Origin of the sequence: Chitinophaga sp. Hz27 (assembly GCF_042263525.1) — a bacterium.
Taxonomy (GTDB): domain Bacteria; phylum Bacteroidota; class Bacteroidia; order Chitinophagales; family Chitinophagaceae; genus Chitinophaga.
The window spans coordinates 1-57,671 of the sequence record NZ_JBHKFJ010000001.1 but is presented as its reverse complement, the minus strand read 5'-3'; the positions used below and the strand labels follow the sequence as shown (position 1 = coordinate 57,671).

General features: G+C 42.6%; 56 protein-coding genes (1 of these 56 running past the window's edge). 22 read left to right on the top strand and 34 right to left on the bottom strand.

What is annotated here, in order from left to right:
* The 12 genes from ACE38W_RS00280 to ACE38W_RS00225 all read right to left on the bottom strand — a co-directional run.
* Window positions 1-151, bottom strand: the 5' portion of a protein-coding gene (locus tag ACE38W_RS00280; protein WP_326994038.1) for a type B 50S ribosomal protein L31. It extends 101 nt beyond the left edge of the window; 151 of the gene's 252 nt are visible here — the first part of the coding sequence; its start codon is at window positions 149-151; its stop codon lies beyond the left edge, outside the window.
* Window positions 152-223: 72 nt separating this feature from the next.
* A complete protein-coding gene (locus ACE38W_RS00275; protein WP_375828176.1) occupies window positions 224-715 on the bottom strand; it encodes a YajQ family cyclic di-GMP-binding protein in 492 nt (163 codons plus the stop codon).
* Between the two features lie 68 nt (window positions 716-783).
* Window positions 784-1,515 (bottom strand): head GIN domain-containing protein, encoded by a 732-nt coding sequence (locus ACE38W_RS00270; RefSeq protein WP_375828175.1) that lies wholly within the window; start codon window positions 1,513-1,515, stop codon window positions 784-786.
* Window positions 1,516-1,563: 48 nt separating this feature from the next.
* Window positions 1,564-2,634, bottom strand: coding sequence for a hypothetical protein (locus ACE38W_RS00265; protein ID WP_375828173.1), 1,071 nt, complete (start codon window positions 2,632-2,634; stop codon window positions 1,564-1,566).
* Window positions 2,618-3,175: a hypothetical protein gene (locus ACE38W_RS00260; protein ID WP_375828172.1), complete on the bottom strand. Its 558-nt coding sequence runs from the start codon at window positions 3,173-3,175 to the stop codon at window positions 2,618-2,620. The genes ACE38W_RS00265 and ACE38W_RS00260 overlap by 17 nt, the downstream gene beginning before the upstream one ends.
* Window positions 3,175-3,741 carry an RNA polymerase sigma factor gene (locus ACE38W_RS00255; RefSeq protein ID WP_375828171.1) on the bottom strand — a complete coding sequence of 189 codons (567 nt, stop codon included), beginning with the start codon at window positions 3,739-3,741 and terminating at the stop codon, window positions 3,175-3,177. Before ACE38W_RS00255 ends, ACE38W_RS00260 begins: the two co-directional genes overlap by 1 nt.
* A 323-nt stretch (window positions 3,742-4,064) precedes the next feature.
* Window positions 4,065-6,545 (bottom strand): TonB-dependent receptor domain-containing protein, encoded by a 2,481-nt coding sequence (locus tag ACE38W_RS00250; RefSeq protein ID WP_375828170.1) that lies wholly within the window; start codon window positions 6,543-6,545, stop codon window positions 4,065-4,067.
* A 372-nt stretch (window positions 6,546-6,917) separates the two neighbouring features.
* On the bottom strand, window positions 6,918-7,856 hold the full coding sequence (locus ACE38W_RS00245) for a DUF2167 domain-containing protein (RefSeq protein WP_375828169.1): 939 nt from the start codon (window positions 7,854-7,856) through the stop codon (window positions 6,918-6,920).
* Window positions 7,857-8,147: 291 nt separating this feature from the next.
* Complete coding sequence (locus ACE38W_RS00240) at window positions 8,148-9,644, bottom strand: arylsulfatase (RefSeq protein ID WP_375828168.1); 1,497 nt, start codon at window positions 9,642-9,644, stop codon at window positions 8,148-8,150.
* A 57-nt stretch (window positions 9,645-9,701) separates the two neighbouring features.
* Window positions 9,702-10,127 (bottom strand): hemerythrin domain-containing protein, encoded by a 426-nt coding sequence (locus tag ACE38W_RS00235; protein WP_375828167.1) that lies wholly within the window; start codon window positions 10,125-10,127, stop codon window positions 9,702-9,704.
* A gap of 11 nt (window positions 10,128-10,138) precedes the next feature.
* Window positions 10,139-11,440: a prolipoprotein diacylglyceryl transferase gene (locus tag ACE38W_RS00230; protein ID WP_375828166.1), complete on the bottom strand. Its 1,302-nt coding sequence runs from the start codon at window positions 11,438-11,440 to the stop codon at window positions 10,139-10,141.
* Window positions 11,441-11,565: 125 nt separating this feature from the next.
* The gene (locus ACE38W_RS00225; protein WP_375828164.1) at window positions 11,566-11,979 is read right to left on the bottom strand and encodes a BrxA/BrxB family bacilliredoxin; all 414 of its coding nucleotides are present in this window, start codon (window positions 11,977-11,979) and stop codon (window positions 11,566-11,568) included.
* Between the two features lie 235 nt (window positions 11,980-12,214).
* Here ACE38W_RS00225 and ACE38W_RS00220 point away from each other — a divergent pair, with 235 nt between their 5' ends.
* The gene (locus tag ACE38W_RS00220; protein WP_375828163.1) at window positions 12,215-12,655 is read left to right on the top strand and encodes an Hsp20/alpha crystallin family protein; all 441 of its coding nucleotides are present in this window, start codon (window positions 12,215-12,217) and stop codon (window positions 12,653-12,655) included.
* A gap of 181 nt (window positions 12,656-12,836) precedes the next feature.
* Complete coding sequence (locus tag ACE38W_RS00215; RefSeq protein ID WP_375828162.1) at window positions 12,837-13,670, top strand: hypothetical protein; 834 nt, start codon at window positions 12,837-12,839, stop codon at window positions 13,668-13,670.
* 366 nt (window positions 13,671-14,036) lie between these two features.
* Here ACE38W_RS00215 and ACE38W_RS00210 read toward each other — a convergent pair whose 3' ends face one another.
* Complete coding sequence (locus tag ACE38W_RS00210; RefSeq protein ID WP_375828160.1) at window positions 14,037-15,437, bottom strand: arginine decarboxylase; 1,401 nt, start codon at window positions 15,435-15,437, stop codon at window positions 14,037-14,039.
* 256 nt (window positions 15,438-15,693) lie between these two features.
* Complete coding sequence (locus ACE38W_RS00205) at window positions 15,694-16,317, bottom strand: WbqC family protein (RefSeq protein ID WP_375828158.1); 624 nt, start codon at window positions 16,315-16,317, stop codon at window positions 15,694-15,696.
* Window positions 16,318-16,519: 202 nt separating this feature from the next.
* On the opposite strand from ACE38W_RS00205, the gene ACE38W_RS00200 reads away from it, so the two are divergent.
* Window positions 16,520-17,002 (top strand): LEA type 2 family protein, encoded by a 483-nt coding sequence (locus tag ACE38W_RS00200; protein ID WP_375828156.1) that lies wholly within the window; start codon window positions 16,520-16,522, stop codon window positions 17,000-17,002.
* 86 nt (window positions 17,003-17,088) lie between these two features.
* On the opposite strand, the gene ACE38W_RS00195 is transcribed toward ACE38W_RS00200, so the two are convergent.
* Together ACE38W_RS00195 and pyrE are read right to left on the bottom strand one after the other, a co-directional pair.
* Window positions 17,089-17,463: a heavy-metal-associated domain-containing protein gene (locus ACE38W_RS00195; RefSeq protein ID WP_375828155.1), complete on the bottom strand. Its 375-nt coding sequence runs from the start codon at window positions 17,461-17,463 to the stop codon at window positions 17,089-17,091.
* 61 nt (window positions 17,464-17,524) lie between these two features.
* Entirely contained in the window at window positions 17,525-18,160 is a 636-nt protein-coding gene (gene pyrE / locus ACE38W_RS00190) for an orotate phosphoribosyltransferase (protein ID WP_375828153.1), read from the bottom strand.
* Window positions 18,161-18,234: 74 nt separating this feature from the next.
* On the opposite strand from pyrE, the gene ACE38W_RS00185 reads away from it, so the two are divergent.
* Window positions 18,235-18,876, top strand: coding sequence for an NUDIX hydrolase (locus ACE38W_RS00185; RefSeq protein ID WP_375828152.1), 642 nt, complete (start codon window positions 18,235-18,237; stop codon window positions 18,874-18,876).
* Between the two features lie 27 nt (window positions 18,877-18,903).
* Here ACE38W_RS00185 and ACE38W_RS00180 read toward each other — a convergent pair whose 3' ends face one another.
* From ACE38W_RS00180 to ACE38W_RS00160, 5 genes are all read right to left on the bottom strand, one after another.
* The gene (locus ACE38W_RS00180; RefSeq protein WP_375828151.1) at window positions 18,904-20,208 is read right to left on the bottom strand and encodes a hypothetical protein; all 1,305 of its coding nucleotides are present in this window, start codon (window positions 20,206-20,208) and stop codon (window positions 18,904-18,906) included.
* 110 nt (window positions 20,209-20,318) lie between these two features.
* Entirely contained in the window at window positions 20,319-20,750 is a 432-nt protein-coding gene (locus ACE38W_RS00175) for a hotdog fold thioesterase (RefSeq protein ID WP_375828150.1), read from the bottom strand.
* Window positions 20,751-20,761: 11 nt separating this feature from the next.
* Complete coding sequence (gene coaD / locus ACE38W_RS00170) at window positions 20,762-21,241, bottom strand: pantetheine-phosphate adenylyltransferase (RefSeq protein WP_375828148.1); 480 nt, start codon at window positions 21,239-21,241, stop codon at window positions 20,762-20,764.
* Window positions 21,242-21,268: 27 nt separating this feature from the next.
* Complete coding sequence (locus tag ACE38W_RS00165) at window positions 21,269-21,823, bottom strand: RsmD family RNA methyltransferase (protein WP_375828147.1); 555 nt, start codon at window positions 21,821-21,823, stop codon at window positions 21,269-21,271.
* The gene (locus ACE38W_RS00160) at window positions 21,814-22,689 is read right to left on the bottom strand and encodes a DUF3822 family protein (RefSeq protein WP_375828146.1); all 876 of its coding nucleotides are present in this window, start codon (window positions 22,687-22,689) and stop codon (window positions 21,814-21,816) included. Before ACE38W_RS00160 ends, ACE38W_RS00165 begins: the two co-directional genes overlap by 10 nt.
* 96 nt (window positions 22,690-22,785) lie before the next feature.
* On the opposite strand from ACE38W_RS00160, the gene ACE38W_RS00155 reads away from it, so the two are divergent.
* On the top strand, window positions 22,786-24,117 hold the full coding sequence (locus tag ACE38W_RS00155) for an MATE family efflux transporter (protein ID WP_375828145.1): 1,332 nt from the start codon (window positions 22,786-22,788) through the stop codon (window positions 24,115-24,117).
* Between the two features lie 103 nt (window positions 24,118-24,220).
* Here ACE38W_RS00155 and ACE38W_RS00150 read toward each other — a convergent pair whose 3' ends face one another.
* From ACE38W_RS00150 to ACE38W_RS00135, 4 genes are all read right to left on the bottom strand, one after another.
* Window positions 24,221-24,976 (bottom strand): hypothetical protein, encoded by a 756-nt coding sequence (locus ACE38W_RS00150; protein WP_375828143.1) that lies wholly within the window; start codon window positions 24,974-24,976, stop codon window positions 24,221-24,223.
* A gap of 99 nt (window positions 24,977-25,075) precedes the next feature.
* Window positions 25,076-25,426 carry a dihydroneopterin aldolase gene (locus tag ACE38W_RS00145; protein ID WP_375828141.1) on the bottom strand — a complete coding sequence of 117 codons (351 nt, stop codon included), beginning with the start codon at window positions 25,424-25,426 and terminating at the stop codon, window positions 25,076-25,078.
* 88 nt (window positions 25,427-25,514) lie between these two features.
* Entirely contained in the window at window positions 25,515-26,462 is a 948-nt protein-coding gene (trxB, locus tag ACE38W_RS00140; RefSeq protein ID WP_375828140.1) for a thioredoxin-disulfide reductase, read from the bottom strand.
* 203 nt (window positions 26,463-26,665) lie between these two features.
* Entirely contained in the window at window positions 26,666-27,523 is an 858-nt protein-coding gene (locus ACE38W_RS00135) for an RNA polymerase sigma factor RpoD/SigA (RefSeq protein WP_012793808.1), read from the bottom strand.
* Between the two features lie 330 nt (window positions 27,524-27,853).
* On the opposite strand from ACE38W_RS00135, the gene ACE38W_RS00130 reads away from it, so the two are divergent.
* The 4 genes from ACE38W_RS00130 to ACE38W_RS00115 all read left to right on the top strand — a co-directional run bounded on the left by ACE38W_RS00130 (window position 27,854) and on the right by ACE38W_RS00115 (window position 32,800).
* Window positions 27,854-28,870 (top strand): threonine aldolase family protein, encoded by a 1,017-nt coding sequence (locus ACE38W_RS00130; protein WP_375828139.1) that lies wholly within the window; start codon window positions 27,854-27,856, stop codon window positions 28,868-28,870.
* 223 nt (window positions 28,871-29,093) lie between these two features.
* Window positions 29,094-31,742, top strand: a complete 2,649-nt coding sequence (locus tag ACE38W_RS00125; RefSeq protein WP_375828138.1) for a valine--tRNA ligase — start codon at window positions 29,094-29,096, stop codon at window positions 31,740-31,742.
* Window positions 31,743-31,812: 70 nt separating this feature from the next.
* The gene (locus ACE38W_RS00120; protein WP_375828136.1) at window positions 31,813-32,316 is read left to right on the top strand and encodes a hypothetical protein; all 504 of its coding nucleotides are present in this window, start codon (window positions 31,813-31,815) and stop codon (window positions 32,314-32,316) included.
* Between the two features lie 28 nt (window positions 32,317-32,344).
* The gene (locus tag ACE38W_RS00115; protein WP_375828135.1) at window positions 32,345-32,800 is read left to right on the top strand and encodes a hypothetical protein; all 456 of its coding nucleotides are present in this window, start codon (window positions 32,345-32,347) and stop codon (window positions 32,798-32,800) included.
* Here ACE38W_RS00115 and ACE38W_RS00110 read toward each other — a convergent pair.
* From ACE38W_RS00110 to groES, 7 genes are all read right to left on the bottom strand, one after another.
* Window positions 32,797-35,595 carry a hypothetical protein gene (locus tag ACE38W_RS00110; protein WP_375828134.1) on the bottom strand — a complete coding sequence of 933 codons (2,799 nt, stop codon included), beginning with the start codon at window positions 35,593-35,595 and terminating at the stop codon, window positions 32,797-32,799. The two genes, ACE38W_RS00115 and ACE38W_RS00110, sit on opposite strands and share 4 nt — an antisense overlap.
* A gap of 137 nt (window positions 35,596-35,732) precedes the next feature.
* The gene (locus ACE38W_RS00105; protein WP_375828132.1) at window positions 35,733-37,160 is read right to left on the bottom strand and encodes an L-serine ammonia-lyase; all 1,428 of its coding nucleotides are present in this window, start codon (window positions 37,158-37,160) and stop codon (window positions 35,733-35,735) included.
* 211 nt (window positions 37,161-37,371) lie between these two features.
* Window positions 37,372-38,634, bottom strand: coding sequence for a hypothetical protein (locus ACE38W_RS00100; RefSeq protein WP_375828131.1), 1,263 nt, complete (start codon window positions 38,632-38,634; stop codon window positions 37,372-37,374).
* Window positions 38,635-38,807: 173 nt separating this feature from the next.
* On the bottom strand, window positions 38,808-39,323 hold the full coding sequence (locus ACE38W_RS00095) for an FKBP-type peptidyl-prolyl cis-trans isomerase (RefSeq protein WP_375828129.1): 516 nt from the start codon (window positions 39,321-39,323) through the stop codon (window positions 38,808-38,810).
* 47 nt (window positions 39,324-39,370) lie between these two features.
* The gene (locus ACE38W_RS00090) at window positions 39,371-39,859 is read right to left on the bottom strand and encodes an FKBP-type peptidyl-prolyl cis-trans isomerase (RefSeq protein ID WP_375828128.1); all 489 of its coding nucleotides are present in this window, start codon (window positions 39,857-39,859) and stop codon (window positions 39,371-39,373) included.
* Between the two features lie 135 nt (window positions 39,860-39,994).
* Window positions 39,995-41,629 (bottom strand): chaperonin GroEL, encoded by a 1,635-nt coding sequence (gene groL / locus ACE38W_RS00085; protein WP_375828127.1) that lies wholly within the window; start codon window positions 41,627-41,629, stop codon window positions 39,995-39,997.
* A 56-nt stretch (window positions 41,630-41,685) separates the two neighbouring features.
* Window positions 41,686-41,967, bottom strand: coding sequence for a co-chaperone GroES (gene groES, locus ACE38W_RS00080; RefSeq protein WP_111590811.1), 282 nt, complete (start codon window positions 41,965-41,967; stop codon window positions 41,686-41,688).
* 296 nt (window positions 41,968-42,263) lie between these two features.
* Here groES and nusB point away from each other — a divergent pair, with 296 nt between their 5' ends.
* The 6 genes from nusB to ACE38W_RS00050 all read left to right on the top strand — a co-directional run bounded on the left by nusB (window position 42,264) and on the right by ACE38W_RS00050 (window position 46,191).
* Window positions 42,264-43,160: a transcription antitermination factor NusB gene (nusB, locus tag ACE38W_RS00075; RefSeq protein ID WP_375828125.1), complete on the top strand. Its 897-nt coding sequence runs from the start codon at window positions 42,264-42,266 to the stop codon at window positions 43,158-43,160.
* 36 nt (window positions 43,161-43,196) lie between these two features.
* A complete protein-coding gene (locus tag ACE38W_RS00070) occupies window positions 43,197-43,634 on the top strand; it encodes a DUF1573 domain-containing protein (RefSeq protein WP_375828124.1) in 438 nt (145 codons plus the stop codon).
* A 45-nt stretch (window positions 43,635-43,679) separates the two neighbouring features.
* Window positions 43,680-44,018 (top strand): preprotein translocase subunit YajC, encoded by a 339-nt coding sequence (gene yajC / locus ACE38W_RS00065; protein ID WP_375828123.1) that lies wholly within the window; start codon window positions 43,680-43,682, stop codon window positions 44,016-44,018.
* Between the two features lie 88 nt (window positions 44,019-44,106).
* On the top strand, window positions 44,107-44,706 hold the full coding sequence (coaE, locus tag ACE38W_RS00060; protein WP_375828121.1) for a dephospho-CoA kinase: 600 nt from the start codon (window positions 44,107-44,109) through the stop codon (window positions 44,704-44,706).
* Window positions 44,707-44,751: 45 nt separating this feature from the next.
* Window positions 44,752-45,855, top strand: coding sequence for a tetratricopeptide repeat protein (locus tag ACE38W_RS00055; RefSeq protein WP_375828120.1), 1,104 nt, complete (start codon window positions 44,752-44,754; stop codon window positions 45,853-45,855).
* Window positions 45,856-45,891: 36 nt separating this feature from the next.
* Window positions 45,892-46,191, top strand: a complete 300-nt coding sequence (locus ACE38W_RS00050; RefSeq protein ID WP_375828118.1) for a HesB/IscA family protein — start codon at window positions 45,892-45,894, stop codon at window positions 46,189-46,191.
* A 172-nt stretch (window positions 46,192-46,363) separates the two neighbouring features.
* On the opposite strand, the gene secDF is transcribed toward ACE38W_RS00050, so the two are convergent.
* Complete coding sequence (gene secDF, locus ACE38W_RS00045) at window positions 46,364-49,540, bottom strand: protein translocase subunit SecDF (RefSeq protein ID WP_375828116.1); 3,177 nt, start codon at window positions 49,538-49,540, stop codon at window positions 46,364-46,366.
* A 216-nt stretch (window positions 49,541-49,756) separates the two neighbouring features.
* Here secDF and ACE38W_RS00040 point away from each other — a divergent pair, with 216 nt between their 5' ends.
* The 4 genes from ACE38W_RS00040 (at window position 49,757) to ACE38W_RS00025 (ending at window position 53,719) form a co-directional block, all read left to right on the top strand.
* Window positions 49,757-50,956 carry a serine hydrolase gene (locus ACE38W_RS00040; RefSeq protein ID WP_375828115.1) on the top strand — a complete coding sequence of 400 codons (1,200 nt, stop codon included), beginning with the start codon at window positions 49,757-49,759 and terminating at the stop codon, window positions 50,954-50,956.
* Between the two features lie 49 nt (window positions 50,957-51,005).
* The gene (locus ACE38W_RS00035) at window positions 51,006-51,719 is read left to right on the top strand and encodes a DUF4397 domain-containing protein (protein WP_375828114.1); all 714 of its coding nucleotides are present in this window, start codon (window positions 51,006-51,008) and stop codon (window positions 51,717-51,719) included.
* A 137-nt stretch (window positions 51,720-51,856) separates the two neighbouring features.
* Window positions 51,857-53,050, top strand: coding sequence for a pyridoxal phosphate-dependent aminotransferase (locus ACE38W_RS00030; protein WP_375828112.1), 1,194 nt, complete (start codon window positions 51,857-51,859; stop codon window positions 53,048-53,050).
* A 141-nt stretch (window positions 53,051-53,191) separates the two neighbouring features.
* Entirely contained in the window at window positions 53,192-53,719 is a 528-nt protein-coding gene (locus ACE38W_RS00025; RefSeq protein WP_375828110.1) for a hypothetical protein, read from the top strand.
* Between the two features lie 3 nt (window positions 53,720-53,722).
* On the opposite strand, the gene ACE38W_RS00020 is transcribed toward ACE38W_RS00025, so the two are convergent.
* A complete protein-coding gene (locus ACE38W_RS00020) occupies window positions 53,723-54,634 on the bottom strand; it encodes a M23 family metallopeptidase (protein WP_375828109.1) in 912 nt (303 codons plus the stop codon).
* Between the two features lie 100 nt (window positions 54,635-54,734).
* Here ACE38W_RS00020 and ACE38W_RS00015 point away from each other — a divergent pair, with 100 nt between their 5' ends.
* The 3 genes from ACE38W_RS00015 to ACE38W_RS00005 form a co-directional block, all read left to right on the top strand.
* Window positions 54,735-56,288: a methylmalonyl-CoA mutase gene (locus ACE38W_RS00015; protein ID WP_375828108.1), complete on the top strand. Its 1,554-nt coding sequence runs from the start codon at window positions 54,735-54,737 to the stop codon at window positions 56,286-56,288.
* Between the two features lie 41 nt (window positions 56,289-56,329).
* Window positions 56,330-57,220 (top strand): class I SAM-dependent methyltransferase, encoded by an 891-nt coding sequence (locus ACE38W_RS00010; protein WP_375828107.1) that lies wholly within the window; start codon window positions 56,330-56,332, stop codon window positions 57,218-57,220.
* An 88-nt stretch (window positions 57,221-57,308) separates the two neighbouring features.
* The coding region (locus ACE38W_RS00005; protein WP_375828106.1) for a transposase at window positions 57,309-57,671 on the top strand (363 nt) is incomplete at its 3' end.

Sequence of the window (57,671 nt, the reverse complement as noted above, 5' to 3'; positions counted from 1 at the left end):
TTTCCAACTTAATCAACGGATACTCATTGCCATCTTCCCACTTTGCAGTTTCTTTGGAAGGAGCAGTAGAACGGCTTAAAAAGCTGTGTCCGTTTGACATATCTTTAAATATCACAAATCTGTAACTTTCTGGATGGATTCCCTGTTTCATATCAAAATTTTGTAAATACAGAGTGCAAAGGTAAGACTTTTTCTTAAACACTCAAAGAATATTCTAAAAAAATCAGGATTTCATATTTATGTACTGTAATGGAATATTCAGGTTCGCATTCCTGCATAGAGCGATAACATCCTGTAAATCATCGATCTTTTTACCTGTAACCCGAACAATATCATCCATAATAGCGGCCTGAACTTTCAATCCTGAATCTTTGATCAATTTCACGATCTTCTTGGCATCTTCCTGTTTTATTCCATTTCTAACAGGTATTACCTTTTTATAGACTTTACCACTCTGAAATGCTTCCTTGCTCTGATCATAAATATTGGCGTCAAGTCCCTGGCGCATGGTACGACTAACAAGTACATCTATTACCTGGCCGAGTTTCATATCACTTTCCACTTCAACCGTCAGCGACAGTTCCTTTTTATTCAACTCAATATCTACATGAGAGTCTTTGAAATCAAATCTATTCGTAATTTCCTTCTTTACAGTATTGATGGCGTTATCCAACGTCTGTAAATCAACTTTGCTGGCAATATCAAACGACGGCATAATTGACAAATTTTAGTATATAAGCTTCATTCTTCCAGCAGCAAATATAAAGAGATTTGTCATTATCATTATAAACGGCTTACGCTAGCGCCTCCTGAAGTAGAAACATTTGCTTTTCCAGCGCCGGAATATCTGATAGAACTACCACCGGATGCACCTGCATTTAAAGCTTTATCTGCATTTACCACTACATTGGATCCACCTGATGCTTCCACATTCACATTGTCAGAACTAAGTTTGTCAGCACGAATAATAGCCGCTCCAGAAGCACCTACATTCACCGCCGCTGCCGTACCTGCCAGATCCACTCTCGCTGCACCTGATGCCTTGATTTCCACTTTGCTCATCGCTACATCCAGTTTACACAATGTTGCACCGCTCAATTCAACACCCAGGTTGCTACCATTAATGGTTCCAGTACTGGTAACCTTGCTGGCACCACTTGCTGATACTGCCTTCAGGTCTTTAATAGTTACATAAACGGTAATTTTACTCTTAGGCTCAATACTAACACCGTTCTTTGACTTAATCTGTAATGTCTTACCAGATACCACTGTTTCAATATATGGCAACAGGTTGTCGTCCGCTTCTAATTTTACACTTTCCGCATTACCCTGGGTCAAAACTACATCGTATATGCCTGATGTGCTGATGCCTGAAAAACCACTAACATTTCGATCTTCTGATTTGGAAACACCACTCCCCTTCACTCTTTCATGAAATGTCTCACAAGAGGAATTTACAAAGGCCATGGCCATTACGGGTAAAGCTATCAAGCAAAATAATAATACTTTTTTCATGGGTCGTTGTTTTATTTTAAAGGATTTAGAATGGGCTCAAAAAATGGGTTAGTATGTAGAGAGATTAATGTCACAGTTCTTACCTGTAGCTTGCAGCAATGGCGACTGGCTATTTCCTCCGTTGGCAAAACCAACATAACTCATGGAGGTATTCTTACGGATAGATTCTACGTTCTTCAGCTCCATATCTCCAGTATTGAAATCTCCGTAAGTCATGGACGCTTCCAGTCTCAGCTGCTGCTTACGTGGGAAAATTAATTTCGCATCTCCATAACTTAAACTCAGCTTGCCTGATTTAAAACCTAGTGCTACCTTCTTAATGCTTATGTCACCATAAGACAGCAGTGCTTCGATCTGGTCCTTCAGCAACTGTACTGAAAAATCGGAGAAAGATCCATGCACTGTCAATGCACCTGTAGTACCAATTTTATAATTATCATATTTAGAGACAATCATCGTTTTTTCTGATGACCCTATTTCTAAATTGCTATAGTTGGAAGTAACCGTTATCCCACGAAGATTGTCGGCCTTCAGGTTGGAATAATTGCTGGAAAGCGTTACCATACCTGCGTTACCGATCTTTCCCTTGTTGCAATAGCTGGCAGACATTGAAAGATCTTCTGCATCTCTGATATCATAATTTCCATAACTTATAGAAATCTTGGTATCACAAGGAAACTTGTCGGCAATAATATCGCCGAAGCTGTTATCGGCCATTACTGCGCTTAATGATTGTGGTATATAAATATCATAGTCGATATTTACATAGTCTTTGGAAGAATTACCTCCCCATTGAAACCATCGTCCGGCCCTTGGAGAATACACACTTTTAAGACTTACAGCGGAGGGACTGTTATCCGCGTTAATCGTTACACTACTTACTACGTTTTCTGCTTCCGCAGTGGTTTTACCGAATCCGGTAATAGTAACGGTTGCCTTTACTTCGTTCTTGTTCCAAACGTGAAATACTATCTGGCCGTATTTATTGCTAATCTTAAATTGCGCACCATTGGACACTGTGAATGCTTTTACTTCTGTTCTTTTAAAAGATTCGCCGCGATTTGCAAATGCCAGGAGGGGAAAGAAAAGAAACAGAAGACAGTTAAATTTTCTCTTCATATCGTTTTTTTAAGTCACCTGGAGCTGCATGTCTTTCTTGCAGGTCTTCCAGGATTTTATCCAGGAGATCTAATTTCAGCTGATAATATCTGATAATGGCCGCGCGGATTCTTTCATTACCGGGGTTATTTTTCAGCTCTTTCTCAAGCATTTTATAGGTATCGTTTTTTAGCTCAAGCTCTTTTCTTGATGTGCTGTCAAGGCCCAGTTCATCTGCCGGATAAGATCTGATAGAATCAAGTCTGGCTTCAATTCTGGAAGAATAATATACCTGTGCTTCCTGCATCTCAGGAAACATAACTGCTACGTTATTAGATGCCTGCTGGCGGTGTTTGACAAACAGGAACAACACGCCTGCATTAATTAAGAGGACTGCTATCACGGCTGCTTTAAACCAGTTTTTAGACAACATCCTAACGACCCGGCCTTTTTCCTGTTGCCCCAACTCTTTCTCCATCGCCTCCCAAACTCTGGAAGATGGACCAGGCTGATCAAATGCTGCCCTGTTTTGTTGAATAAACCTTTCAAAATTATCAGACATTAATTCATGATGTTTTGCTGATTCACAATCTGTCTAACCTTTTCTTTTGCTCTCATATACTGCGTTTTGGCAGTAGATTCAGATATCCCCAGCATTTCTGCTATTTCTTTATGGGAATATTCTTCAAAAAGATAAAGGTTAAGCACCGTACGATAACCTGTAGGAAGTGTAGTGATGGCGGATTTAATCGCGCCTACCGTCCATGAAAACTGGGATTCATCAATTCCAGCTTCCTCTTTTACCTCTACATTATCTACATCTTCGAAGTAGACTTTCTTTTTGCGAAGGTAATTCAGACAATGATTTACTACAATCCTTTTAATCCAGGCGCTAATGCTGGCACCTCGTTCCAGCTTGCCGATACTGCGGTAAACCTGTATAAAAGCCTCCTGTAGTATGTCTTCCGCATCACTAACGTGATTGGTCATACGTACACAAATATTATACATGGCTGCAGAATACGCATCGTAGAGTTCGCGAAATGCGCGAACATCCCCTTTCTTACAGCGGTCTACTACATTCTCGGCTAATAACGTCTGATTCAAGTTGTTTTCTGATGCTTTCATTATAAAGACAATGATTGTATGAAAGGTTGCACGCGCTACGAAAAATATAGCAAAAAGAGGGTCTTGATCAGGGCTTCCTGAAGCGCGCAATTCACGTTGATATAATTGATTATCAGTTGTATAGATAGATATTCTGAATAAAATATCCCCCTAAGATTTTTTTTTCAAAAATACCATCTGTCTGTCTTCTCCTGTCAGAAATTCCACCAAATACCAGTTTTATGTGACGAAATGAAAAAAACGCGGCCCAATTTATGAACCGCGCTTTTCCATCCTTATATATACCTAAAAAACCATCTTTGGTCGCGGTAAGTACTTATTTATCAATTGCCTCCATTCTTTACTCTATCCTGTTCATCTGTCAAACCTGTCTGGCGGTTACGTGCAGCTTTAACATTTGAATTACCAAAACGATAAGTGAATGAAAGTCTCGCCTGTTGTGCATCCCAGTAACTTCTCAGGTTAGTATTCATACCAGCATTTTCAAATTCGCCTCTGGCATACATTGTTTTGAAGATATCGGTAACATTCAATTTCAAAGTTCCTTTTCCATTCATGATCTTCTGCTGTAATCCTAAATCCAGTGTCATCATAGATCTCATGTGGAATAACTCATTGTCAGTAATCTGTGGAGAGATATACATGAACACCACTTCAGCGGTTGTATTCTTGCTAATGGTAAATGTTTGCTGCGTACGACCGAAGTAGGTGGTCGCATCCAGTTTCACTTTGTTGTCATTTACATTTGCCTGAACAGCATTGTAGTTCAGAGACATGGTAGTGAAGCTGCTCCACCATTTTGTGATAGTAAATGGCATGGATACATTCAGATTCAGTTTATCTGATTTTGCTACGTTCATATATTTATAACGAACGATTGTAGTATCACCTGTTGCCGGATCTTTTTCTGCTTCCAGGATACGCATCAGATTATCCTTTGTATGGGAGTAACCTACAGACGTAATCAACCATTGCTTAAAGGTATGAGACACCTCAAAGTTGTTGGAATATTGTGGTCTCAGATAAGGGTTACCAGCAACCATGGTGTAGCGGTCCAGGTAGAATTCGAACGGATTTAAATCCTCATAGCTAGGGCGTTGAATTCTACGGCTGTAGGTTACACCGAATGTATTGTTCTTATCTGCTTTATAACTGATGGCAGCACTTGGGAACAGATTAAAATACGAGGTATCATTTTTCACCACTCCTTCCTGAGATTTTTTCATGGAAGATGATTCACCTGAAATGTTTGTCTGTTCTGCACGTAAGCCTAATTGTATCTGGAATGCTTTAATCTGTTTGTTGAAGTTTACATACGCAGCATTTACATTTTCTTTATAGATAAAATGATTAGAGCGCATAGTATCTGGCTGCCAGGTAGCATAGCGGAGCGAATCGAAACGCGCATCATTGTCGCTGGTAACGAAACTTACTTTTGCACCAAGCTCCAGTTTTCCTTGGTTTTTCAGCGGCTGCGAATAATCAATTTTACCAGTTTTAATAGTAATTGAAGACGGCTGCCAGTTACGGGATGTGTCGGAATTGAACACCTTTTGACCAGCTGCATCTGTTGTCAATGCAGTGATGTAAGAATTCTGTCTGTCAGTATTTTTAGCATAGTCCAGATCAATATTTAATTCCTTACCAGTTGAATCCAGAATACCACGGTAGTTGATATTGTACGCACCTCTTTTCCATTTATCGACATTGCCGGCATTCGTATTTAGGATGGAATCAACAAGTCCCTGGTAGCCAATTTTGGTTTTACCAATATTAGGTCTTTCCGCATCACGCATAGACAAGTCCACCATCACGCCAATTGTATTTTTCTTGTTGATGGAATAATCTGCACCAACTTTAGCACCATGATAATCACTACGCTGATGCATGAAACCTGTCTGGTCAAAAATCTGAGTTCCTTTATTATCCTTGATAGTACGATAAATATAGAGGTCAGACTGCTGTTCGCGGTGGCCATAGTTGTAAGAACCAAAAAGATTGAGCTTTTCAGAACGGTGGTTCAGGTTCAAACCTGCATTGTAACGGGGTCTTACACCCTGTGCAACGCCTAAAGTCACATTACCATTTGTTCCGAAGTTGGTGTTTTTCTTCAATTTCAGGTTGATGATACCAGCATTACCAGCAGCATCATATTTAGAAGATGGATTAGACATCAGTTCTATCTGGTCCAGGTTTGTTGCTGGCATACTTCTCAGTAATTCAGCAATATCAGCAGACGACATGCTCGTCTGTTTTCCATCAATCAGGATCAGGACGCCGCTTTTTCCTTTCATAGAAATGTTACCATCTTTATCTACAGTCAGGTTAGGCGATTTTTCCAGCGCTTCCAACGCTGTACCACCAGAGGTAGCAATGCTGCTTTCTACGTTAACTACCAATTTGTCAACTTTCTGCTCAATGAACGGCCTGCGTGCAGTTACATCAACTGCTTTCAGACTTTTGGTATTAGCAGTCAGGGTAATGGATGGCATTACTACAGGTGCATTCTTTACTTCAAAGCTGTTGCTATATACTCTGTTCATTCCTACAAAGGTGGCAGCGATGATATATTTTCCCTGCTTAACACTTTCGAATTCATATTTTCCTGAAATATCGGCAACGGCGCCTTTTACCAGGGATGAGTCTGTTGCTTTTAAGATTGTTACAGTCGCAAATTCTACAGGTTTGTTTTCGGCCTGAGTTACCTGGCCTGATACTTTTTGGGGGGTTGATTGAGCCTGAGAGCCTAAAGTAGCGCTTATCACACCTATCGTCATCATAAACGCTTTAATACTTGCTTTCATATAAGGGCGGTTTTTTTGGTTTTTTAGATTTTAGTACTTGGCTTCCTTTCAGAACCTTGGTTTATCCACTACAATAGTTTGTCTACTACAGTAGCTTAACAACTACAATGTAAAAGTAGGTATTATGCAATACATAGTTCTCAATTATACACAAACGGCAATTAGGTGGTGATGATCGGTAAAGTGATATCAAATCCACCTAAAGACGATTGAAAATCAGTGATGTTTCAATAATTGAAAGAAAAATGTGAGATTGTCGGAAATAGGAACATAAGGGCTAAAAAGATCAAAAAGGGTCATTCCAGTCATGGTATATATAATATAATAATAGGCAGAGGACTGCCCAACAGAAAAAAGCAGGTTTAGATTAGACTAGTTTAAACTTTCATCAATACGTATAACATTACGCGAGATGTGTTTTATTGGCTTACGTTCGCGATGAAGATATTGCATGGCATAAACAAATAGAATCAGCAAACCGAACACTACAATAAATAACCAACAGTTTAATAATACATCCATCAGGTTCATTACATCTAATTTGGAAGGGGTAGGCACAAAAGTCGCAAATTGGTTTGTATGTAGATTAAATACATTACGGGCAATATGCGGTGTAGTTTTTACGCTATTCACCAGCATAGGCACTTGCGATGTAATTTGTTGCACCTGCCGGCCATCACCAAAAATATTAAAGCAAAGCTGCCCCTTATGGGTCACGAACCTAACTTCATAATTCAGGATATCCTTGTCGATAGCATCTGACTTATACAACCATGGCCAATATAATATATGTCGCCTTGAGTCATAGTATGGACGTCCCGCCCACTCTACGCCAGACTGCGCAATAACAGAATAATCTTCAGACCGGCTAAGTTTACGATAGCGCTCTAATCTGCGATCACGCATTAACTTATCATAATTGATATTCAACAACTCACGTTCACTCTGATAACCTGATGACGCATAATATATCGTTACTCCCCATACACTGGCGTCCATAGGGTTCAATTTTTCAGGAAGTAATACCCCAATTAACCCTGGATGCACCTCATTATGCCATAATTCTGTTAACATAACATAACTGTCCTCCTGAGATAACAATCTGAATCCCTTAGGGATAGTCAGCTCCATTCCTTCTGGCAATTGCTGTTCACCGGTTAACCAGGTAAATGTAGACATAATAGAATCCGTCCTTCCAGGCAGTTCATACCTGTAGAAACTATCCTCCGGTAAATCAGAAGCGACTACGCTTGTAAAAGTGGCTACAATAAAAATGCATACAAAGCAAAACACCCGACAAAATCTTTCCATACAGCAATATTTGGCATATAAATAATGGATAACCTCTCCTTAGAGAAGCCGGACTAAACGTGGGGCTTTTATCGGAAAATGGTAAAATTTAAAATTAGAACTGCATACGATTGTTAGTATGAAGGTAGATAAATTCGATACAGAAAAAATAGCACTAAATATTCATTTATTACAATGGAGGGATTGCTATAAATCAAGCGTAGGCAAGCTTTCAGAGGGAAAGCCAAATAAAAAGGGGTTGATCGGAAACTTTCCTTATCAACCCCATAAATATACACAATAAATATAATATCACTTCGTCATCATTCTGGAATCGATGAACTCCCATTCCACAAGGTGACTATCCTGATGTTCCTTTTTAAGAATGTCTTCAAACTTTTGAGCTAATTCAGGATGCCCAGCTGCCAGATCCTTAGTTTCACTCCGGTCATTCTTTAGATTATAGATTTCCCACTGTGCATGCTTATTCTTCTTCATATTACTCTTGACGCCTTTCCAGTCGCCCATAATAATAGCCACCTGTCCACCTTTTTCTGGAAACTCAAAATAAAGGTAAGGATGCTGTTGCTGTTTGCCTGGTTTGCCAGTAAGCGTAGGCACAAGTGAAATACCATCATTTTTTGGCGCGGCAATACCGGCAAAATCAGCGAATGTAGCCATCATATCATATTGCACAGATACCATGTCGGTGGTGGTACTAGCAGGTATATGTCCACGCCAGTATGCTATAAATGGCTCCCTGATGCCGCCTTCATATAGGTCTTGCTTAGCACCTCTTAATCCGCCATTGCTATTGAAATATTCAACGTCTGCGCCGCCAGCAGAGAAAGTTGCACCATTATCGCTGGAGAACATAATGATAGTATTGTCTTCCAATCCTAGTTGTTTCACCATCTCCCATACTTTGCCCACCTGTGAATCCAGGTAGGTAATCATGGCTGCATAAGTGGCTCTTGGATATAAAGTAGAGGCATATCCTCTTTCTCCCCTGTAGGGCTTATCATCAAATTTATCTTTGTAGGCAGCAACAGCTGAATCAGGCGCCTGTAGAGAAACGTGTGGACCTGTAAAAGGTAAATAAAGGAAAAATGGTTCATGCTGATGAGCGCGGATAAAGGCTTCAGCCTTCTCACCCATTTTATCCATACTATAAGTTTTGCCGGTGAATTTGGCAAATGCAGCAGGATCTTTTTCATCCGGCTTCAATGGCTTGTGTACGTAGATATATGGATTGTCTAATGTGTCCCAGCGTTCATTTTCCCAGAGATGCGTTGGATAGAAATTATGGGCCTGTTTCTGGTCCATATAACCATAGAAATAATCAAATCCCTGGCGTACCGGACTGCCTGTATTTTGCGGCATGCCCAATCCCCATTTCCCAACTGCGCCGGTGGCATAACCGGCTTCCTTCATCATCCGGGGAATGGTCAATGTATTTTCTGGCAAAGGCATCTGACCACCTTCTGTACTGTCGGCAAAACCTCCCAGTTCATAGTTCCCTCTGATGTAGGAATGGCCACCATGGCGGCCTGTCATCAGCATACATCTGGCAGGAGCACATACAGGCGTGCTGGTATAATGCTGCGTAAAACGCATTCCCTCACGGGCCAGCTCATCGAGATGTGGTGTTTTGATTTTAGTTTGCCCATAACAACCTAATTCTCCATACCCCATATCATCTGCATAGATATAAATGATATTAGGTTTACGTGAACTATTCTTTTTGCCGGCCTGTGCAAAGCCCAGCATAGGCAACAGGATTACCAGTAAGGCTAACTTACTGTGCATGAGATTTATTTTCATTGTTCATCCGGTTAGGAAAAACAAGATAGAAAATACAAAGCATTATTCCAACCGCAGATTATCAAGAACTTGTGGTAGTTCTTGTTGCAGCAGTTCAAAGAAACTGCGTTCTTCTTTACGGATATGGGCTTCCAGACTATTGGCGAGGAGGTCCATGTCGTCATCGAGGTTATCACTGTCAGACAACATGGTGTATATTCTGGAGATGGCGCGATGTTCTGTCTGCAGTTCAGCGATAGCTTTATCCACAGCAGGATTGAGCCCAGAACATTTTTCAAAAAGGTGATCTTCTTTCTGAATATGCGGTACCATTACTTCCTGGAAAATACGCACCACATATTCAAATTTTGCTTGTGTTTCTAAGGGAAAACCTTCATATGGCGCCGCATCTTTTTTCAGATAGCGGCACACAAATAACAGGCGTTTGTGCTCATGTGACAATGGCACTAAAGAGGAATGTCTCTGCATAATTATATCTATCAGGAAGCCGCGGTTTCAGTGCTCTTATTCTTATTGCAATACCAGATCAATCCCAATCCACCTAGCACCATGAGTGCAGAAATAATTTCTGCCTGGGTAGGATGGAATCCAAAGATATTATACTTGGTATTTACCCTGATCTTCTCGATAAAAAAGCGTTCCACGCCATTCAGTACAAGATATATACCGAAGATAACACCGGGAACAGTCACTCGTTTACGAATAGCCCATAGCACCAGGAAGAGGCCTATGCAGGCAATAATTTCATATAACGGTGTTGGATAAACGGCAATTGGTAATACTTTACAATATTGACCATCACAATTGGCCATCTGTACACCTTCTTTAACAACGTTATGCGGATAACCATAACCAAAGAACCAGTCTGGCAAGAATCCGAGGGCAGCAGGTTTCTCAAACGCTGCATGCGGAATATTTTCAATGCTGCCATATTGAGGAACGAAGAATGCAGCATTTTTCTGCACTTCTTCAGCAAATTGAGCAGGGGCAACTTTCACTACTTTTCCTAAATTATCAGTAGCATAAGCAGAGTTATAGATACCCCAGTCGCCATCACCAGCAAAATGACATCCCATTCTTCCGATACCATAGGCGAGCATAAGGGCAGGTGCAGCGCTATCGATCAGGTGACGGATATTAATTTTTTTCTTTTTGGCGTAGTTGATAATAACGACAGCCGCAACGATAAGGCCACCGTAGAAAGTAAGACCGCTAAAGGAAATCAGGGCTCCTACCGGGTCAGCAATGAAGTCGTTCCAGTTTTCCAGGTTATGGAAAATTTTAGCACCGATTAATCCGGCAATAGCGGCCATCACAGTAAAGTCTGGCACACGCTGATGCGGCATAATGGTAACTACTTCTTCTTTATGCTGAGTATTTTTGAGTGTTTTCTGGCGTTTATAGATTTTGTATCCTGCAAATAAGATTGCCCCTAATATGGCGGCAGCCATACTTCCCTGCGACGACATCATGTATCCCTGGAAGTCTTGCATAGCATTATCCCAGTCCAGCATCAAGCCTACAATTTTCAATCCAAGGAGGAAGCCTACGATACCATTAACGATAATTTCAGCGTAGGAAACAGGTTGACCAATGAGTACTTTTTCTTGTACACCCTTCATCCAGCCTAATTTCTCACGGCGTTTCAACTCTTGGGTAAGCACATAGGCAGCAGCAAGAAAAGCGATGGCAACGAAAAATCCGAAAGTCTGAAACAGTTTAAAGAAAGGGATTTCCAGGCCTAACAGGTCTTTAAAAGCGTAATATAAATTAGGATACATAGCCGAAAAAAAATTGGTGATCTGAACTTTCCTATGAACAAAGCCGAATTAGTCAACAAGGAAAATCAAACCACCAAAATACGATGCAAATTTGAATTTAGAAATTCAAACTTCTTAAATAAAAGTTAGCAATATTGTTCGAAAGCGTCAATCAGGTTAGCAGCGATCATTTGAGCGGAGCGACCTTCGATCATATGACGTTCGATAAAGTGAACCAGCTGACCATCTTTAAACAGCGCGATAGCTGGAGAAGACGGAGGATAAGGCAGCAGATGCTCACGAACCGCCTGTACTGCTTCTAAATCAAAACCCGCAAAGCTAGTGGTGAGTCTGTCTGGTTTTTTTTCACTGTGAGCAACTGCCATCAGGGCGCCCGGACGAGCAGTACCTGCAGAACAGCCACAAACTGAATTGATAACTACCAGTGTTGTACCTTCTTTCTTCAATGTTTCATCTACCTGAGCTTTAGTGACCATTTCCTCAAAACCATTGTCGGTCAGTTCAGCCTTTCTTGGCAATACTAATTCCGCTGGATACATATAATTATGAATTTTTTAGTTAGAATTTCTTCAAAGTTAATCTAAACCAGCCAAACTATAAAAAAATGAAAACAGGAATGGACTTTTTGACATTTAATAAACAATCAATATGACACATTGGCATAATCTGTAACCATTTTACTAACAAAATAGCAGTTTTAGTCATATGGTATCCAGTTTGATCTGCAACAGGTGTAAAACAAAAAATAAAAACACCACAAAAAAGATAAAGACTATGACACACGTAACATTTGGACCAAGAACTTTCAACGGACTGGTAGAAAATATTTTAACTAATGGATGGAACAAAGTGGCAAAAGATGATTTTCTGACCAATGACTATTTTACTACTCATCCACCAGTAAACATTACAGAAAACAAGGAAGGATTTAGCATAGACGTAATTGCTCCAGGATTCAGCAAGGAAGACTTTAAAATCAATGCAGACGCAAAATCCCTGACCATCAGCGCAGAGAAAAAAGCAGAAGCCAAGGACGAAAACGAAAAACAGGTACGTCGCGAATTCTCCTTCAAATCATTTAAACGTTCTTTCACCATTGGTGACTCAATCGACACCAGTAAGATCGTTGCAAAATATGAAAACGGTATCCTGAAAGTAGCTTTACCTAAAAAAGAAAATACGCAGGAACAACCTAAAGCTATAGTAGTTGAATAAGGGTTAGTAGTAATTTCTTTGAGGGAATTACTGAATGACATGGGGGTTTAGAAAAACGGAAAGGTCGTCTCTACCAAATAGAGATGGCCTTTTTTGTTTGTCTTAGCTATGTGTAATTCACACGAAAGTTGAATCGATACTACTTTTTATTGCAATAATTTGCATACATAAGCTTGAAGTAATGGTAAAATTCTTCAGGGGAGCATGGCTATTCATTAAAAACATCTATCTCAACGCAGAACGTGCTGCCATAGGGCCTGCACTAAGCAAAACCGGTGATTTATACGAACAGGCCAAAATTAAGCTACTCTTCGACTATATCTTTTTTTATTGCTGTGCACTGATGCCTGTAGCATTGTTAGCCATGATTACGATGAATGAGGTAAATCTCATTCTCATACCCTTTATAGCGGTCATGCTACTTATCTGTTTGGTACTGCTTCGTAAAGGCGTGTCTGCAAAACTTGTAGGCGGACTTACATCCTATACTACGCTGTTAATGCCTATACTTTCTTCCTTTTTCAATAATCAGGATATCACTGCTAAATATGCCTGCATCTGGTTTATGAGTATACTGCTTTGCTATATAACCGTAAATCTGACTGCAGCCTTATCCGCAACAGCTTTTTTAGTAGCCTACCTATCACTGGTAGCATGGCTAAAATTGGAAGGCATTACGCTTTATGTTTCTCCTGGTTTTTCCAAAGCATTTCAATACATCTCTAATCCTTTCCTGGTAGGCGTATACGTGCTTTTCCTACTTCGTTCTCTGGGAACGTATTATAAGAGTATTATCGCTATAGAGAAGAAAAAAACACTGCAACAGCAACAACAACAGCTGTCTATCATCAACCAACAGCTAACCAAACAATTCCTCCTGGTGAAAGGATTTTCGCGCTCCGGACAATCTGCTTATGTAAATGGAGAGCTAGAGTTACTGGAAGCCTGCTTTTCTGAGATCGAAAAGCAATGTGGTATTGCAATAAATTACCTCAACGAAAGTACAGATCAATGATACTACACGGAAGTGTGAGGAATACCATAGCAAACACATCAATTCATAAACAATATGCTACTCAATCATTTATGAATAAAAATGCCAAAAAGTAGCTACAACGCAAAAGATCTAAAATTATTATCTTATTACAAAAAATACAACTTTATGGGATTCTTCAGGTAATAAAGGCGCACTACCTTTGTACTGTTCGAAAGAAATTATCCTATTGTCCTTATACTGAGAAATAATTCAATCTTACCTATGCCATGACAGAGCCTTTCATTCCCATGAAAGGCTTCTTTATTTCCGGAACTTTCATCATTAGCAGGCAAAAAAAAGCCTCCTGAAAAATCAGGAGGCTGTGTAGGATTACTAACCCATTTTTTAATAACCCAATATTTTTAACATGCTTTGAGCTGTTTGCTCTTTGGCATATAACCAATCTTTTAATTGTCCGTTCTTGTCATACCCAACAATTACGTGTTTAGGAGAAGGTATCAGACAGTGTTTGATACCACCATACCCGCTCAGCTGGTCCTGATAAGCACCGGTATGGAAGAAACCGATATACAGCGGCTCCTGCACACTTCCCTGCTTAGGAAGGAACACTGCGTTGATATGTTCTTCTGAAGTATAGAAGTCATAACCATCACAGGTGATACCACCCAAATGCACTTCCTGGTATTCCTGGTCCCACTTATTAATTGGTAGCATCAGGAACTTTTCACCAATACCCCATGTATCAGGCAACGTAGTAATGAAAGAACTATCAATCATGTACCATGTTTCACGATCATTCTGGATTTTCTCACCGATAACACTGTAAATAACAGCGCCGCTTTCTCCTACTGTGAAAGAACCAAATTCAGTGTAGATATTTGGTACCGGCACTTTATTCTTCTTACACATGCTTTTAATGTTGGCTACAATTTCATTTACGATGTAATTATAGTCATAATCAAAGCCCAGTGAGTGCTTGATAGGAAATCCGCCACCGATATTGATACTATCCAGTTCTGGACAGATTTTTTTCAGTTGGCAATAAAGGTTCATGGCTCTATTGAACTGGCTCCAGTAATAGATATCATCCTTAATACCCTTATTCATGAAGAAGTGCAGCATTTTCAGCTCAAACTTCTCATTTCCTTTCAGCTTATCTACATAAAATTCCAGAATATCTCTGGAGCGAATACCAAGTCGGGAAGTATAAAAGTCAAAGGTAGGCTCTTCTTCTGCGGCGATACGCAATCCGAGTTTTACCTTGTCTTTAGTACGAACGTTCTTCTTGTACTCTTCCAGCTCCTCTTTATTGTCAAGTACAGGAACAACATTCTTGAATCCTGAATTAATCAATTTAGAGATAGCTCTGGTATAAGGTTTGGTTTTGAATCCATTACAGATTACAAACGTTTCCTTATTGATCTTCTTTCGTTCATACAGCTTATTGATAATATCAATATCGTATGCCGAAGAGGTTTCGATATGAATACCATGTTTCAGCGTTTCTTCCATAATGAAAGAAAAGTGAGAACTTTTAGTACAGTAGCAGTAATAATACTGGCCATCGTACCGGTTCTTTTTAATGGCATCATTAAACATTTTCTTAGCCTTATTTATCTGCATCCCGATTTTGGGCAGATAAGTCAGCTTGAATGGTGTCCCATACTTGTCGATCAACGCTTTAATATCCAGGCCGTTGAATTGCAGGTAGTTGTCTTGTACATCAAATCCCTCCTGCGGAAACTCAAACGTCTGCTTCACGAGGTCTGTGTAGGTGCTATTCATTTAATGCTGAGAATGAATTTTAGGAATTAGTAATAAAATTTAAACTTCAGGATAAATGCTCCTTTTCCCCGCTGGAAAACTCCTGGTTTACACACCTACGTCAGTTCGAAACCCAGCAAAATTGGTTGCAAAGCTAAATATTTTGTCGATTGCTCCGATAAATTTTTTCTCCTGTTGGGGGCTATTTTCGCTCAGAGCAAACTGCAAATATACTAACTATTATAAATCAACTGATTAAGTTAAAATATTTAATATTTTATTTTGACTCTTTTATGATTTCCATCGCCTGTTTTCCCTCACAGAAAAGCAAGTCCAGGATGCTAACACCAGGTAGGAAACCAGTACGGTCTTCAAACACCTGGGTATAAACTGGCGAATCTTCCGGGAAAATCCCTGGCACCAACTTATCACGCATGTCATCTGCCCCAATCACCATCTTTTCATAACCATCGGTTAAAGTAATTGTTTGACTGACACCCAGTTTGTTATTCGCCCATTCCAGACAAGCCATATTCCAGTCCAGCAGGTAGTCGAAACGCTTTTCGTACAACGCCTCCAGCTCAGGTTCATAATATTCGAACCATGGAGAACGCCGGTAGGCAGACACTAAGGTTTTCCAGTGCAGCGACTGCCATTTTTCTTCATTGCTAATCTTTACGTCCTTCATCACCGTACGCTGGTTTTTCCCCTTTGTCAGGGGTACACTCAGGATCATACGGCCATTAGGCCCCGCGAGATAGCAGCGGTTCCGGTAACTCACCTTCTGGTAATTTTCATATTGCTCCAGCTTCAGGTTTTCATAACCTGTCAGCAGCTTATAAAAATTAATCGATGGAAAGTACTGAGACTCAATTAATAATGTTTGATTATTTGCATCCATTGACATCCTTGTCAAAAAAATTAAGGCCTCACGGCCATAGAGTGATATAAAGTTACCCGCTTCCGGTTTTTTACCGGCGCGCAAAAATACGAAGTATTTAGTCGCGTACGAATTGATTTTTAGCAGCCTACTACTAATTGGCCGTTAATTGTTTCCTAATTCCGGCTGCCAGGTTTGAGAAATAAAATCCTTTACTGTAGGTTTGAGTAAATTTTCAGCTCTCCGTCATATGAAGATATTTCGTGTTGTATTAATCGTAGTTGCCATTTGGGGTATAGCCGCTTCCTGCGAAAAAATGAAGGACCTCGAATTTGTGCGTGTAGCCGGTCTTGATCTGGGCGAACTAGGGATGTCTAAAAGCACCGTAAAAATGACACTGGCCTATTATAATCCAAATCCATACAGGCTTCAACTGAAGGATGCGAATTTTGACCTCTTCATGAATGATACAGAGGTAGGCCATTCTATCCAGGACACCGTTATAAATATTCCGGCAAAGGATACCTTTTACTTTCCGGTACGCCTAGAAGTGAATATGGGCAATGTTTTCAAAAATGCCTTCAGCGCATTCTCCAATAAAGAAGTGAGTATTAAGGCTACCGGTAAATGTAAAGTAGGTAAAGGTGGCGTATTCATTCCGTTCCCAATTAAATGCGAGACTAAACAGGCGCTGAATTTCTTCTAAACAAGTCAGGCCAATTAAAATAACTATAAAGCAAAAGCCCGTCTCTACTTGATAGAGACGGGCTTTTTTTATGGTAAGATAACCGATTAGTGTTTCTTAGGGTCCATGCCACCACCGTCTTCCGGCTTTTTGCAGCAGGTAGGTAGTTTAGCGTAAGACTCAGTATTGGCAGTAATATTGTCTGCATCATAACCACAGTTTGCAATAGCGGTTTTAATGTTTTCAATATTGGTGCGATCAGTCCAGTATTTAACAGTAGTGATATGTTTTTTGAAATCTACTTTTGCAGACTCCACACCTTCTTCGCGGGAAAGGTATCTTTCGATACGGTTTTTGCAGGACTCGCACTGTACAGTTGGTGTACTGATTTTTGCAGTTGCCATAGTCTTCTGCTTCTGCTGGGCCATCGCCATACTAAAGGTACTAACCAGCAACAGCATGAGTAATTTTAAGGTACGCATAGTTTTGATTTTACGTGTCCAATATACAAAAAAGGTATTATATCAAGATGCTCTCCAGGTACTATTTACCCCACTTATCTGGCGCACTTCTCCAGGATTGCAGCAGTGCTACATCGTCTGAAGAAACGATACCTTTTTCCTCTGCCAGCGCAATCATTGCGTTGTAGTTGCTCAGCGAATAGTAAGGTACGCCGGCAGCTTCGAAAGCTTTTACTGCTACGTCAAAGCCATAGTTGAAGATGGATACCATTCCGATTACTTCGCCACCAGCGGCACGGATAGCCTGTACCGCTTCCAGGCTGCTTTTGCCGGTAGAGATCAGATCTTCCACCACCACTACCTGCTGACCAGGTTGCAATACGCCTTCGATCTGGTTGCCCATACCATGCTCTTTAGGTTTTGAGCGAACATAAATAAATGGCAGCTTCAGCTGATCAGCCACCAGCGCGCCATGCGGAATACCCGCAGTGGCAACACCCGCGATTACTGCAGCATCAGGAAATGTCTCGAACACTACATTGCACAACTCAGATTTAATATAGTCGCGCACGTAGGGATAAGATAAAATCTTCCTGTTATCGCAATAAATAGGAGATTTCCAGCCGGAAGCCCAGGTGAAAGGCTGAGCCGGACTCAACTTAACTGCCTGCACCTGCAGCAGTTTTTCTGCAACTTGTTTTTCGCTTATTTTAGTCATACAAGCGCCAAAATTATTGATTTAATTCGTAATTATACCAGAATACAATCGCTAACCATATTACTTTTGCATCCATGCAATCAAATGTAACGATATATCTCAACGAACATCCGCTGCTGCTCTGCGCCAGCACAGCCAATATCCCGGCAGGCTTCGAAGAAGCTGCTGTTTTTGAAGATCCTCAAACAGAAACAATCGATAAAATTTTACTGGAACTGGAAGATGGAGATCGCAAAGCAGCCGTCTTTATCCGTGAAGATGTAAAACAGCTGCTGAAAAAAGTATCCTTACACTTTACTGTGATGGTGGCTGCCGGCGGGCTGGTGATCAACCAGGAAAATGAAGTGCTGATGATGTTCCGACGTGGCAAATGGGACCTTCCCAAAGGCAAACAAGATCCGGGAGAGGAACTGGCAACTACCGCTGTTAGAGAAGTAGCCGAAGAGACAGGCCTGCACAGCATTACCCTCGGCGCCAAGCTGACGGAAACCTACCATTACTACCCAATGAAAAATAAGAAAGTATTAAAACATACACATTGGTACCTAATGGAGTTTACCGGAACAGAATTGACGGTACCACAAATAGAAGAAGATATTCTGGATGTTCAGTGGATTAAACTAGAGCATGTTGGTAAATACCTGCAGTTCTCTTATGAAAACATCCGTGACGTATTCAAAGCTGCTGAAACAGCTGGCTCTATTAATATTAAGTAACCATATTTTTCAGCAGCCAAGCGCTTATTACTCCCCTGTATTAATATCTATCAGGTATTTCTGCAGGGGAATACTTTCTTTAGTCCGAAATACATCTCCTATAGTTAACTCGTAGTGCCTATTAGGCTGCAAGTCTACTTCTATAATTAAAGCACGTGCATTAGTAGTGAAACCAACTACCTTTTGTATCCTCATAACTGCAGATTCCCCTGTAGGCCCAAAGTCAAAATTCCGGTACCTGGGATCTAATGGCTGAGAGAACTGAATCACTATCTGTTTCTTCCCAGGCGTCACTTTACCATTACTATTCTTGTCCAGTCCATCAATGCTGGTGACTTTGGGGCGATTTGCTTCATATGCTGCCTTGAGTACAGCCAAGGGCTGATCAAAATAACGCGTACTGTCTATAAACTGATGTAATAGCGTATCGTTATTATAATCCAGTTCTATCATGGATTTAATGGCGGCCTTCTTGTCTTTTGCCTGCTCATAATACTTCTCACAAATAGCGTATCCCATATAATAGCCCAGGTCGCGCATTTTGAAGGAATTGTTTGCATTATTATACAGCCAGTTATCTTCAAATGGCGTGAACATAGACTTTGAAAATGCGACTTTTAGTGCGGCATCATTTGCTTTTCCAAATGCAATTGGCGGATTTGGAGATGGTATGTTCATTGATTTTACTGCTACAAACTCGGCGACACCTTCCATTATACATTGCGTTAGAAGGTAGTTTCCGATAGTGCTTTTCTGCTGTGTATGCACATATTCATGTACATTCAAAAACACGATATTTTTTACGGGGTTGGAATTGAAAAAGGATTTCAAATGTTCAAACTGCTCTGGAAACTCAGTCGTTACCACCGTTGAATCAGCCATTGCTATTTCGCTCCCGATTAATACTTTATCTGCCTGTGTAGTACCATTGGAGCGCATCGCCCCTACCGTGAAGTAAATGGTTGCAGGCTTTGCAGGATAAATTTTCTTAAATGCATTAATTCCTTGCTGGATTTCAGCGGCGTATTTATCGGCTTTCATTACATTAGGCCGAATGGATTTCCAATAGGCGGGATAACGGCGAAAGGCTTTAAGATAATCAGCGACTGTATATCGCCTGGCTTCCATCATGGCCTTTAATCCCGCTGAGCCTTTATCTATATACATTTTCTGCAAGAGTACTGCTTGCTGGCTACTGTCGGTAGTCTGCGTTACCTCATCAAACGCTTTCCAGAAAAGAGTAATATCGGAAGTTACTATGGTAGATTTTTCCTGGGAGAAGGCGATAGTAGCCGCAAATAGGCAAAGCAACAGGCAGATATTTCTTTTCATATAGGTCAGTTGGTATAGATTAGTTGATGGGAGTAAAAAAGCGACATCCTTAGATGTCGCTCTAATGCTATAGTATAGTGATCATTTACTGGATGCGGGTATCTCTGGGACTACCTCTTTGCCAGGATGGCTACTGTAAGTCGGCTTACACATATCAGTCTGTGCTGATCATCCATGATACGAATATCCCAGACATGGCTGGCAGCGCCAACATGCAGAGGTTTGGCCAATGCGTGTATATAGCCGCCTTTTACGCCACGGATATGGTTGGCATTGATCTCCATACCTACGCAAATGGATTTTGTAGGATCAATAATCAATGCAGATCCTACGCTTCCTACTGTTTCAGCCAGGGCTGCAGAGGCGCCACCATGCAAGAGTCCATACGGCTGTACGGTGCGTTTATCTACCGGCATCATTATTTTCAGGTAGTCGGGACCGATTTCTGTAAACTCCATCCCCAGGGTTTCGGCCATAGTACCTTCGCCCATCTCATTCAGCTGTTCCAGAGAAACATCCATGGAATGCCAGATCGCTTTCATATTAACAGATTTTATTGTTGTGCTTGTTTATGTAATCCTTCGAGTACTGCGGTTGGAACGAATGGCGTAACGTCGCCACCGTTTCTGTAAATATCTCTTACCAATGTACTGGCAATGCTGGAGAACTGCGGAGTACAAGTCAGGAATATTGTCTCGATATGTGGGTCTATTGTACGATTTACATCTGCAATAGCCTTTTCATATTCAAAATCACTCACATAACGGATACCACGGAGAATATACCTGGCATTGATCTTTCTGCAAAAATCGATGGTGAGACCTTCGTAAGCAGCTACTTCTATTCTTTTATCATTTTTATAAATCTCCCTGATCCATTCTATGCGTTGTTCCAGCGGAAACATAGGCTTTTTGGCACTATTGTAGCCGATGCCGATAACCAATTTATCGAAGAGGTCCAGTGCACGATCGATTACATCTGTATGTCCGAGCGTGATAGGATCAAACGTGCCCGGAAAAAGACATATACTCATAAGGGTTTGAATTAGATTGTTACGGGTTTAGCGCTTCAGTTCTTCCCTGTTAATAAAGATAGAGAAAATGGTGGCGCCATAATTTCGCTCCGAACGGTAATAAGAATATTCTTTGAAATTGTTGTGGTTAGTATGTTCGATGACTAGCCAACCTTCAGGTTTGAGCAATTGTTTTTCAAATACTATCAGTGGCAATTTCGCCAGTGTTTCCAGTGCATATGGCGGATCAGCAAAGATAAAATCAAACTGTTCTGTGCATTGCTGGAGGTATTTAAACACATCCATTTTTATCACCTTCAGGGATGTGATTTCTAATGAACGGGCTGTTTTACTAATATAATCAGCCATGGACGGATCTTTCTCCACAACGGTCATATCTGTAGCACCTCTTGAAGCTAGTTCATAACTGATGCTTCCTGTGCCACCGAAAAGATCCAGTGTTTTTAGAGATGAGATGTCCAGGTTATTCTCTAATATATTAAACAGACCACCTTTGGCGATATCTGTTGTAGGCCTGGTATTGGCCATTTTTGCCGGTGGCTGAAATCTCCTGCCCCCACTCGCTCCTCCGATTATACGCATAATGCTAACGCATACAGGTTATGAAAATAATAGCCTGGTATTTCCTGCATTTTATTAATATAGTTAAAACCAGGCAGGCGTTGTGCCCACTCCAGGTTAGGGATGAATTTATACATTTCCTGGTATACGGCATTGTCTTTTACGAGTGCCCCGGAAAGTTTCACCTTTACCTGTTGTTCATCTATCTGTAACTGCCTGAGCGTGCTTACCAGCTGGTAAACAACATCTAAACCTGTCTGGTATTCAAAGCTTTGCTGGATCAGCAGCTTGCCGCTTTTATAAACGGTGAGTGTGAAAGCGTTGCGCTGCACTTCTACAAAAGCTATCCCCTCGCTGGATTGGAAATCAAAGTCACTGGTATAAGCCAATAGTAATGCAGAATTAGCATGAATAACCAGGTCAGAAGAAAATTCTTTTCGTAAAAATCCCAGCAGGTCTTTATCCAAACTGTAGACATTTACAAAAGGCTGACCATAAATAATGTCGGATAGTACGGCTTCCTGCATTTTTTCTTGTTGAGAAATATGCAGGTATTCTTTCTTGAGAGAAGCGTTGAAATATTGCTGGGGAACCAGTACGCCATTGCCCATGTCAAAGGCCAGCAGTACTGATTTGAAGGCGGTAATCAGTAGTTTATCTATCTCAAACACCTCTTCAATCATCTCCAGATCAGCCAGCGCTATTTTTTGCGGCTGAAAGTGATAGGATTTTAATGCCAGAAATTTCTTTGCAACAGGCTCATACACCACATAGCTGAAAGCGCCCGTACTTACCAGCACCAACAGGTGACAGGAGGTTAGATCGGTTTCCAGCAGCGTTTCATCGTCTACTGTAAATGCAGGATGGATGTTATAGGCCACAGGCATGTTATAGAGTTCAATTGAAACACAATAATAAACTTTTTACTTTAATTGCCTGCCAGGAAGTATATCTTTGCCAACACCAAATACGGTTACGCGCACATGCAACTGGAAGTTTCCAACAGGGATATTATTAAGATAGCAGCCCCTATATGTCTGGCCCTGATCATCCCTCAGATAAATCACATGACCAACACTGCGTTTCTGGGAAGATTAGGTGAACTGGAACTGGCGGCAAACGGGATTGCAGGTATTTATTACCTTGTTATGTATATGATTGCCTATGGGCTAAATAACGGCATGCAGGTTTTGATAGCACGGCGCGCCGGACAGCAGCAGTATGCCGGTATTGGTCAGCTTTTCGGGAATGGTTTAATGTTAGGACTAGCCTGCTCCCTGGTCGCTATTATGATCACTTTGCTGGCAACCCCATATTTTTTCTCCCATACATTACATAACCCCGAGATTTACAACGCAGCTATTTCGTTTATCCGTATACGTATTTGGGGGCTTCCTATGTTGATGATGCTGAGTATGGCTAATGCTTTCTATATTGGCAGCGGCAACTCTAAGATATTGGCAATCACTTCTTTTTGTCAGGAGCTGGTAAACATCTATTTCGACTACACACTGATATTCGGTAAGCTGGGTTTTCAGCCAATGGGACTGAATGGCGCGGCGACGGCCAGCATCCTGGCTGAGTCTACAGGGTTCATTGTAGCATACAGTATTCTGTTTATAAAGAAATACAATATTAAATATAGTCTTTTCAGTTACCTGCGGCCTTCCTGGGAGATTATGAAAAATATACTGAATGTTTCGGCTCCTATCATTGTTCAATTTTTGTTTAGTATAGGTAGTTGGTTTGTGTTCTTTATATTTATAGAACACCTGGGAGAAAGGCCATTGGCTATTTCTAATATGCTACGTAGCGTGTTTGGGTTCTTCGGAATTTTTACCTGGGCGCTGGCAGCCACCTGTAATACGATGGTCAGCAATCTGATAGGCCAGGGCAAGACAGATAAGGTATTTATGGCCATTCGCAGAATAACCTTGTTTAGTCTGGGTTGTGCGTTGGTTATCTGTATATTGGTCAATATCTTCCCATATACGCTGTTACATATTTATACGAATGATGCAGATTTAATTACTGCAGCCATACCATCTATCCGGGTTATCTCGCTGAGTACTATACTGATGGCTATTTCAGCGGTGGTGCTGAGTGGCGTAACAGGAACAGGAAATACCCGAATGAATTTATTTACCGAGATAGTAGCGGTTATAGGCTACCTGGTGTATTGCGATATCGTTATTGAAAGAATGCAAAGTCCTCTGGCTTATGCATGGGGAGCGGATTTCTTTTATTGGATTATTATACTGGCGATAAGTACTTTATACCTGAGGAGTGGTAAGTGGAAGGGGAAAGTTATTTAGTTTTATTTGGTGGTAGTACACAGACTTCAACTATCTACTAAAAGCAAGAGCCAGTATTCCTGCCTACGGCAAGCATACTGGCTCTTGAGTATATATAAAGGCTTTATTGAAGATCGTCCAGCATTTTTTTGCAATCAGCTTTTATGCTGGTATCGTCGTAGGTAACATTTCTGAGAGTAAGCGCTTTTTTTAGCACTTCAATAGCTTTATCCTGTTGGTCATTGGCTTTGTAGGCGCGGGCTAGTTCGTAATAATTAAGAATGAATCCTGGTGCCAGTTGGCGACATTTTTCATAATCGGCAATTGCATTTGTGAGTGATCCATCCGGGAGTCCACCGAAGAGCATTTTTGCGGCGCTGCGCTCAAACACGTTGAGGTTAGCTACTTCGAAGTTCCATTTGCCTAGTACATGCCATGCCTGCCCCATTTTAGGATCAAATTTTATGGCTAGTTCCGCATATTTCTTAACGTCTTTGGAGGCGGCTACTTTATCTTTAGCGCCGGAGATGAGTGCCATACGGCCCATGGCTACTGCCATTACGTAATTGGCCATGGCGCTGTTAGGATTTATTTTAAGAGCTTGCTGGGCGTAATCTTTCGCCTGGTTAAACCAGGTTGTTTTATCTGCTTTTTCTTTTTGTCTGTTACCGATGCGGGAAGACATTTCACTGGCTTGTACCAATGCGTCGAACTGGTTAGGATCGATTTTTAGAATTTCCTTATCCTTATCAAAAGCTTCCTGTTCTTTCATTTGGGTTTCCAATTGCTTGGCCTGGGCTACCATTTCATCAACGGTTTGGCTTTTAGCGAGCAATGCTGTGAAGAGCAATAAGGAAACTGTAATGATTTTCTTCACCATAGGACAGGTATTTTTTAGTTTGTTAACAAGATCAGATTCGTATAGTTATAAATCTACGAAAAATAACAAATTAAAATCGGTAAGGTTGGACAATTTCCGTTAGTAATCTTTTTCGAGGCTTACCATAGAATTGCGTATGCTGGCTCCCATTGGCGGATTGAGTTTGCGAAGAATTACGTTGCTATGGGTAATGCCTGGGTAGCGTGATTTGAGTTGATCGGTGATAGCATATACTACTTCTTCCAGTAATGGTTTAGGAATGGCCATCACCGCTTTGGCTACTTCGTATATACCTTGATAGTTAACTGTTTCGGAGAGATCGTCGATGGGCACGGTGCCGGGTATACGAACATATATATCGAGAACAAATTCGTTGCCGATGATGGTTTCTTCTGGGAAGAAGCCGTGGTAGGCGTGAAAGTGGGCTTGTTCCAGTGCGATGGTAAGCATAAGCAGATGAGAATAGGAAGATAAAAGAATGCCGGGTTCGCGAGAAGCTGGCCCGGCATTGATAATTATATTATCAGGAAATGATTTATTAATGACCTTTAGCAGAGAGGTATCTTTCTGCGTCGAGGGCAGCCATACAACCGCTACCGGCAGCGGTTACAGCCTGGCGGTAGATTTTATCCTGTACGTCGCCGCAGGCGAATACGCCTTCAACGTTGGTACGGGATGTACCAGGAATGGTCACGATATAATCTTGATCATCGAGTTCGAGGTACTCTTTAAAGATAGCGGAGTTAGGCTGGTGACCGATGGCTACGAAGAATGCGCTTACTGGCACTTCTTTGAGCTCATTGGTTTTATTGTTACGGATGCGGATTGCCTCTACTTTTTTATCACCTAGAACTTCGTCAGTTTCGGAGTTCCAGTAAACGATGATATTGGAAGTTTTGAGAACGCGGTCCTGCATTACTTTGGAGGCGCGCATTTCTCCGCGACGTACGAGCATATGTACGGTGCTGCACATTTTAGAGAGGTAGAGAGCTTCTTCAGCGGCGGTATCGCCGGCGCCAACGATAGCTACTTCTTTACCACGGAAGAAAAATCCGTCGCAAACGGCGCAAGCGGAAACGCCGCTACCGTTGAGGCGTTGTTCGGAAGGTAATCCGAGCCATTTGGCGGAGGCGCCAGTAGCGATGATGACAGCGTCGGCGGTGATTTCTTTTTCTTCGTCGATGATAACTTTATAAGGCTGTTTGCTGAAGTCAACGGAGGTTGCCAATCCGTAGCGGATATCGGCGCCCATTCTGGTGGCTTGTTTTTCGAAGTCGACCATCATTTCGGGGCCTTGAATGCCTTCTGGGTATCCTGGGTAGTTTTCTACTTCAGTGGTAATGGTGAGCTGTCCACCTGGCTGGATACCTTGGTACAGCACAGGTTTGAGGTTTGCTCTGGAGGCATATATCGCTGCGGTGTAGCCTGCGGGGCCGGAACCGATGATCAGTAAATGCACATGTTCTTGCTGATTCTTGTTTTCCATACTACTAAGTTACTGGTATAAATATTCAATGATTGGTATATGATTAGTCTGCAAAAATACGTTGAGTTTGCAAAATAAAAACACCGGCCATGGAAATACCGGCCGGTGTTCTTATAGAATAAAGAGGATATATAGATTTCTTTCTTTCGTGATGAGGAAATTGGGGCATTTCCCAACTTCGGGATCATAAATTCAAAAATTGATTATCCCAGATAGGATTTTAAAGCGCCGCTGTAACGAGCTTTTTGCAATCTCTTGATTGCGCGTTCTTTAATTTGCCTGATTCTTTCTTTAGTCAGATCGTATTTCTGACCGATTTGTTCAATTGTTGCTCCGTTTTCTCCATCCAGACCGAAATAAGCGTTCACGATTTCTGCTTCACGAGGGCTGAGAGATTTCAGTACCCTACGGATCTCTTCACGTAATGAATCGCGCATTACATCGTCGTCGGTAATATCGCCACCTTCCAGGAGGTCACCCATTGCTACATCTTCAGCTTCATGTACTGGTGCATCCAGTGACATATGGCGGGTATTGCTTTGGAAGATATTGTTAATTTCCGACTCGGACATTTCCAGGATTTCTGCGAGTTCCTCGGTAGAAGGTTCACGCTCGTTTTCCTGTTCAAATGCCATATAGGCTTTGTTCGCTTTATTGTAAGTGCCAATTTTATTTTGCGGCAGACGTACAAGACGACCTTGTTCGGCCAACGCCTGTAGAATGGATTGGCGAATCCACCATACAGCATAAGAGATGAATTTGAAGCCCTTTGTTTCATCGAAGCGTTGCGCAGCCTTAATCAACCCTAGATTACCTTCATTAATAAGGTCACTGAGGCTAAGCCCCTGATGTTGATATTGCTTTGCTACAGAAACTACGAAACGAAGGTTTCCTGTCGTCAATCTTTCAAGAGCCTTTTGATCGCCCATTTTTATACGCTGCGCCAAAACGGTCTCTTCCTCAGGTGTTAACAAAGGGATCTTCGAGATTTCCTGCAGGTACTTTTCTACCGCCTGCGAATCACGATTGGTGATCTGGGTGGCAATTTTAAGTTGCCTCATATGAAAAATTGTATTGGTTTATAAATAAAGTAACAGAGGAAGAAATATTTTGTTTGAAAATGTAAAATTATCTAACTTACAAACTTTCTCACTCTATCTGCTTTTTGTTTCAAATTAGCCTGCAAAGATCGTGCTAACGAATCACTCTACCAAATCTTCTTGGCCTCTCAACTTGTTCCAGTAAATTACCCATTATAAACGAAATATCATAACCATTTAGTTCTTACACAACACAGCTTTAGTCAAATTTTAACAATTGATAAAAAATCATTATAAACCATTCATCTTAACTAATTTATCAACACTGATTTTGCAAATTTTCCAATAGATATGATCGATTTTCGCAGCGACACTTTCACTAAGCCCAGCCATGGCATGTTACAGGCGATGTACAATGCCGAAGTCGGCGACGACGTATTTGGCGAAGACCCTAGCGTAAACAAACTAGAAGCCATGATGGCAGACTATTTTGGCATGGAGGCAGCCTTATACTGCCCTTCCGGCACAATGTCTAACCAGATTGCCATTCATGTTCATACCCGACCTGGCGACGAAGTCATCTGTGGCCAACTGGCCCACGTATACTTATATGAGGGCGGGGGCATCGCCGCTACTTCAGGGGCACAAGTTTATCCTATCCCTGGCAACCGCGGTATGATCACCGCCGATCAGGTGGTGGCTGCCATCCAGCCGGATGATATCCACCGCGCCAATACCAGCCTCGTTTGTCTGGAAAATACTTCCAACAGGGGTGGTGGCTGCTGTTATGACTGGCAAGATATACTGTCCATACGCAATGTATGTACGCAGCATAATTTAGCGCTTCATCTTGACGGCGCCCGCCTCTTCAACGCCCTCGTTGCCACCGGCCAGGACCCTAAAGCCTACGGTCAGGTGTTCGACAGCATCTCCGTTTGCCTTAATAAAGGAATGGGATGTCCAATGGGGTCTGTACTCATGGGTAGCAACGATTATATCAAAGCAGCTCGCCGTGTCCGTAAAAGACTGGGTGGCGGTATGCGCCAGGCAGGCTATATGGCCGCCACGGGCATCTACGCTATGGAGAACAATATAGGAAGACTCACTGAAGACCACCTGCATGCAAAAAAAATTGCCGGAATTCTGGCAGAAAAATCTTTCATAGGTGAAATCTACCCGGTAGAAACCAATATCCTCATCTTTGAAGTTAAGGGACATATGAACCCGCAGCTATTTGCTGAATACCTCAAAATGGAAGGAATACTGGTTAGCCCTATCTCCTCGTCTCATGTCAGAATGGTACTTCATTTAGATATTACACCAGAAATGACAGAACGGACCTGTAAAGTAATTGAGGCACTGAAATAAGGATGCTGACAAATTAACTTTAAGCCTGATTATACGAATCATTATATTGGTCCCCGGTCTGCTAATGGCCGGGGACCTTATTTATAAGCCAACTCCCCTGTTGTCAGACTTCAGTATTGACTATCAGTAGCATCTGGTGGGATAATCCTGACTTTAGCATAGCCGGAAGTGTTTTAACAGATCGCTTTTTTATCTATTTTTGCGGACTTATATTATTAATAGCATGGAACTTTCAAAGAATTACCAACCAGGAACGGTTGAAGAGAAATGGTACCAACAATGGATGGATAAAGGCTATTTCAGGTCTGTACCTGATGGCCGGAAACCCTTTACTGTCGTCATTCCTCCTCCAAACGTAACTGGTGTACTGCACCTGGGACATACCCTCAACGAAACCGTACAGGATATCCTGGTGCGCCGTGCCCGTATGAGCGGCTTTAATGCCTGCTGGGTACCCGGCTCTGACCACGCTTCCATCGCTACAGAGGCTAAAGTGGTAGATATGCTCAAACGCGAGAAAGGGATTGAAAAATCTCAGCTCACTCGCGAAGAGTTTCTCAAATATGCATTTGAATGGAAAGATAAATACGGCGGTATCATCTACCATCAGATCAAAAAACTAGGCTGCTCCTGCGATTGGGACCGTGTAACATTTACCATGGACGATCACTACTACAAGGCAGTAATCCGCGTATTTATTGACCTTTATAATAAAGGCAAGATCTATCGTGGCGCACGTATGATCAACTGGGACCCTAAAGCGAAAACGGCTCTCAGCGATGAGGAAGTAGAATATAAAGACATCCAGGGTAAATTGTATCATGTTAAGTATGCACTGACAGATGCTGCAGGTAAAGCTACCGGCGAGTTTATCACTATCGCAACACAGCGCCCTGAAACCATCATGGGTGACACCGCGATCTGCGTTAATCCGGAAGATGAGCGCTATACTCATTTGAAAGGTTGTTCCGCCATCGTGCCATTGGTAAACCGTCCTATTCCTATCATCTTTGATACTTACGTTGATAAAGAATTTGGTACCGGCGCGCTGAAAGTTACGCCTGCACACGATATCAATGACTACAACCTGGGTCTGAAACATAACCTGGAAGTAATCGATACCCTCAATGATGATGGTACGCTGAGTGCAGCTGCTGTTGTATTTGTAGGTGAGGACCGCTTCGTTGCCCGTAAAAAGGTAATTGCTGCCCTGGATGAATCCGGCGCACTCGTTAAAGACCAGGAATATACTACCCGCGTAGGTTACAGCCAACGTAATCCTGATACAGTTGTAGAACCTCGTATCTCTACACAGTGGTTCGTGAAGATGGCCGAACTGGCAAAACCTGCACTGGATGCTGTTGTAAATGGTGACGTTAAAATCCACCCGGGCGACAGGTTCCTCGCTACTTATAAGTACTGGATGGAGAATGTAAAAGACTGGTGTATTTCCCGCCAACTCTGGTGGGGACAACAAATCCCAGCCTGGTACACCAACGACGGTTCCTTTGAAGTAGCCGCCACTGCTGAAGAAGCGGTTGCACAGTTTGCACAACGCGGTATCACCGTAAATGCTGCTGATCTTAAACAAGATGAAGACTGCCTGGATACCTGGTTCTCTTCCTGGTTATGGCCAATGGAAGTATTTAACGGTATCTCCAGCCCAGACAATGCTGACATCAATTATTACTACCCTACCTCCGTATTGGTAACCGGACAAGATATCATCTTCTTCTGGGTGGCACGTATGGTAATGGCAGGACTGGAATATAAAGAGGTGAAACCTTTCGACGATGTTTACTTCACCGGTATGGTGCGTGATAAACTTGGTCGTAAAATGAGTAAGCAGCTTGGTAACTCACCAGACCTGCTGGAACTCATTCACCAATATGGCGCTGATGCCGTTCGTTTTGGTATCATGATCGCTTCTCCTGCCGGTAACGACTTGCTGTTCGATGACTCCAGCTGTGAGCAAGGACGCGCGTTCAACAATAAAATGTGGAATGCACTGAAGCTGGTGAAAATGTGGGAAGCCCGTCAGGAAGTAGACCAGAACAATATTGCAGCTGACCATTTTGCAGTCAAATGGTTTGAAAGCCGTTTGCGTGAAGTAAAAGCTGAAGTAGCAAACCTGCATGATGGATTCCGTCTTAGCGAAGGCCTGAAATCACTGTATAACCTGATCTGGGGCGACTTCTGTAACTGGTACCTCGAATGGGTGAAACCTGGTTTTGAGCAACCAATGCCTGCATCAATTTATAATCAGACAGTTTCTTTCTTTGAACAGCTGATGCAATTGTTGCACCCGTATATGCCTTTCATCACAGAAGAGATCTACCAATTGCTGAAATTCCGCAATGCTGATGACTCCCTGATGATGCTGCAATTCGCTACTCCAGAAGCACCATCACATCCTACACTCGTAGAAGGAGAACTGGCGAAGGAAGTAATTACAGCCATCCGTGATGCAAGACAGAAAAACCAGATCAAACCAAAAGATCCGATCGTTCTGCATATCGAGACCAAACACGAAAATGCCTTCAAACAAATTGAAAGCATTCTGGAAAAACAGGTAAATGCAAAAGCGATTACCTATGTTCAGGAAGCAGTTCCTGGCTGTATCACGCTCGTTGTTCAGAAAGATAAATTCTATCTGGGCACCGAAACAGAGCTGGACATGAGTTCTCAGAAGGAAACATTGGAAAAAGACCTGGCTTACCTGCAAGGCTTCCTGGTGTCTGTAGAGAAGAAACTTTCCAACGAACGTTTCGTTGCAAATGCTAAACCTGAGGTAGTAGAAGCAGAACGTAAGAAGAAAGAAGATGCCGAAGCGAAAATCAAGGTGATAGAAGAAAGCTTAAAATCACTGTAATTTTTTATACTTTTTATAATCGCCCGGTCGTTAAATACCGGGCGATTTTTTATTTGTCTATCTTACTGTCATGATCAAACACCTGTTAGTTTTCTCTTTCCTACTAAGTGCTGCGGCTGCGCAAGCACAAACCAGCAAACCTGGCGGCATTAAATCCTCTGCTGCAAAAGCACATACTCCTGCCATCACTGCTACAACAGCCAAGAAACCCGCTAAGCTAATCAGCACTTGGGGTATTTTCGTTGGTGATTCTCTCCCTAAAAATGAAATAGTAAAACTCCTGGACTCTTCATTGATCGTCAGAGATGAAAAGAATGTTAAATACCCTGTCATCTCTTTTGCTTTTACGTTGGAACAGCATGAGCCTTACCTCAATGACACAACAGGACAGCCTTCTTTGTATAAAGACTATACCGGTGATAATTTCAAACAGTCCAAAATGACTGCCACCTGGGTGAATGGCCTGAAAGCCAATCTGGATAAAGGTGACATCCTGTATTTTGATGAAATTCTTATCCAACATCCTAACGGGAAAGTATATAAAGCACCAGCACTAAAATTTACTGTAAGATAATTTCTACATCTACCTATACCTGTACGCTATGCCATTTCCCATTAAACTAACGGGAATAACTATACGTATTCTTGAATTATTTTTTGATACTACTTCACTCCGGCAACTGGAAAATGAACTATCTGCATTACCCACACCATCTGTAGGATTTGCCGTTCATCAAATGTTGTATGAAAACGACTATCACCTGATACCAAGGTTTGAAGACCATGATCTGAAGCATTTAATTCTTGATTATCAGTATACCATGCAAGATGAAATCATCATGCAAGCTTACCTGATTGGCAATGGCAATTATTCCTGGCCTTGTCTCCTTTTCTTTTGTCTGGCAATATTTTATCCTTCCACCTGGAAGTATTTAGCAGCCGCATTTAAACAGGGCAAAAAGGCCATGCCCATAAAGCAACTCAGGTTGCGCCATTGTATGACGCAACCATTATCCGCTATTCGCGCCACTTACGGCCGGTATTCAAAACGTTCTTAGTAAGAAAACAATTGTTGTAATGGAATGATGAACTCAATGCGCGACTTCGCATTGTCCGCAGGGTCTTTATCCAGCAGGTAACTATATCTCACACCAAACGTAAAGGGAATATTATTTCCGATTTTGGTATCGAGGTATAACTCGGCGCCTGTGGACTTATACGGCGTATTTGATTTGTAGCGATAATCGTAAGCATTCATATAATCAAAGAATGCATTTGCTCGCACTCGGCTAAAATAGAGAATCTGGGCGAAGCCCCAATCTGGATAAAATAATGGGAAATGATAATTAGCTCCTACTTTATAAATTCTGTTATAGAAAGGTTTGTTATACCCTCTCGCATATACGAATCTATCTGAGAAGCTATAGTTACCCATGGTATCCATTTGCTGGTAAGCCGCCTGCAAAACTATGGCGTGATTATGAGAAAGGCCTGGCAGGTTCAGATCGAAGCGACCATAAAACTGTTCTCCTTTGGCAGTGCCGATGGAGTGGTTATACTGCACCATCAGGTACTGGGCAAAGTGGCTCATGATGTTTTGGGAGCCTTTTATCCTTGAATTACTGAATACAAGTGCTGTACTGGTATATTGTTGTGGATTCACTCTGAAACGAATTCCATCAGCATATAATTTCTGGATATAGTAATTACTTGCTAAAGCCAGGGAACGCGCATACAAACCAGCAGAAAGATTCAGCGGGATGGTAAAGCCTGCATGCCAGCTAAGCTGGTTCCAATAGATACGCTGTCCTTTATAGAGCTGGCTTTTATTGATTGTGTAATCGAAGCCAGTTCCTAACCACGGGAACCACGCGCCATAGAGGAAGCTGCCACCAAAATTGGAAGTACCGTCGTTACGATTATAAGTATAGCCCAGCGAAGTAGAAGTTGTATTCAGGATATTATTTCCCAGCAGGCTAATGCTGTATTCCGGGTCATCAAAAGAGGGCACCCAGCTATGAAAATTGAAGAAACCAGTAGTTTTCCTGTAATTTTTGACAAAAAGAGAATCATGTGGCACTATATCGAGTATGTTCCCATTCTCTTTGAAGTCGGGGTTCAGCCACGCATTATGTTGTAATACATTTACAGATGCTGGCTTCCAATTTGTCGATAAGGCACCTTGATACAGCTTATATCCCTTTGTGGTGTATTCACTGAACAGGAGGCTGTCCTGGCCCGGTACTGGCGACATATACACGACACTGTTCGGGCGATCCGTTACCTGGTAGGTTTTATTATCTGCTAACGTCAGTGCATATACGTTATTGACATCTTTATTTCCTGCGGTAAAATAAACGGTATCTCCACTCACTGTAGGGGCTCCTAAAACATTGAAACTAAAAGGTGTAAGTATAGTAATGTGGCCATTGCTGACAGACTGGCTGATGAGGGCCATTTCTCCTTTACTATTTCTGGCGGCGCTGATGATAGTTTCATCTTTCGCAGAAAAGCGAGGATTTGTATAATAGAGATTGTCAGGGTTGGGAAGAATTTCTGTTTTGCCAGTAGCAGTATTAATAAGTTGCAGACTATACTTCATATCCGTGGAGATAGCTGCTGCTACGACCATGGTACCATCCTGGTTAATATCTGGTGAAAAGTATTTTCCACGAGTTGAAACTGTCTGTGTTTTTCCAGTTTTTCGGTCAAAAACCCTGATTACAGACAAATCCTTCCATCCCCAGCGGGCATCGAAGCGCGCAGCGACCCAAACGATGCGATTATTTTTATAGCTGAAGTAGTCGTCATATTCCAGGCCCGGGCGGGTGAGCAATTCTTTGGAGCCATCCGCTTTGAGTAGGTAAATGCCGGGCACTTTATTCCATGCATCGATGGAAACGATCCACTCATTATTACCAGCGGGGTACATGTATTTGTAGGTGGCAGGAACTTTTTCGGTACTTAATATCTGCCGCGCCGGTGTTATCTCCGGACGTTGTGCGTAGGATGTCCAGATAGAGTCATAATGGCTGATCATGGTATGATAGAACGAAGTAACGTTCATGCCCATACGTTTTTTCATGCTATGCGACAAAGGATAGAAGACACCTCGGTAGCGGACAGCATCAGTGGTAACATCTTTCCAGATCGTACTGCCATAATGATCACGACCATAAACGCTCATAAGATAACCGAGCGGATAATGGTTTGGCGTAAAGTCTTTATAGGATCCGTTTCTGATTTTCATATAACGATAATCCTTATTTTCCAGTGCTAGTGCACGGAATCCATCAAAGAAAGCCGGGAGTCTGCCCCTTCCCTGTTCACTTAGCGCTGTTTCCATGGTAACAGCATCTCCTTCCCAGAACCAGTTTGGCACTGCTATGTTAGTAACAGCAGCCTGGCCCAGTTGTCCGCCTAACCAGGAAACCACTTTAGAGGCGCCCTGGCGGAAGTTCATGTTTTGTAGCACGTGGCGATATTCGTGTAATGACAGCTGTTCTTCCCAGTTAAGGGATCCCAGGTCATACGAAGTTGGAGATGGGGCCAGATAGAATTCTGAACGAAAGGGGCCTAATGCCACGTACCCGTTGGATTGCATCGTTTGGTTCTGCAATACGATGCTGACTTTTCTTTCCAGGTTACCAATAGATTTACGGGTATACCTGTTGAGGTAGGTAACAATGTTTGCCACACGTTCTCCCTGGGCGTTCATGCCTTTGGGGAATATTATCCTGACGGTATCAGTATTGATCTGTTGCCATTTCAGAGAGGAGGGGTTACCGCCAAACTGTTGTGCGGAGGCGGCAAGTGTAGCAGTAAGTAGGATTAAAGCGAAACGCAAACGCATAGGAGTCAGATAAGCTTATGAACGAAAATAATGTTCTTTTGCTGCAAACGAGCAATAAAGCGACCGGCCCTGAAAAAATTTCCATAGAAACCTTTCCAGGGCCGATCAGATAAGATATATCTAAAAGAAGAGAATTATTAGCATTCACTGAGACTGATAGGGATATTCACTGCCAGCCCTCCATCGGAAGTTTCTTTGTATTTGGAGTTCATGTCCAGTGCGGTTTCCCACATAGTTTTTACGACAGCATCCAGGGAAACCTTTGCCAGTTCAGGATTGCTTTGCAATGCCAGTTGGGAGGCTGTGATAGCCTTGATAGCGCCCATGGTATTACGTTCGATGCAAGGCACCTGAACGAGGCCACCGATAGGATCGCAGGTGAGTCCGAGGTGGTGTTCCATGGCGATTTCAGCAGCCATGAGCACTTGTCGTTGCGAGCCACCGAGGCATTCTGTCAGTGCGGCAGCGGCCATTGCTGAAGATACGCCGATTTCTGCCTGGCATCCACCCATAGCAGCAGAGATGGTGGAGCGTTTTTTGAAAATGCTACCTATTTCAGAAGCTGTGAGGAGGAACTGCATGATTTTATCGTCGTGCAGGCCATCACAAAAAGCGATGTAATACTGCAGTACAGCAGGGATTACGCCGGCGGCCCCGTTGGTAGGTGCTGTTACTACTCTTCCGAAAGAGGCATTTTCCTCGTTAACAGCGAGTGCAAAGCAGCTTACCCAGTCGAGCGTATAGGTGAAATGTTCGCCACCTGCACGGATAGCCTCTATCCAAGATGCATAATCAGTATAGGTGCGACCTTTCAATAATTTTTTATTGAGGGCGGCGGCACGTCTGGCTACTTTGAGGCCACCTGGTAATTCGCCGGTGGTGTGACATCCTCTGTAGGTGCAGTCCTGCATTACGCGCCAGATATTGAGTACGCCGGCTTTAGTTGCTGCTTCAGGGCGCCATGCCAGCTCATTTTCCATTACTACTTCGGAAATGCTGTAACCGGTTTTTATGCACCACTGCAGCAGTTGGCGGGCAGTATCTATCGGGAAAGGAAGATCAACTTGTTGTCCTGCACTACCATTTTCTCCTTCCTGTACAACGAAACCTCCACCGATGGAGTAATAGGTGGCAGCACGTTGGTCGCCGTCATTGAAGGATACCAGGAATGTAAGCGCATTGGGATGGAATGGCAGTGATTCTTCGAAGAGGAAGGAGATATCTTCCATTGGGTCGAAGTCGATTTCATATTTGCCAGCAACGGCCATTTTGCGGTCGCGGCGAATAGCATCAATTTTTGGTGTAATCTGATTTACGTCGAAGGTCACGGGATCATCTCCACACAAGCCTAATAATACAGCGATGTCTGTACCGTGGCCATGGCCTGTTTTTGCAAGGGAGCCATAGAGTAATACCTGTAAACGTGAAACTGCGGGTAGTTTACCTTCTTTTTCAAGGTCGGCCAGAAAGCGCAACGCTGCACGCCACGGGCCTAAGGTATGGGAGCTGGATGGGCCGACGCCAATCTTGAAGATATCAAATACTGAAATACATTCGTGTGCCACTAAAAATTGATTTATCTGTAAAATTACGGGAATCCGACTAGAATACGCGATACTAACATCATACTAAAATAATATTTGAGAACTCCTTAACAATCCTTGCTGACAGACGAGTTATTATGGTTGATATCGGTCTCTTGTACTTCAAAATCCTAATACAAAAAAAGAGGGACCACCAGGTGGTCCCGCTTTTTTTGTATTGTGTCTGATGGAATTAGATCCAGTTGAAGGCAAATTCAGCACCGGTACCGTTTACATAGGCTTTAAAGTAAAATGGACGTACAGGAATAGGCGCCTCTTCAATTACAAGCGACATCCAGAAATAGTTATTACCCATGGTCTGCATATCAAGTCCGGATGGCGTTATGTCGTTGAACAGGTATTCAGCGCATAGTGGGTCGGCTCCATATCTTAGGATGAGCGCAGGTAGAGAACCACCAGGTACAATGATCTCCCCAGGGCTTGGATGCTTCGCTAATTTCTCAGAGATCCCCAGAAAAATGGTTCCATTCCAGGTGGTGTAATATTTATCATACATAGTATCCGTATACCTAAAGTTATTGTAGTGGAAAACCTTACGATAGTTTGCTATTGGAATTGCTGGAGCCGGGAATACCACCGTGGACATTCCATCCAACGTTGGATTGATCACTTTCTCAGTTACGCTATTAAGGAAGGTTTTGCGTTCTGCCCAATAAGTAATGCAGGTATAGCCATACATGACATTATTTCTTCTAACACTAATAATACCTAGTTGTGCATATACTGTGTAGTTACCGCTTTTAATGGATTTAGTGGCACTTACATTACTTCTTGCTTCATTGCTTCCAGGGTTTCCACACATCACATAAAATTCGTTTACAAAGTCCATAGTACTTTGTTTCGGTATACCGTTAGCATCCATCATTTTGACTGTGAATGCATTGCTTTCCACATTTGTTTTCATCAATGCGGCTTTGGCCAGTGTGGCGCTATTTCCTGAGCGGAGGGTTATTTCGCGGTCATAGGAGAACTGGTGAATTTCATCACCAATTTTGACGATACCGTTGCCATTTATCAGTGTGGCAATTAGGGGGTTGTAGCAGTTTAGACGGATTACATCTGTATCGCTGTTATAGTGCAGCGCAGGCGCATATTGCTTTTTAAGGTCCGTCCAACCGGTGCTGTCATTAGTTTCCAGCATTCGGTTCATTTTTTTGTCGAACTGGCTATGCAATTCATACATGGATACGAAGCCATTAGGTCCCTGTGTGGGGGCACCTTTAGCTGAGCCAATTAAGAAATTTTGCTCCTGCTGTTTGAGTGCATTATTAAATGCTTCCCTGCTAGGGTAGGATAGATAAACTCCCAGAGAGTCGATGGAGGCTAATTCGATTTTTTGTGCAGGGGCATTTTCGATAGGCACTTCATTTTTAGTACAGGATGCACAGAATAAGGTGGTGGCTAGCGCTGCTAGTCCAAAATAGAGTTTTCGCATAGTTTTTATGATTGTGGATTAATAAACAAGTAAAAAAGGTCGACCCAAAAGTTATTCATGCCTTGCCACTAACCTGGATAATTGCTACAGTTAACATTACGGTATCACAGGCTGGGTGTTATAGTGGTTGCGTTGGAATTACTTTTGGGCCGCCGTTCTAAATATTAAAGAGATTATTTAGGCTGGGAACTGAAGTCGAATAATTTCACTTCAAAGATCAATGGAGAATTGGCTGGAATAGTACCAGATACACCATTGTATTTGAAAGGAACATTGGCGTCTCTATAGCCATAAAATGAAGGCAGGAAAAGTTTCATTTTTCCGGATTTACCGATATATCTGAGTCCGAGCTGCCATCCGCCTACTAATTTGTATAACGGCGCTTTGCCGAAGTTGGTAGAGTCATTTGCGTCAAACACGGTACCATCGAGCATATAACCTTTATAACCTGCGATCGGATAGTCGGTAACTTTAATAGTATCGGTTCCTGTTCCCTTATCGATAATCTGATAGAAGAATCCGTTGGAATCGTAGGCAGCAGCTATATTATTTGCTTTTAGATAGGCTTGGATTTTAGTTGAGTCGATTACGAATTGTGGATATGGATCGTAATATTGTGTGTTATCATTTTTCTTACAGGCAGTAAATAATCCGAGGACCATGGTACCGATTACTAATACTTTCTTCATTTTAAGTTGACTATGTTTTAGTAGTGACGAATAATATTCAGGATTTGCTACTTAAAGCTTACCAGCTCCACATCACAGATGAGGGTGGCATTTGCGGGTACCTGGTTAGGGATACCGGATTCGCCGAAAGCGAGGGTTGGCGGGATATACATTCTCATTCTTCCGCCGGTAGAAATTTTTAGCAGCCCTATTTGCCAGGCCAGGATATGTTTATTTAGCTGTATTCCTCTAAAGTTTGTAACACCCATGGAACTGGCCACGATGGTGCCATCGAGGAGCTGGTAGGTGTAGTTAACGGTAACAACTGATGTTAATGCAGGGAAATGGATACTGTCTCCCACAAAATATATTTTGTAATACAGGCCGGAAGGATCTCTTATGGTCCCGGTTTCATTGTGCGCCGTCAGGTAGTTTTGAATCGTAGAATCAGAAGCGCGTTGTGCGCTTTCCAGCTGCCTTAATACGCCGTCGTCACTTTTGGTGCAGGCGCTGAGACTCAGTAACAGTATTGAAAATATGAGTAATAATTTATTCATCCGCGTCGGTATTTTCTCTTCAGGAGTAAAAACGGGGTAAAGGTTGCAAAAGTTACAGGCGGAATAAAAATATAAAAAAAGACTCTTCCAGGGAGGGAAGAGTCTTTTTTATTTTGATATGATTTAATCGACTGATTAGTAGTCCATACCCATACCGTGACCACCTGGCATTGCAGGAGCTGCGGATTTAGGTTCTGGTTTATCAGCGATAACGCATTCTGTAGTCAGGAGCATACCAGCGATAGAAGCGGCATTTTCCAGTGCGATACGGCTAACTTTAGTAGGATCGATAACACCAGCAGCCAGTAATTTCTCGTAAGATTCTGTGCGTGCGTTGAAACCGAAATCAGCTTTACCTTCTTTAACTTTCTGAACAACGATAGAACCTTCGATACCAGCGTTAGCGGTGATCTGACGGAGAGGTTCTTCTACTGCGCGTTTAACGATAGCGATACCAGTTTGTTCGTCTTCGTTTTCGCCTTTCAGTTTTTCGATAGATTCGATAGCGCGGATGTAAGCAACACCACCACCAGGAACGATACCTTCTTCAACGGCAGCGCGGGTAGCGTGTAAAGCATCGTCTACGCGATCTTTCTTCTCTTTCATTTCTACTTCGGTAGCAGCACCTACGTAGAGAACAGCAACACCACCAGACAGTTTAGCCAGGCGTTCCTGTAATTTTTCACGATCGTAGTCGGAAGTAGTTACTTCGATCTGAGCTTTGATCTGACCGATACGAGCCTGGATATCTTTTTTCTGACCACGGCCACCAACGATGGTAGTGTTGTCTTTATCGATGGTTACGGATTCAGCACGACCGAGGTAAGTCAGATCAGCATTTTCCAGTTTGTAACCTTGTTCTTCAGAAATAACGATACCGCCAGTCAGAACAGCGATGTCCTGCAGCATATCTTTTCTTCTGTCACCGAAGCCAGGAGCTTTAACAGCAGCAACTTTCAGGGTACCACGCAGTTTGTTTACAACCAGGGTAGCCAGTGCTTCACCTTCCAGGTCTTCAGAGATGATAACCAGTGGAGCGCCTTGTTGAGCTACTTTTTCCAGGATGTGCAGGATATCTTTCATGGTGCTGATCTTTTTATCGTAGATCAGGATGAAAGGATTCTGCAGTTCAGCCTGCATTTTTTCGCTGTTGGTGATAAAGTATGGAGACAGGTAACCACGGTCGAACTGCATACCTTCTACTACTTCAACGGTAGTATCAGTACCTTTTGCTTCTTCAACGGTGATAACGCCATCTTTGGTAACTTTCTTCATTGCTTCAGCAATCAGTTTACCAATTTCATTGTCGTTATTAGCGGAGATAGTAGCAACCTGTTCGATTTTTTTGTTGTCGTTACCAACTTTTTCAGATTGTTTTTTCAGGTTTTCAACAACACCTTTAACAGCTTTGTCGATACCACGTTTGAGGTCCATTGGGTTGGCACCTGCAGCAACGTTTTTCAGACCTTCAGCGATGATAGCCTGAGCGAGAACGGTAGCGGTGGTAGTACCATCACCTGCCAGATCAGCAGTTTTGGAAGCTACTTCTTTCACCATCTGTGCGCCCATATTTTCGATTGGATCTTCCAGTTCGATTTCTTTAGCAACAGAAACACCATCCTTAGTTACACCTGGAGCACCGAATTTCTTTTCGATAACTACGTTACGGCCTTTAGGACCGAGGGTTACTTTTACTGCATCGGCCAAAACGTCAACACCTTTTTTCATTTTGTTGCGGGCCTCTATATTAAAGAATATTTGCTTTGCCATAATTCTTTGGAAAAATTTAGAGATTAAAACAATTGATCAGATTCCTGAGCGTGGAATTAAACTACAGCCAGGATGTCAGATTCACGCATGATTAAGTAGTCATCACCTTCGATGCTGATTTCAGTACCGGAGTATTTACCGTACAGAACGGTATCTCCAACCTTTACAGTCACCGGCTCATCTTTTTTACCAGGTCCAGCTGCTACAACAGTGCCTTTTTGAGGCTTTTCTTTTGCAGTATCGGGGATAATGATACCACCAGCTGTTTTTTCTTCTGCTGCTGCAGGTTTCACAATTACCCTGTCAGCTAAAGGTTTAATACTTAATTTTTTAGCCATAGTAGTTTTTATTTAAAGAAGTAGTTTGATTTTGAGTGTTTGTTGGCCAACGAGAATTATGCCAAGCCGTGATTCGGGTCAAATTAGCAGCCAGAAATGGCGCTATCGCGCAAATTCACTGACAAATACTGACAGCCCTCAGGAAAAAATGACAGTATCATTCTGATGACAAGTCCCTATTTCCGGAAAGGAGAATGTCGGAATCCGTAAATATCGATTTTTTTCTCTAGTTTTGCGCCCTTATACCAGTTCTTTTTTATACGATGATCAGTAGAAGAAATATCCGGGTTAAAGTAATGCAGACACTTTACGCCCTGGAAACGATGGAGCAAAGCAGTATTAAGCCGGGTACGGCTACCAGACTTTTAAACGAAAAGCTGGATCAGACCTGCCAGATCTTTACATATTTACTTTATTCGGTGGTTCGGGTGGCACAGTACGCAGAGACTGATGCCCAGGCCAGAGCTTCCAAACACTTACCCTCAGCCGAGGACCTGCAAGTAAATACAAAGATTGCAGGAAATGAATTCATTTATCAGATTATTAATGACAAAGGCTTCCAGGTAAATCTGGAACAGTGGAAAATGAAACACCTCGTGGATGAGGAACTGGTACGCAGACTGTACAACCTGCTCACCGCCACTGAAGAATATAAAGCCTATATTGCAGATGAACAGCGCAAGAAATCTGCTGAAAAAGAAATACTGGAGTTCATCTATAAAGAAATACTGGCTAAAAATGAACTGTTCCTCCAGCATATGGAAGATACCTTCCTCCACTGGGGCGACGACGCGGATATGATGACTATCCTCATCGGTAACTATTTCAACAAACCGCATCTGTTCAACTTCCTGCAGCTGATCAGCAAAGAAAAGCTGGACTATGCAAAAGAATTGCTGCTGACAGTAATCGATAAAAAAGAATACTGCCTGGAACTCATTAAGCCTAAACTGCAAAACTGGGATCCAGAACGTATAGCCGCTGTAGATATGTTATTGATGGAAATGGGTGTATGCGAATTCCTATACTTCCCTACCATCCCTACCAAGGTAACCATCAACGAATATATTGACCTGGCAAAAGCTTACAGCACGCCGCAAAGTGGTCAGTTTATCAATGGTATCCTGGATAATATCCTGAAAGATCTGGAAAAAGAACAGTTGGTTAAAAAACAGGATCGTCCAAAAAAATAAGCGGAACAAACTATTTTTACGGAAAATAGCATCATCATGAAAGCATTGTTTTATATCCTTACCTGTGCTACATTGTTCTTAGCTGCCTGCAATGGTAATAATGCCCAAAAAGCTGCAGTTCAAGACGCTGAAAAGGCTAAAATCATCGACAGTAAAGATGTAGCCATCACTTTTGAAGAAAAAGTACATGATTTCGGTGAAATCGTTCAGGGAGAAAAAGTAGAGTATTCCTTTAAATTCACCAATACAGGTAAAACAGATGCGGTAATTGAAGATGCGATTTCCAGTTGTGGTTGTACCGTTCCTGAATGGCCTAAAGAACCATTAAAACCTGGTCAGTCCGGCTTTATCAAGGTAATCTTCGACAGCAACGGCAAAGAAGGTTATACCCAGAAGGAAGTTTCATTGAAACTGAACGACGGTGCCGGTTACCATGTTGGTCCTATTATCCAGTGTAATATTATCAGGAAATAATTTTTATTAAATTTTATTAAACTACTAAATCAATTATAGATGAACATGCTGAATGTTTTATTAGCAGCTCCATCACAAGGCGGTGGCGGCAACCCAATGGGATCTTTCCTGATTTTTGGTGGAATGATCGTGGTAATGTATTTCTTCATGATCCGCCCTCAGACCAAAAAAGCTAAACAACAGAAACAATTTATCGAAAGCCTGAAAGAAGGTGAAAAAGTTGTTACTATTGCCGGTATCCACGGTAAAATCAAAAAAGTAAACGACGATGGAACCCTGGTAATCGAAGTTGGTCCTGGTACCTTCCTCACCATGGAACGTTCTGCTATCAGCATGGAATATACTTCTCAGAAGAATACTCCTCCTGCTGCTCCAAAAGCATAATTTATACCGCTATATTTTTCCAGCCGGTGCATAGAATTTTCTGTGCACCGGCTTTGTTTTATGGCAAATTTTATTAAATTCGATTGTTATGTTTAAGGTAGGAATTACAGGGGGCATTGGCTCCGGAAAAAGCACGGTCAGTAAGATTTTTGAACTGCTGGGAGTACCTGTCTACTATGCCGACGAAAAAGCTAAAGATATCCTCATTCGCGACCAGGAACTGGCCACGCAGGTCAAAGCGCATTTTGGAAATGAAGTCTATTTTCCGGACGGCACCCTCAACAGGAAATACCTCGCTAATATCGTCTTCAATGACAAAACTAAATTAGACCTGCTCAATTCCCTGGTTCATCCTGCCACCATCCGGGATTCTGACAACTGGGCAGCCCAACAGACCGGCCCATATGTACTGAAAGAAGCTGCACTCCTCTTTGAAACGGAATCTTTCCATCATCTTGATAAAATTATTGGCGTCTCCGCTCCACAACCACTTCGAGTGCATCGTGTGATGAAACGCGATAACGCCAGCCGCAACGATGTACTAGCCCGAATTCATAAACAAATTGATGAAACAATTAAAATGCGTTTAAGCGATTACGTTATCTTTAATGATGAACAGCATATGGTTATCCCGCAAGTGCTGGAACTGCATCAGACCCTGTTGAAGCTAGCCCGGGAAAAACGCTGAATAGCCCATTGCCACTGAGTTTTTTGTACCTATATTATATCTCATATGAAAAAAATCCCTGTATCTCTGCTGATACTGTTGGCATTTCATTGCAACTATTCTTTTGCGCAAACAGCAGATAACAAACAAAAAGCCATTGATATCATGAGGAACGCTGTCAAAATAATGGACAACGGCCAACTGGATTCTTCATTGGTCTTACTCCGGCAAGCAGCCGCAATGGATCCCTCCAACCGCGATATCCCTTACGAAATTGCTTACGCGTATTACCTCGCTGAAAAATCTGACTCCACTGTTGCCATCCTGACAGAATTACTTAAACGAGTACAACACCCACAGATATACGAAATGCTGGGTAATGCCTATGATGTACTGAAGCAAACGGATAAAGCGCTGGATGCTTATAATAAAGGGCTGGAGATAGACCCCAAAAGCAGCCGCCTGATGCTGAATAAAGCCATTTTGTATGCTTATCAGGACCAGGCAGATAACGCCCTGAATTGGTTCGAAAAAGGTATTGGCGCCGATCCTCAATTTCCATCCAACTATTTCTGGGCAAGCCAGCTGTTGGCTGAAAAGGAAAAATATGTCTGGGCACTGCTATACAGCGAGGTTTTCATTCTTTATGAGCCTACGTCAAAGCGCATGAACAAGCTGTCGGAAATGATGTATAACATCTATAAAAACCAGATCACATTTACCGATAGTTCCGCACATGTTAGTCTGAATAAACTGGTAGTCATGAATATCAATGATTTGCTGGATAAAAATAGTAAGCAAAAAGTTAAACTGCCATTTGAGGCCAACTATGAAATGATGGTGACGCTGGCTACTGTTATTCCGGGCAAAAAGGAGATGTCGCTTGCACTGATTTCCGAGCTTCGCAGCAATTTCATCAAGCTGTATTATTCCCGCAAATTGAATGAAGAATATCCTAATGCACTGTTGGAATTTCAGAAAAAAATCGATGATGCGCAGCTCACCGAGCCATATACCTATGTACTATTGAGATATGGTAACCTGGAGGAGTTTAACAGCTGGGTAGCAAATGGTGGAGAGGCGAAACTGAAGTCGCTGGTAACTTTCCTGGGAGATAATTACCTGAACCTGGATGAGAAAAACTATCTGCACCGCGATATGTACCAATAATTTGCATTTCCCTACCTTTGCTTAAAATTAAGAAAGATGGATGCAGGTTTATTAGTTCCCATTCAGTTTACTCCTGCTGCGCAGGCCATGGTAAAGCAATTACTGAACTCCATGGCTACCTCTCCTTATCTTCGTATAGGCGTGAAGGGTGGTGGCTGTTCCGGGATGGGATTTATGATAGGTTTTGATGAGATGGAGGCGGATGACAATTTATTTGAGGTGGATGGCATTCCGGTAATTATCAAGAAGGCACATAGTATGTACCTGGCCGGGATGCAGGTGGATTACCAGGAAAATGAGTCTGGAAGCGGGTTTGTTTTTAATACACCGCAGTAATATTATTTAAATAAAAGGAAAAGGGCTGTTCTTACGAGGTAAGGACAGCCCTTTTTCTTTTATTGTTATGGAGATGATATTGTAAGTAATAATGGGCTACTATACAAAAAAAAGGCTGTCTCTATGCAGAGACAGCCTATATATTTATCAAACATTTTTCCTGTTAAGATGCTTACTTAGCTATTTCTTTTTTGGAAGAAGCGCTGATTACATCGCTTTCGTTAGCCAGTTCGTTCTTCTTGTCAAAGTCTACCAGTACTGGAGCTGCAACGAAGATAGAAGAATAGGTACCGGTGATAACACCGATCAGCATTGCGAATGCAAAACCACGGGTTACTTCACCACCGAAGATGAACAGGATCAGGATGGTCAGGAATACAGTCAGAGAAGTCATAACTGTACGGCTGAGGGTATCGTTGATCGCTTTGTTGATAACGGTATTACGATCGCGGCCATGAGCACCTGTTCTGAAGTATTCACGGATACGGTCGAATACGATAACGGTATCGTTCATCGAGAAGCCTATCACGGTGAGGATAGCGGCGATAAAGTGCTGGTCAATTTCCAGTGTGAATGGAACGAAGCTTCTGCACCATGAGAATACTGCCAGTGTAACGAGTACGTCGTGCAGCAGGGAGAAGATAGTACCGATAGAATATTGCCATTTGCTGAATCGCAGCAAGATGTATAAGAAGATTACTACGATAGACAGCACGGTAGCTTTAACAGCACCTGCGCGGAGGTCATCGGAGATAGTTGGAGATACAGTTTGTGAACCAACGATGTAACGGCTGGAGAATGCCTGCGGCGTTACAGATGCATCATAGTATTTTTTCAGACCATGATACAGTTTGTCAGTTACTTCTTTATCTACAGCAATGCTTTGTTCTTCAATTTTGTAAGAAGTAGTGATGTTCAGTTGGTTGGTGTTACCAATTGTTTTCACATAAGGTTCAGAACCAAATTCTTCTTTCAGGGAAGCTCTTACATCATCTGAGTTCATTGGGTGTTCGAAACGAACGGTGAAGCTACGACCACCAGAGAAATCGATACCGTGATCGAAACCATGGAAGAAGGAAGAAACACCTGCCAGCATTACTACAGCAGAGATAACATAAGCGATTTTACGTTTACCTACGAAGTCAAATGCAGCGTGTTTGAATACTTTACGGGAAATTGGTGTGAAGTATTCGAAGTGTCTTTTCTTGTTAGTCCACCAGTCAGTAACCATACGAGAAACCAGGATACCACAGAACAGGGACAGTAAGAGACCGATGATCTGAGTGGTAGCGAAGCCCAGTACAGGACCAAGACCGAAGTAGAACAGGATGAATGCAGTCAGTAAGGAGGTAACGTGACCATCCAGTACCGGAGCGAGGGAACGTTTGTAACCTTTTTCGATCGCGGACTGATAAGATTCACCATGGGTGAGTTCATCCTTGATTCTTTCGAAGATAATTACGTTCGTATCCACAGCCATACCGATGGTGAGTACCAGACCTGCGATACCAGCCATGGTGAGCGTAGCGCCCAGGGAAGACAGGATACCGAAGGTAAACAGCAAGTTGAGGATCAGTGCGATGTTAGCTACCCAACCAGCAGAGTTATAGTACACCAGCATCAGTACGAAGATGATGATGAAGGAGATGATGAAGGCTTTAGCACCTGCAGCAATAGATTCAGCACCGAGGGTTGGCCCTACGATTTGTTCCTGAACGATTTTAGCAGGAGCAGGCATTTTACCTGATTTCAGGATATTAGCCAGGTCACTTGCTTCTTCTACAGTGAAGTTACCGGTGATCTGAGAACGGCCACCAGCGATTTCGCCTTGGATATAGGGAGCAGAGTAAACGATGTTATCCAGTACAACAGCTACGTAGTTGAAGGTAGCAGGATTTTTAGGGTCAGAAGGAGCCAGCTCGTTGGTGAGTTTTCTCCATTCGTGTGCACCTTGGTTATCCATTACCATGCTGATTTCAGCATTGTTATTCTGGTCGAAATCCTGACGGGAATCTACGATTCTGTCGCCACCCACGCGAGGAGCAGGGTTAGCTGGATTGATTTTCAGGATGTAAACATCCAATGCGCCGTGTTTGTCGGTTTTGTTTTCAGGGCCGAAAACGAAAACGGCATCTTTAGGCAGCACACCTTGTACAGCTGGGAGTTCCAGGTAGCGGCGGAAAGTAGCGGTATCTTTAGGCAGTATTACACCAACAGAAGCAGCAGGGATGATCTGGTTGGTTTGCTGATCAATTCTTGGATACAGGATAGCGAAGAGCGGATTCTGTTTCTGTGCTTCTTTCAGGGCTTTTTCCTGAGCAGCGAGGCCAGTATCAGCTTTTGCTTTTGCAGCTTTACCGGAATCTTTTGCGAGATAAGCGTTCAGGTCACCGGTTTTAGCAGAATCTTTTTCGTTAGCAGCAACGGCGGTTTTGGCAGTATCAGCAGCAGCTTTAGCGGTATCCGGAGTGAGGGATGCACCACCAAGGGAGTTTTTGATAGCCTCGTTCATTGGGCTAAGGATGTTCTGGAATACATCAGGGCTGTTTTTGTAAACTTCTCTGAATTCCAGGTTTGCAGTGGCTTGCAGGTATTTACGAACACGTTCAGCGTTGTCTACACCGGCCAGCTCAACAGAGATAAGACCTTTATTTTCATCCAGGCTGATGTTTGGTTGTGCTACCCCGAATTTATCAATACGTTTCTGCAGTACGATATAGGTGTTTTTAATAGCAGCACGAGATTCTTTACGAATCATGTCCAGCACCTGCTGGTTGTTAGAATTGAAGTTGATATCTTTTTGGTAAGCATTTGCGAAGATGTTCGCCAGTTTGCCCTCTGGAGCTACTTCAGCATATGTTTGCCCGAACAAAGTAACAAAATCAGTCTGACTGGTTTTTCTCTTCTCAATAGCCAAATCCAGCGCTCTGTTAAATGCTGGGTCCTTGGATTGACCGGATAAAGCGCGGATAACGTCTTCTACGCTTACTTCCAGTACTACGTTCATACCACCAACGAGGTCAAGACCGAGATTTAATTCTTTCTCTTTTGCTTTGTTGTAGGTTACGTACCATGGAAACCCTGCAATCTCCTTATTGCTGGTGCTATCCACGATCTCTTGTCTTCTTTCTTTAACAAATCCCTTCAGCGTATCTTCATAAAAACCCTGCAATTGAGTATTGTCTGGGTATTTCTGTTTAGCGGCGGGATATTGTTTGTCCACATCGGCTTGGGCCTGCTGGTCTATCTTCTTCTCAAAGTTCCGCACCAAAAACGTGAAGGACAATTGGTACAAAGAGATAAGGATCAGTGCGATGGCAAAAAATCTTACCAGTCCTTTAAGTTGCATATTGTTTGTTTCGGGTTTATAATAAAAAATTTTTAAGAGTTGCAAAGATAGAATTTAAATTGATATATTAAAGCCATTTAAAAAATAGGCGCAAAACGGCTACCCGCTTGGGTTTAGAGGCAAGTTGGCGATAAAAATTTGCTTTCTGCGATTCTGGTTTTTTACGGATTTTAATATATTTCCATTGCTTTACAGCATGTTAATACCGACAAATATATGCAAACCCTTCATTATCGCACAACAGATAATTTCCCGGAAAGCTGGTGGAGGAGAAAAAAAGGCATAACTGCGGCCATTTTCAGCCATCCAGAACGTTTTCGGCTCCAGGTCATTTATACACAAATTGACCGGGATGAGCAACAAAGACCCAGGTTTACGGATTTCCACTTCCGAAGCCGGCTGGGAGAATACTCCTACCCTGCTTCCACCGTAAAGCTCCCTGCGGCCATTCTGACCCTGGAAAAGCTCCGGATGCTCAACATCCCGGGACTGGATCTGCATTCCCCCTTATCCATCACCGCCTTGCCAGGGATTAACCCCGGCGTCGCCGAGGATCGGACAGCCCGTTGCGGCCAGGCTTCTCTGGCGCATTATATTAAAAAGATATTCCTCATCAGCGATAATGACGCCTATAACCGCCTGTATGAGTTTCTGGGCCAGGAAACCCTTAACAGGCGCCTCTGGGAATGTGGTTACCCTGATATCCAGCTACGCCATCGGGTGGGTATTCCCCTCCACGAAGAGGCCAACAGGCGTACCAACGCTTTCCAATTCAACCGCGATGGACAAATAATATATGAACAACCAGCACAATTTAGTCAGTTGGCATTTACACCCCGCCACGACCTCGCCGGCAACTGTCATATTGATCATAAGGGAAACCTGGAACAATGTCCTATGGACTTCTCCATCCGTAACCGTCTTCCGCTCTCCAATCTTCATGATATCATGAAGAGAATTTTTTTTCCGGAGCTTGTAACAAATACGCAACGCTTCCGTTTAACGGAAAGTGACTATCAATTTTTGTATCGTTGTATGTCGCAATACCCTGCAGCGTCAGCAGATCCAGTTTATGACCAGCAGCAATATCATCAGGCCTATGTCAAGTTCCTGCTGTATGGCGGACAAAAAGACGCTGTAATTCCACCCAGTATACTAATTTTCAATAAACCTGGTTGGGCATATGGATTTTTGACAGACTCGGCTTATATTGTCGACCTGGAAAAAAAGATAGAGTTTCTGCTTTCCGCTACCCTCTATGTCAATCAAGATGGAGTTATCGGGGATGATCATTACGAATTTGAAGAAACCGGCAAACCGTTTCTCCAAGAACTTGGAGAGATGATCTATGAAGTTGAATCAGAAAGACCAAGAAAAATTATGCCTGATTTAAGCAGATATCAGCCACGGGTATAATCGAACTAAAAAGTAAAATTCACACACTATTTTTAAAAACTGAGAGCAGATGCTGACTAAGAAAAATCGCGTTTGGGCTATCATTGTGCTGATAGCCGCTACTATGGGACTGACCTCCTGTTTGAAAAACAATATCGACACTACAAACTCCAGACCTATGTACTGGATGTATGTGCTGAATGCCTCTACATTCAGTCCAGGTATGGATTTTTATGATAACGGCACCAAAGCCAATACCACTGCATTTGCTTACGATGGAAAATCTGAATACTATGGATATGGCGGACAACACGAGTATAAACTGACCGTTACTGGTAAAGACTCTGTGCTGACTGTAAGTACCAAAGTACTGGACTCTCTGAAATACTATACTTTCGTTGTCTATGGTACTAACCCGGTGAAGTCTTCCTTTATTTATAATGACCTTACTACTTGCAGCAGCAGCGCTATCAACTTTCGTTTCTATAACCTGAGTCAAAACCTTGGCCCTGTGGATGTTTATCTGGGTACCCAGAAAGTACTGAGCAACCAGGCATTTGCTGATGGTTATTTTGAATCAGGATTTCAGCAGCTGACCAATGTCAGCGACGCATCTTCCATGACCATCAAACTGGCTGGTACTGATAGTGTTGTAGCGAAAAACACCAACATGTACTATGGCTCACTGCAAACTGCCGGCGTTTACACTGGCTATATTGCAGGTACTCCAAACAGTACGGGTAACGATAAACTTTTATGTAACACTGTTATCAGTTACAGATAAAATTACTTGCTTTTGCAAACATAGAAGGGGCTGGACATCCGGCCCCTTCTGCGTTTATACATCAGTTCGCAATATCTTTCATTCCTATTTCTCTTTTTTTTGTGTAGGTTTGTCCTGGTCAATCCGATATTAAGCATATGATTCAACTTGCAGAGAGGCTGTCCAGGATTTCCGAGCCTCAAACGATTAAAATGGCTAAACTCGGCCGCGAGCTGAAAGCCCAGGGAATAGATATAGTAGATCTCAGTATTGGAGAACCTGATTTTGATACGCCGGCATACATACGTGAGGCTGCTAAAAAAGCCATCGATGAGGGCTTTACCCACTACACACCTGTAGCTGGATACCTCGACGTACGCCAGGCAGTGGTATATAAATTAAAGCGAGATAACGGTCTTGACTATACGCCGGAGCAAATCGTAGTTTGTACCGGAGCTAAGCAAAGCCTTGCCAACGCAGTACTTGCACTCGTGAACCCAGGCGATGAAGTAATCATTCCTACCCCATATTGGGTTACTTATTCCGAGCAGGTAAAACTTTGCCAGGGTGAAGTAGTATTTGTTCCTTGTGGCATAGAGAATAATTACAAAATTACACCTGCCCAGCTGGAAGCGGCTATCACGCCTAAAACCAAGCTGTTCATGTTCTCTTCTCCCTGCAACCCTACCGGTTCCGTTTATTCCAAAGAAGAGCTGAAAGCACTGGCAGACATCTTCCTCAAACATCCACAGATCTTTATTATCTCTGACGAGATATACGAATATATCAACTATGTTGGTAAACATGAGAGTATCGCGCAATTCGGTGATCTCATCAATAGGACTATCCTGATCAATGGCCTCAGTAAAGGGTTTGCTATGACTGGCTGGCGCCTGGGTTACCTGGCAGCGCCACTGGAAATTGCTAAAGCCTGCGATAAAATCCAGAGCCAGTTTACTTCTGCTACCTGCTCTATTACACAACGTGCAGCAATCACCGCGCTCAGAGGTGATCTGACCACCGTAGATGAAATGGTTGCCGAATTTAGAAAACGCCGCGAATACATCCACGAAGCACTGAAAGGTATTCCTGGATTGCAGGTAAATGATCCGGAAGGCGCATTCTATATGTTCCCTAATATCAGCGCGTTTTTCAATAAGTCCTATGAAGGAGAAACTATCAAAAATGCAGACGACCTCTGTATGTTCCTCCTCCACCGCGCAAACGTTTCTACCGTTACTGGTAGCGCATTTGAACAGCCAAACTGCATCCGCCTCTCTTATGCCACCTCTATGGACAAACTCCAGGAAGGTGTTAAAAGAATGAAAGAGTGGCTGGCTAAACTCAGCTAAGCAATTTATTAAAATACCAAAGGGATTTTTTAATTTTCCGCTAAGTATCTTACTACGGATAATTAAAAAGTCCCTTTTTTCTTAAGATACTTATATATAATATTATTCTATATTTGTATCTGCAAAAACCTGAATCAACTGATGACAACCGAGAAATTGCTGTATGCAGTGCTGGCCCTGGGAGCTGTGTATATGGTGTATACTACAGTAAAGGATATAATTAAGAAACAGCCTGCAGAAGGACCGGAGGTGCAGCCAGTGCTGGCTACCAGCGGCGCCAGTACCATTCTGCCACTGCAATTGCAGGCGTACGAGCGAATGGCTTTGTATGTAGACCGTATCACACCGCAATCGCTGATCGGGCGATTATATCAGCAAGGCATGACCGCTACAGACATGCAATTATCCATGGTACAAAGTATCAAGGCGGAATACGAACATAATGTTCCTCAGCAGATATATGTATCCACTCAGGCCTGGGAAGCAATCAAGTCGCTGAAAGATCAAACTATCTCCGTTATTAACCAGGTAGCCATTGGCTTACCCGAAGAAGCACAGGCCATGGACTTGAACAAACAGGTGCTCGAAGTATTTATGGCTGCAGGTGCCTCTCCGGCTGATCTGGTAGCACAGATCATCAATTCCGAAGCTAAAAAAATTATGAAATAGGCATCAATGCCGTGGATTCAGGATCACTTCATTCAGGAGATATCCTTGTCCATTAAAATGAATATAGAGGGGTGTTCCCAGATACCAGGGAATATCCCCTTGTTTTTTATGGACCTGTATGTGCAGATGTGGTTCTGTACTGAAGCCAGAATTACCAATACAAGCCAATGGCTGGCCAGTAACCACCATATCTCCATCATGTACCAGCACACTATTCATGCGTAGGTGTCCCATGAAAATATAGCAGCTATCTGTTTCCAGTAACACCTGGTTGGTATTCTTAGGTCCTCGCTTCATATTGGGAGGAATATTATCCGGATTATTACTGTAAGCCCTTACTACCCGCCCATTACAAGGAGCATATAATGTATCCCCGAAGATTTCATAATCGGGAAGGTTTCTGGAAAAAATCTTGTCTGCCCTACCTCCAAACCGATTCAGCTTCACGATATCCATCGCATAAATCGCCCCACGCAAGCTGAAATGAAAAACGTTTGTGGGTAATCCTTTGCCGCCCTGTAATACGTAATATCGGTTTCCTTTAAATGGAAGAGAGAGTTCAATCACTTCCGGCTTGCCGGTAGTTCCTGTAAAGTAAAGAAGGTTAAGTATCATTAGCAATAAGGCCAAACTTATGTTGGTCCATACTTTCCAGCGGGATGGCGGAGCATGTGATGTTTTCTTTCTGATAAACACCAACAGCAAGTCAGCGGCAAATAGTATCCCGAACAAGTAACCAAGATAGATACTCAGGTATACCCAGGTACCAAATAAATAGACGAATGTGCCCAGGCCAACTCCCAGGAAGAGATAACTGAAAGATATGCCTGGTGGCCGTTTCCCTGCCAGCCACATAAAGCGTAGACTCAGAAACGCTAACAGCAGGGTCATACCTAATAAGGCATAAATAATCATAGTGAGCAGTAACTTTTCTCTAAAATATCAATATTTTTCTCCTCAACGAAGTACGATAATAATTATGTAACATTGCAATGCCAGCATCATACACTAAAAGATGGAAAAGAACATACAAACCGATTCAGGCATTATCATCGCTCCTGCATATAGTGAAGCGGTGCCTATGCATGAGCAGCCAGGAGAATTCCCTTTTACAAGAGGTATCCATGCCACCATGTACCGGGACAAGCTCTGGACAATGCGCCAATACGCAGGATTTAGTACAGCAGAAGCATCCAACGAACGTTATCACTACCTGCTGAGCCAGGGTGTAATGGGCCTTAGTGTTGCATTTGATCTCCCTACACAAATCGGCTATGACTCCGATCATGCCATGGCAGAAGGCGAAGTAGGTAAGGTGGGTGTGGCCATTGATTCGCTGGAAGATATGGAGATACTTTTCAAGGGCATTGAACTGGAAAAAATCTCTACCTCTATGACCATCAACGCCACAGGCTTTATCCTGCTGGCCTTATATATTGCCCTGGCAAAGAGACAGGGGGCAGATCTGAAAAAAATCTCCGGTACTATTCAGAATGATATCCTGAAAGAATATGCTGCCAGAGGTACTTTCATTTACCCTCCCAAACCTTCCATGCGCATCATCACAGATATCTTTGATTATTGCAGCAAGGAAATACCTAAATGGAATACCATTTCTATTTCCGGTTACCATATCCGCGAAGCAGGCGCTAATGCAGTGCAGGAGCTAGCCTTCACGTTATCGAATGGTAAGGCATACCTACAAGCCGCGCTGGAAAAAGGACTTGACATAAATGTATTTGCCAAACGTCTCTCTTTCTTCTTCAATGCACATAACCATTTGTTTGAAGAAGTAGCGAAATTCAGGGCAGCCCGCCGTATGTGGGCACAAATAACCAAAGAACTTGGCGCTACCGATCCTAAAGCGCAAATGCTTCGTTTCCATACACAAACAGGTGGTAGTACCTTAACAGCACAACAACCACTCAACAATATTGTTCGGGTGGCAGTGCAAACACTGGCAGCTACTTTAGGTGGCACACAATCACTACATACCAATGGCTACGACGAAGCATTATCGCTCCCTACAGAAGAGGCAGCACGCATTGCGCTCCGTACCCAACAAATAGTGGGCTTTGAAAGTGGCATTGCGGATACCGTAGACCCACTAGCCGGTTCCTTCTATGTAGAAGCACTGACCAACGAAGTGGAAAGCAAAGCCTGGGAACTGATAGAAAAGATCGATGCCATGGGCGGCGCGGTAAGTGCGATTGAGCAAGGTTTTGTGCAAGATGAAATTGCGAAAAGTGCCTATAAATACCAGAAAGACATTGAGAACAATGAAAAAATAATAGTAGGGGTTAATAAATTTACCACTACTGATAATAATCCTCCAGAAGTATTTCGGATTGATGACAGTATTCGCAAAATACAGTCGGAGCGTTTAAAAGACCTGCGTTCCCGCCGGAACAATGAAGCCGTAAACGCCTTACTAGCCCGCATTCGCGCGGCTGCACACACCACTGAAAACCTCATGCCTATCGTAGTGGAAGCGGTAGAAAATCTGGCCACGCTGGGTGAGATCGCAGATGCACTTCGTGCAGAATGGGGAGAATATCATGGTGGATAAAAATTTTTAATATTAATTTGGCAAAAAAATAACTGCATACTTTGATTTATCGAAATACCTGTCCGCTTTGTGGTTCCTCACAAATACACGAAGCGCTAACAGCTAAAGACTACACTGTATCTAAAGAAACTTTTGGTATCTGGCATTGCGGTACCTGCACGGGTCGTTTCACGCAGAATGTTCCCGATGGCGCACATATTGGCAAATACTATCAATCGCAGGAATACATCTCGCATACAGAAACCAAAGAGGGATTGATTAACCGCCTCTATCACAGCGTAAGAAAGATTACACTTCGTAGTAAACAAAACTGGGTAAGGGCCGCCAGTGGTCTGAAACAGGGAACGTTACTCGACATTGGCAGCGGTACCGGCGCCTTTCTCAATTACATGAAAACAGGTGGCTGGAACGTGACAGGCCTGGAGCCAGACGATACCGCCAGACATAATGCCAAACAATTGTATCAGATTGAGGCACTGCCGGTAGATCAATTGTTTACACTGGAGCAACATCAGTTTGATGCCATCACCATGTGGCATGTACTGGAACATGTTCACGAATTACATCGTTACCTGGAACAGATGCGCAAGCTCGTAAAACCTGAAGGCGCTATCATCATCGCTGTTCCTAATTACACCTCATTGGACGCCAGCTACTATAAAGAGTTCTGGGCCGCCTATGATGTTCCGCGTCACCTGTACCACTTCTCTCCTGCTTCTATGGAGAAGTTGCTGGCACAACACGGTATCACGGTAGTCAAAAAACATCCAATGGTATTCGATGGCTTCTATGTGAGCCTCCTCAGTGAGAAATATAAAACCGGAAAAAGCAGGCTGCTGCAAGGTTTCTGGCATGGATTACGATCTTATCGCAGAGGCCTCAAGGAAGTAGACCGTTGCAGTTCTATTGTATATGAATGTAAGGTATCTTAATAAAAACACGAAGAGGGTGTCTCAAAAGGCACCCTCTTTTTTTTTGGGGGGGGGAAATCTCTTAGACAGTTTTTTCCGTTCGTATGATATGCCCAAAGGAAAAACACTCTCAGTTGTATTTAAAGCCTCCTTGCAACACCAGGCAATGCTTTTCCCACCAGAGATAGGTGATCTGATTGCCGAAAATCATCCTGTGCGAGTTGTCAATGATGTCATAGAAAAGATAGACATCAGTTTGTTGTTAAAGCGGTATAAGGCAGGAGGAACCAGTAGTTATCATCCCAGGATGTTATTAAAAGTCCTCATTTACGCCTATATAAATAATATATACAGTAGTCGTAAAATAGAAGAGGCCCTGGGCCAGAATATTCATTTTATGTGGCTTAGTGGTATGAGCAAGCCTGACCATAATACTATTAATAGGTTCCGTGGAGAGCGCCTACAGAAGGTT

Bases quoted from the DNA above. Each gene is read 5' to 3' on its own strand.
- pyrE (WP_375828153.1), bottom strand. From the start codon at position 18,160: ATGACTAAAATAAGCGAAAAACAAGTTGCAGAAAAACTGCTGCAGGTG.
- ACE38W_RS00120 (WP_375828136.1), top strand. From the start codon at position 31,813: ATGATCAAACACCTGTTAGTTTTCTCTTTCCTACTAAGTGCTGCGGCT.
- secDF (WP_375828116.1), bottom strand. From the start codon at position 49,540: ATGCAACTTAAAGGACTGGTAAGATTTTTTGCCATCGCACTGATCCTT.
- ACE38W_RS00210 (WP_375828160.1), bottom strand. From the start codon at position 15,437: ATGAATAGCACCTACACAGACCTCGTGAAGCAGACGTTTGAGTTTCCG.
- ACE38W_RS00245 (WP_375828169.1), bottom strand. From the start codon at position 7,856: ATGGAAAGATTTTGTCGGGTGTTTTGCTTTGTATGCATTTTTATTGTA.
- ACE38W_RS00185 (WP_375828152.1), top strand. From the start codon at position 18,235: ATGCAATCAAATGTAACGATATATCTCAACGAACATCCGCTGCTGCTC.
- ACE38W_RS00265 (WP_375828173.1), bottom strand. From the start codon at position 2,634: ATGAAGAGAAAATTTAACTGTCTTCTGTTTCTTTTCTTTCCCCTCCTG.
- ACE38W_RS00275 (WP_375828176.1), bottom strand. From the start codon at position 715: ATGCCGTCGTTTGATATTGCCAGCAAAGTTGATTTACAGACGTTGGAT.
- ACE38W_RS00100 (WP_375828131.1), bottom strand. From the start codon at position 38,634: ATGCGAAAACTCTATTTTGGACTAGCAGCGCTAGCCACCACCTTATTC.
- groL (WP_375828127.1), bottom strand. From the start codon at position 41,629: ATGGCAAAGCAAATATTCTTTAATATAGAGGCCCGCAACAAAATGAAA.
- ACE38W_RS00225 (WP_375828164.1), bottom strand. From the start codon at position 11,979: ATGTATCCAGCGGAATTAGTATTGCCAAGAAAGGCTGAACTGACCGAC.
- coaD (WP_375828148.1), bottom strand. From the start codon at position 21,241: ATGAGTATATGTCTTTTTCCGGGCACGTTTGATCCTATCACGCTCGGA.
- ACE38W_RS00055 (WP_375828120.1), top strand. From the start codon at position 44,752: ATGAAAAAAATCCCTGTATCTCTGCTGATACTGTTGGCATTTCATTGC.
- trxB (WP_375828140.1), bottom strand. From the start codon at position 26,462: ATGGAAAACAAGAATCAGCAAGAACATGTGCATTTACTGATCATCGGT.
- ACE38W_RS00230 (WP_375828166.1), bottom strand. From the start codon at position 11,440: ATGTATCCTAATTTATATTACGCTTTTAAAGACCTGTTAGGCCTGGAA.
- ACE38W_RS00180 (WP_375828151.1), bottom strand. From the start codon at position 20,208: ATGAAAAGAAATATCTGCCTGTTGCTTTGCCTATTTGCGGCTACTATC.
- ACE38W_RS00145 (WP_375828141.1), bottom strand. From the start codon at position 25,426: ATGCTTACCATCGCACTGGAACAAGCCCACTTTCACGCCTACCACGGC.
- ACE38W_RS00235 (WP_375828167.1), bottom strand. From the start codon at position 10,127: ATGCAGAGACATTCCTCTTTAGTGCCATTGTCACATGAGCACAAACGC.
- ACE38W_RS00115 (WP_375828135.1), top strand. From the start codon at position 32,345: ATGCCATTTCCCATTAAACTAACGGGAATAACTATACGTATTCTTGAA.
- nusB (WP_375828125.1), top strand. From the start codon at position 42,264: ATGCAGACACTTTACGCCCTGGAAACGATGGAGCAAAGCAGTATTAAG.
- coaE (WP_375828121.1), top strand. From the start codon at position 44,107: ATGTTTAAGGTAGGAATTACAGGGGGCATTGGCTCCGGAAAAAGCACG.
- ACE38W_RS00160 (WP_375828146.1), bottom strand. From the start codon at position 22,689: ATGCCTGTGGCCTATAACATCCATCCTGCATTTACAGTAGACGATGAA.
- ACE38W_RS00015 (WP_375828108.1), top strand. From the start codon at position 54,735: ATGGAAAAGAACATACAAACCGATTCAGGCATTATCATCGCTCCTGCA.
- ACE38W_RS00095 (WP_375828129.1), bottom strand. From the start codon at position 39,323: ATGAAGAAAGTATTAGTAATCGGTACCATGGTCCTCGGATTATTTACT.
- ACE38W_RS00250 (WP_375828170.1), bottom strand. From the start codon at position 6,545: ATGAAAGCAAGTATTAAAGCGTTTATGATGACGATAGGTGTGATAAGC.
- ACE38W_RS00130 (WP_375828139.1), top strand. From the start codon at position 27,854: ATGATCGATTTTCGCAGCGACACTTTCACTAAGCCCAGCCATGGCATG.
- ACE38W_RS00050 (WP_375828118.1), top strand. From the start codon at position 45,892: ATGGATGCAGGTTTATTAGTTCCCATTCAGTTTACTCCTGCTGCGCAG.
- ACE38W_RS00090 (WP_375828128.1), bottom strand. From the start codon at position 39,859: ATGAATAAATTATTACTCATATTTTCAATACTGTTACTGAGTCTCAGC.
- ACE38W_RS00150 (WP_375828143.1), bottom strand. From the start codon at position 24,976: ATGGTGAAGAAAATCATTACAGTTTCCTTATTGCTCTTCACAGCATTG.
- ACE38W_RS00155 (WP_375828145.1), top strand. From the start codon at position 22,786: ATGCAACTGGAAGTTTCCAACAGGGATATTATTAAGATAGCAGCCCCT.
- ACE38W_RS00260 (WP_375828172.1), bottom strand. From the start codon at position 3,175: ATGTCTGATAATTTTGAAAGGTTTATTCAACAAAACAGGGCAGCATTT.
- ACE38W_RS00165 (WP_375828147.1), bottom strand. From the start codon at position 21,823: ATGCGTATAATCGGAGGAGCGAGTGGGGGCAGGAGATTTCAGCCACCG.
- groES (WP_111590811.1), bottom strand. From the start codon at position 41,967: ATGGCTAAAAAATTAAGTATTAAACCTTTAGCTGACAGGGTAATTGTG.
- ACE38W_RS00025 (WP_375828110.1), top strand. From the start codon at position 53,192: ATGACAACCGAGAAATTGCTGTATGCAGTGCTGGCCCTGGGAGCTGTG.
- ACE38W_RS00240 (WP_375828168.1), bottom strand. From the start codon at position 9,644: ATGCACAGTAAGTTAGCCTTACTGGTAATCCTGTTGCCTATGCTGGGC.
- ACE38W_RS00020 (WP_375828109.1), bottom strand. From the start codon at position 54,634: ATGATTATTTATGCCTTATTAGGTATGACCCTGCTGTTAGCGTTTCTG.
- ACE38W_RS00070 (WP_375828124.1), top strand. From the start codon at position 43,197: ATGAAAGCATTGTTTTATATCCTTACCTGTGCTACATTGTTCTTAGCT.
- ACE38W_RS00195 (WP_375828155.1), bottom strand. From the start codon at position 17,463: ATGCGTACCTTAAAATTACTCATGCTGTTGCTGGTTAGTACCTTTAGT.
- ACE38W_RS00125 (WP_375828138.1), top strand. From the start codon at position 29,094: ATGGAACTTTCAAAGAATTACCAACCAGGAACGGTTGAAGAGAAATGG.
- ACE38W_RS00030 (WP_375828112.1), top strand. From the start codon at position 51,857: ATGATTCAACTTGCAGAGAGGCTGTCCAGGATTTCCGAGCCTCAAACG.
- ACE38W_RS00215 (WP_375828162.1), top strand. From the start codon at position 12,837: ATGGTAAAATTCTTCAGGGGAGCATGGCTATTCATTAAAAACATCTAT.
- ACE38W_RS00040 (WP_375828115.1), top strand. From the start codon at position 49,757: ATGCAAACCCTTCATTATCGCACAACAGATAATTTCCCGGAAAGCTGG.
- ACE38W_RS00220 (WP_375828163.1), top strand. From the start codon at position 12,215: ATGACACACGTAACATTTGGACCAAGAACTTTCAACGGACTGGTAGAA.
- ACE38W_RS00175 (WP_375828150.1), bottom strand. From the start codon at position 20,750: ATGAAAGCGATCTGGCATTCCATGGATGTTTCTCTGGAACAGCTGAAT.
- yajC (WP_375828123.1), top strand. From the start codon at position 43,680: ATGCTGAATGTTTTATTAGCAGCTCCATCACAAGGCGGTGGCGGCAAC.
- ACE38W_RS00110 (WP_375828134.1), bottom strand. From the start codon at position 35,595: ATGCGTTTGCGTTTCGCTTTAATCCTACTTACTGCTACACTTGCCGCC.
- ACE38W_RS00205 (WP_375828158.1), bottom strand. From the start codon at position 16,317: ATGGATGCAAATAATCAAACATTATTAATTGAGTCTCAGTACTTTCCA.
- ACE38W_RS00035 (WP_375828114.1), top strand. From the start codon at position 51,006: ATGCTGACTAAGAAAAATCGCGTTTGGGCTATCATTGTGCTGATAGCC.
- ACE38W_RS00255 (WP_375828171.1), bottom strand. From the start codon at position 3,741: ATGAAAGCATCAGAAAACAACTTGAATCAGACGTTATTAGCCGAGAAT.
- ACE38W_RS00270 (WP_375828175.1), bottom strand. From the start codon at position 1,515: ATGAAAAAAGTATTATTATTTTGCTTGATAGCTTTACCCGTAATGGCC.
- ACE38W_RS00135 (WP_012793808.1), bottom strand. From the start codon at position 27,523: ATGAGGCAACTTAAAATTGCCACCCAGATCACCAATCGTGATTCGCAG.